General features: G+C 69.5%; 55 protein-coding genes and 2 pseudogenes (2 of these 57 cut by a window edge). 28 read left to right on the forward strand and 29 right to left on the reverse strand.

Translation table 11 applies throughout. The annotated features are described in order from the left end of the window. From AB4Y80_RS08380 to AB4Y80_RS08390, 3 genes are all read right to left on the reverse strand, one after another. On the reverse strand, positions 1-1,087 hold the 5' portion of the coding sequence (locus tag AB4Y80_RS08380; protein ID WP_442213590.1) for an amidase. It extends 353 nt beyond the left edge of the window; only the first 1,087 of its 1,440 coding nucleotides appear in the window; the start codon lies at positions 1,085-1,087; its stop codon lies beyond the left edge, outside the window. Positions 1,088-1,169: 82 nt separating this feature from the next. Beyond that, positions 1,170-2,255, reverse strand: a complete 1,086-nt coding sequence (locus tag AB4Y80_RS08385; protein ID WP_442213591.1) for a 4-hydroxy-3-methylbut-2-enyl diphosphate reductase — start codon at positions 2,253-2,255, stop codon at positions 1,170-1,172. Positions 2,256-2,264: 9 nt separating this feature from the next. Then, on the reverse strand, positions 2,265-3,092 hold the full coding sequence (locus tag AB4Y80_RS08390) for a hypothetical protein (protein WP_442213592.1): 828 nt from the start codon (positions 3,090-3,092) through the stop codon (positions 2,265-2,267). A gap of 150 nt (positions 3,093-3,242) precedes the next feature. Between AB4Y80_RS08390 and xseA the strand changes: the two genes are divergently transcribed. Next, positions 3,243-4,517, forward strand: a complete 1,275-nt coding sequence (gene xseA / locus AB4Y80_RS08395) for an exodeoxyribonuclease VII large subunit (RefSeq protein ID WP_442213593.1) — start codon at positions 3,243-3,245, stop codon at positions 4,515-4,517. A 2-nt stretch (positions 4,518-4,519) separates the two neighbouring features. Further along, the gene (locus tag AB4Y80_RS08400; RefSeq protein ID WP_442213594.1) at positions 4,520-4,750 is read left to right on the forward strand and encodes an exodeoxyribonuclease VII small subunit; all 231 of its coding nucleotides are present in this window, start codon (positions 4,520-4,522) and stop codon (positions 4,748-4,750) included. A 172-nt stretch (positions 4,751-4,922) separates the two neighbouring features. Here AB4Y80_RS08400 and AB4Y80_RS08405 read toward each other — a convergent pair whose 3' ends face one another. From AB4Y80_RS08405 to AB4Y80_RS08415, 3 genes are all read right to left on the reverse strand, one after another. Then, positions 4,923-5,777, reverse strand: coding sequence for a PPK2 family polyphosphate kinase (locus tag AB4Y80_RS08405; RefSeq protein ID WP_442213595.1), 855 nt, complete (start codon positions 5,775-5,777; stop codon positions 4,923-4,925). Positions 5,778-5,791: 14 nt separating this feature from the next. Next, a complete protein-coding gene (locus tag AB4Y80_RS08410) occupies positions 5,792-7,009 on the reverse strand; it encodes a pyridoxal phosphate-dependent aminotransferase (RefSeq protein ID WP_442213596.1) in 1,218 nt (405 codons plus the stop codon). Between the two features lie 78 nt (positions 7,010-7,087). Continuing rightward, on the reverse strand, positions 7,088-8,038 hold the full coding sequence (locus tag AB4Y80_RS08415) for a glycine betaine ABC transporter substrate-binding protein (protein ID WP_442213597.1): 951 nt from the start codon (positions 8,036-8,038) through the stop codon (positions 7,088-7,090). 157 nt (positions 8,039-8,195) lie between these two features. Here AB4Y80_RS08415 and AB4Y80_RS08420 point away from each other — a divergent pair, with 157 nt between their 5' ends. After that, positions 8,196-9,224: a LacI family DNA-binding transcriptional regulator gene (locus AB4Y80_RS08420; protein ID WP_442213599.1), complete on the forward strand. Its 1,029-nt coding sequence runs from the start codon at positions 8,196-8,198 to the stop codon at positions 9,222-9,224. 1 nt (position 9,225) lies between these two features. On the opposite strand, the gene AB4Y80_RS08425 is transcribed toward AB4Y80_RS08420, so the two are convergent. Then, on the reverse strand, positions 9,226-10,143 hold the full coding sequence (locus AB4Y80_RS08425) for an N-acetylglucosamine kinase (RefSeq protein ID WP_442213600.1): 918 nt from the start codon (positions 10,141-10,143) through the stop codon (positions 9,226-9,228). 20 nt (positions 10,144-10,163) lie between these two features. Between AB4Y80_RS08425 and AB4Y80_RS08430 the strand changes: the two genes are divergently transcribed. Further along, complete coding sequence (locus tag AB4Y80_RS08430) at positions 10,164-11,195, forward strand: nitronate monooxygenase (protein WP_442213601.1); 1,032 nt, start codon at positions 10,164-10,166, stop codon at positions 11,193-11,195. Between the two features lie 61 nt (positions 11,196-11,256). Then, the gene (locus AB4Y80_RS08435; RefSeq protein WP_442213602.1) at positions 11,257-12,498 is read left to right on the forward strand and encodes an MFS transporter; all 1,242 of its coding nucleotides are present in this window, start codon (positions 11,257-11,259) and stop codon (positions 12,496-12,498) included. Between the two features lie 182 nt (positions 12,499-12,680). On the opposite strand, the gene AB4Y80_RS08440 is transcribed toward AB4Y80_RS08435, so the two are convergent. Next, on the reverse strand, positions 12,681-13,850 hold the full coding sequence (locus AB4Y80_RS08440; protein ID WP_442213603.1) for a trans-sulfuration enzyme family protein: 1,170 nt from the start codon (positions 13,848-13,850) through the stop codon (positions 12,681-12,683). Between the two features lie 151 nt (positions 13,851-14,001). Here AB4Y80_RS08440 and AB4Y80_RS08445 point away from each other — a divergent pair, with 151 nt between their 5' ends. The 3 genes from AB4Y80_RS08445 (at position 14,002) to corA (ending at position 16,394) form a co-directional block, all read left to right on the forward strand. Then, on the forward strand, positions 14,002-14,517 hold the full coding sequence (locus AB4Y80_RS08445) for an Lrp/AsnC family transcriptional regulator (protein ID WP_442213604.1): 516 nt from the start codon (positions 14,002-14,004) through the stop codon (positions 14,515-14,517). A 354-nt stretch (positions 14,518-14,871) separates the two neighbouring features. Next, positions 14,872-15,336 carry an Lrp/AsnC family transcriptional regulator gene (locus tag AB4Y80_RS08450; protein WP_442213689.1) on the forward strand — a complete coding sequence of 155 codons (465 nt, stop codon included), beginning with the start codon at positions 14,872-14,874 and terminating at the stop codon, positions 15,334-15,336. 62 nt (positions 15,337-15,398) lie between these two features. Then, positions 15,399-16,394 carry a magnesium/cobalt transporter CorA gene (gene corA, locus AB4Y80_RS08455; protein WP_442213605.1) on the forward strand — a complete coding sequence of 332 codons (996 nt, stop codon included), beginning with the start codon at positions 15,399-15,401 and terminating at the stop codon, positions 16,392-16,394. A 21-nt stretch (positions 16,395-16,415) separates the two neighbouring features. Here corA and AB4Y80_RS08460 read toward each other — a convergent pair. Further along, a pseudogene (locus tag AB4Y80_RS08460) lies at positions 16,416-17,614 on the reverse strand (ATP-binding protein). Between the two features lie 147 nt (positions 17,615-17,761). Here AB4Y80_RS08460 and AB4Y80_RS08465 point away from each other — a divergent pair. Together AB4Y80_RS08465 and AB4Y80_RS08470 are read left to right on the forward strand one after the other, a co-directional pair. Next, positions 17,762-17,887, forward strand: a pseudogene (locus AB4Y80_RS08465) (GNAT family N-acetyltransferase); the annotation flags it as partial. Positions 17,888-17,896: 9 nt separating this feature from the next. Beyond that, positions 17,897-18,523 carry a malonic semialdehyde reductase gene (locus AB4Y80_RS08470; protein ID WP_442213606.1) on the forward strand — a complete coding sequence of 209 codons (627 nt, stop codon included), beginning with the start codon at positions 17,897-17,899 and terminating at the stop codon, positions 18,521-18,523. Between the two features lie 82 nt (positions 18,524-18,605). Here AB4Y80_RS08470 and AB4Y80_RS08475 read toward each other — a convergent pair whose 3' ends face one another. Beyond that, a complete protein-coding gene (locus AB4Y80_RS08475) occupies positions 18,606-19,193 on the reverse strand; it encodes a TetR family transcriptional regulator (RefSeq protein ID WP_442213607.1) in 588 nt (195 codons plus the stop codon). A gap of 85 nt (positions 19,194-19,278) precedes the next feature. On the opposite strand from AB4Y80_RS08475, the gene bioB reads away from it, so the two are divergent. From bioB to bioD, 5 genes are read left to right on the forward strand one after another with little or no spacing between them, the layout of a single operon-like run. After that, a complete protein-coding gene (bioB, locus tag AB4Y80_RS08480) occupies positions 19,279-20,373 on the forward strand; it encodes a biotin synthase BioB (RefSeq protein ID WP_442213608.1) in 1,095 nt (364 codons plus the stop codon). After that, a complete protein-coding gene (locus AB4Y80_RS08485; protein WP_442213609.1) occupies positions 20,366-21,715 on the forward strand; it encodes an adenosylmethionine--8-amino-7-oxononanoate transaminase in 1,350 nt (449 codons plus the stop codon). The genes bioB and AB4Y80_RS08485 overlap by 8 nt, the downstream gene beginning before the upstream one ends. Before the next feature lie 20 nt (positions 21,716-21,735). Beyond that, positions 21,736-22,845, forward strand: coding sequence for an aminotransferase class I/II-fold pyridoxal phosphate-dependent enzyme (locus AB4Y80_RS08490; RefSeq protein WP_442213610.1), 1,110 nt, complete (start codon positions 21,736-21,738; stop codon positions 22,843-22,845). Continuing rightward, complete coding sequence (locus tag AB4Y80_RS08495; RefSeq protein ID WP_442213611.1) at positions 22,842-23,915, forward strand: cytochrome P450; 1,074 nt, start codon at positions 22,842-22,844, stop codon at positions 23,913-23,915. Before AB4Y80_RS08490 ends, AB4Y80_RS08495 begins: the two co-directional genes overlap by 4 nt. Beyond that, a complete protein-coding gene (gene bioD / locus AB4Y80_RS08500; protein WP_442213612.1) occupies positions 23,912-24,601 on the forward strand; it encodes a dethiobiotin synthase in 690 nt (229 codons plus the stop codon). Before AB4Y80_RS08495 ends, bioD begins: the two co-directional genes overlap by 4 nt. 16 nt (positions 24,602-24,617) lie before the next feature. Here the strand turns inward: bioD and AB4Y80_RS08505 are convergent, their stop codons facing one another. Further along, complete coding sequence (locus AB4Y80_RS08505) at positions 24,618-24,788, reverse strand: hypothetical protein (protein ID WP_442213613.1); 171 nt, start codon at positions 24,786-24,788, stop codon at positions 24,618-24,620. A 158-nt stretch (positions 24,789-24,946) separates the two neighbouring features. Here AB4Y80_RS08505 and AB4Y80_RS08510 point away from each other — a divergent pair, with 158 nt between their 5' ends. Further along, complete coding sequence (locus AB4Y80_RS08510) at positions 24,947-25,930, forward strand: malate dehydrogenase (RefSeq protein WP_442213614.1); 984 nt, start codon at positions 24,947-24,949, stop codon at positions 25,928-25,930. Between the two features lie 22 nt (positions 25,931-25,952). On the opposite strand, the gene AB4Y80_RS08515 is transcribed toward AB4Y80_RS08510, so the two are convergent. Genes AB4Y80_RS08515 through AB4Y80_RS08525 form a run of 3 tightly spaced genes read right to left on the reverse strand, consistent with a single transcriptional unit; the run spans position 25,953 to position 27,452 of the window. After that, positions 25,953-26,420: an SRPBCC family protein gene (locus tag AB4Y80_RS08515; protein ID WP_442213615.1), complete on the reverse strand. Its 468-nt coding sequence runs from the start codon at positions 26,418-26,420 to the stop codon at positions 25,953-25,955. Beyond that, a complete protein-coding gene (locus AB4Y80_RS08520; protein WP_442213616.1) occupies positions 26,401-26,643 on the reverse strand; it encodes a PLDc N-terminal domain-containing protein in 243 nt (80 codons plus the stop codon). The genes AB4Y80_RS08515 and AB4Y80_RS08520 overlap by 20 nt, the downstream gene beginning before the upstream one ends. A 35-nt stretch (positions 26,644-26,678) precedes the next feature. Continuing rightward, positions 26,679-27,452 (reverse strand): NUDIX hydrolase, encoded by a 774-nt coding sequence (locus tag AB4Y80_RS08525; protein WP_442213617.1) that lies wholly within the window; start codon positions 27,450-27,452, stop codon positions 26,679-26,681. Positions 27,453-27,677: 225 nt separating this feature from the next. Here AB4Y80_RS08525 and AB4Y80_RS08530 point away from each other — a divergent pair, with 225 nt between their 5' ends. Together AB4Y80_RS08530 and AB4Y80_RS08535 are read left to right on the forward strand one after the other, a co-directional pair. Then, complete coding sequence (locus AB4Y80_RS08530; RefSeq protein ID WP_442213618.1) at positions 27,678-28,148, forward strand: hemerythrin domain-containing protein; 471 nt, start codon at positions 27,678-27,680, stop codon at positions 28,146-28,148. Positions 28,149-28,217: 69 nt separating this feature from the next. Next, positions 28,218-28,958, forward strand: a complete 741-nt coding sequence (locus tag AB4Y80_RS08535) for a dienelactone hydrolase family protein (protein ID WP_442213620.1) — start codon at positions 28,218-28,220, stop codon at positions 28,956-28,958. A gap of 9 nt (positions 28,959-28,967) precedes the next feature. Here AB4Y80_RS08535 and AB4Y80_RS08540 read toward each other — a convergent pair whose 3' ends face one another. Continuing rightward, complete coding sequence (locus AB4Y80_RS08540) at positions 28,968-30,896, reverse strand: penicillin-binding transpeptidase domain-containing protein (RefSeq protein WP_442213622.1); 1,929 nt, start codon at positions 30,894-30,896, stop codon at positions 28,968-28,970. Between the two features lie 78 nt (positions 30,897-30,974). Between AB4Y80_RS08540 and AB4Y80_RS08545 the strand changes: the two genes are divergently transcribed. Next, the gene (locus AB4Y80_RS08545) at positions 30,975-31,835 is read left to right on the forward strand and encodes a DNA-formamidopyrimidine glycosylase family protein (protein WP_442213690.1); all 861 of its coding nucleotides are present in this window, start codon (positions 30,975-30,977) and stop codon (positions 31,833-31,835) included. Positions 31,836-31,851: 16 nt separating this feature from the next. Here AB4Y80_RS08545 and AB4Y80_RS08550 read toward each other — a convergent pair whose 3' ends face one another. Together AB4Y80_RS08550 and AB4Y80_RS08555 are read right to left on the reverse strand one after the other, a co-directional pair. Then, entirely contained in the window at positions 31,852-32,748 is an 897-nt protein-coding gene (locus tag AB4Y80_RS08550; protein ID WP_442213623.1) for an ATP-binding cassette domain-containing protein, read from the reverse strand. Further along, positions 32,691-33,437 carry an ATP-binding cassette domain-containing protein gene (locus AB4Y80_RS08555; RefSeq protein ID WP_442213624.1) on the reverse strand — a complete coding sequence of 249 codons (747 nt, stop codon included), beginning with the start codon at positions 33,435-33,437 and terminating at the stop codon, positions 32,691-32,693. The genes AB4Y80_RS08550 and AB4Y80_RS08555 overlap by 58 nt, the downstream gene beginning before the upstream one ends. Before the next feature lie 136 nt (positions 33,438-33,573). On the opposite strand from AB4Y80_RS08555, the gene AB4Y80_RS08560 reads away from it, so the two are divergent. Then, positions 33,574-34,560 (forward strand): diaminopimelate dehydrogenase, encoded by a 987-nt coding sequence (locus tag AB4Y80_RS08560; RefSeq protein ID WP_442213625.1) that lies wholly within the window; start codon positions 33,574-33,576, stop codon positions 34,558-34,560. A 27-nt stretch (positions 34,561-34,587) separates the two neighbouring features. Here the strand turns inward: AB4Y80_RS08560 and AB4Y80_RS08565 are convergent, their stop codons facing one another. The 6 genes from AB4Y80_RS08565 to AB4Y80_RS08590 form a co-directional block, all read right to left on the reverse strand. Further along, positions 34,588-35,832: an APC family permease gene (locus AB4Y80_RS08565; RefSeq protein ID WP_442213626.1), complete on the reverse strand. Its 1,245-nt coding sequence runs from the start codon at positions 35,830-35,832 to the stop codon at positions 34,588-34,590. A gap of 10 nt (positions 35,833-35,842) precedes the next feature. Beyond that, positions 35,843-36,826: a sensor histidine kinase gene (locus tag AB4Y80_RS08570; RefSeq protein WP_442213628.1), complete on the reverse strand. Its 984-nt coding sequence runs from the start codon at positions 36,824-36,826 to the stop codon at positions 35,843-35,845. Further along, positions 36,823-37,494, reverse strand: coding sequence for a response regulator transcription factor (locus tag AB4Y80_RS08575; RefSeq protein ID WP_442213630.1), 672 nt, complete (start codon positions 37,492-37,494; stop codon positions 36,823-36,825). Before AB4Y80_RS08575 ends, AB4Y80_RS08570 begins: the two co-directional genes overlap by 4 nt. Then, positions 37,481-38,146 (reverse strand): DedA family protein, encoded by a 666-nt coding sequence (locus AB4Y80_RS08580; protein WP_442213631.1) that lies wholly within the window; start codon positions 38,144-38,146, stop codon positions 37,481-37,483. Before AB4Y80_RS08580 ends, AB4Y80_RS08575 begins: the two co-directional genes overlap by 14 nt. A 7-nt stretch (positions 38,147-38,153) precedes the next feature. Further along, complete coding sequence (locus AB4Y80_RS08585; RefSeq protein ID WP_442213632.1) at positions 38,154-38,921, reverse strand: phosphatase PAP2 family protein; 768 nt, start codon at positions 38,919-38,921, stop codon at positions 38,154-38,156. A 126-nt stretch (positions 38,922-39,047) separates the two neighbouring features. Beyond that, positions 39,048-39,425: a VOC family protein gene (locus AB4Y80_RS08590; protein WP_442213633.1), complete on the reverse strand. Its 378-nt coding sequence runs from the start codon at positions 39,423-39,425 to the stop codon at positions 39,048-39,050. Between the two features lie 119 nt (positions 39,426-39,544). On the opposite strand from AB4Y80_RS08590, the gene AB4Y80_RS08595 reads away from it, so the two are divergent. The 4 genes from AB4Y80_RS08595 to AB4Y80_RS08610 all read left to right on the forward strand — a co-directional run bounded on the left by AB4Y80_RS08595 (position 39,545) and on the right by AB4Y80_RS08610 (position 44,081). Continuing rightward, positions 39,545-39,832: a DUF6504 family protein gene (locus tag AB4Y80_RS08595; RefSeq protein WP_442213634.1), complete on the forward strand. Its 288-nt coding sequence runs from the start codon at positions 39,545-39,547 to the stop codon at positions 39,830-39,832. Positions 39,833-39,837: 5 nt separating this feature from the next. Next, entirely contained in the window at positions 39,838-43,053 is a 3,216-nt protein-coding gene (locus AB4Y80_RS08600; protein ID WP_442213636.1) for a DNA polymerase III subunit alpha, read from the forward strand. A 105-nt stretch (positions 43,054-43,158) separates the two neighbouring features. Continuing rightward, positions 43,159-43,713 carry a PadR family transcriptional regulator gene (locus tag AB4Y80_RS08605; protein WP_442213637.1) on the forward strand — a complete coding sequence of 185 codons (555 nt, stop codon included), beginning with the start codon at positions 43,159-43,161 and terminating at the stop codon, positions 43,711-43,713. Then, positions 43,710-44,081, forward strand: a complete 372-nt coding sequence (locus tag AB4Y80_RS08610) for a hypothetical protein (protein WP_442213638.1) — start codon at positions 43,710-43,712, stop codon at positions 44,079-44,081. Before AB4Y80_RS08605 ends, AB4Y80_RS08610 begins: the two co-directional genes overlap by 4 nt. A 188-nt stretch (positions 44,082-44,269) precedes the next feature. Here the strand turns inward: AB4Y80_RS08610 and AB4Y80_RS08615 are convergent, their stop codons facing one another. Further along, the gene (locus tag AB4Y80_RS08615; protein WP_442213639.1) at positions 44,270-44,494 is read right to left on the reverse strand and encodes a hypothetical protein; all 225 of its coding nucleotides are present in this window, start codon (positions 44,492-44,494) and stop codon (positions 44,270-44,272) included. Between the two features lie 382 nt (positions 44,495-44,876). On the opposite strand from AB4Y80_RS08615, the gene AB4Y80_RS08620 reads away from it, so the two are divergent. From AB4Y80_RS08620 to AB4Y80_RS08635, 4 genes are all read left to right on the forward strand, one after another. Further along, a complete protein-coding gene (locus tag AB4Y80_RS08620; RefSeq protein ID WP_442213640.1) occupies positions 44,877-45,566 on the forward strand; it encodes a hypothetical protein in 690 nt (229 codons plus the stop codon). Positions 45,567-45,640: 74 nt separating this feature from the next. Beyond that, a complete protein-coding gene (locus tag AB4Y80_RS08625; protein WP_442213691.1) occupies positions 45,641-46,081 on the forward strand; it encodes a phage holin family protein in 441 nt (146 codons plus the stop codon). Then, the gene (locus AB4Y80_RS08630; protein ID WP_442213641.1) at positions 46,078-46,677 is read left to right on the forward strand and encodes a DUF3618 domain-containing protein; all 600 of its coding nucleotides are present in this window, start codon (positions 46,078-46,080) and stop codon (positions 46,675-46,677) included. The genes AB4Y80_RS08625 and AB4Y80_RS08630 overlap by 4 nt, the downstream gene beginning before the upstream one ends. A gap of 34 nt (positions 46,678-46,711) precedes the next feature. Further along, the gene (locus tag AB4Y80_RS08635; RefSeq protein ID WP_442213642.1) at positions 46,712-46,927 is read left to right on the forward strand and encodes a hypothetical protein; all 216 of its coding nucleotides are present in this window, start codon (positions 46,712-46,714) and stop codon (positions 46,925-46,927) included. 123 nt (positions 46,928-47,050) lie between these two features. Here the strand turns inward: AB4Y80_RS08635 and AB4Y80_RS08640 are convergent, their stop codons facing one another. From AB4Y80_RS08640 to AB4Y80_RS08660, 5 genes are all read right to left on the reverse strand, one after another. Further along, positions 47,051-47,677 carry a dihydrofolate reductase family protein gene (locus AB4Y80_RS08640; protein ID WP_442213643.1) on the reverse strand — a complete coding sequence of 209 codons (627 nt, stop codon included), beginning with the start codon at positions 47,675-47,677 and terminating at the stop codon, positions 47,051-47,053. A 217-nt stretch (positions 47,678-47,894) separates the two neighbouring features. After that, complete coding sequence (locus AB4Y80_RS08645; RefSeq protein WP_442213644.1) at positions 47,895-50,012, reverse strand: 3-hydroxyacyl-CoA dehydrogenase NAD-binding domain-containing protein; 2,118 nt, start codon at positions 50,010-50,012, stop codon at positions 47,895-47,897. Next, on the reverse strand, positions 50,009-51,211 hold the full coding sequence (locus AB4Y80_RS08650) for an acetyl-CoA C-acetyltransferase (RefSeq protein ID WP_442213645.1): 1,203 nt from the start codon (positions 51,209-51,211) through the stop codon (positions 50,009-50,011). Before AB4Y80_RS08650 ends, AB4Y80_RS08645 begins: the two co-directional genes overlap by 4 nt. A gap of 504 nt (positions 51,212-51,715) precedes the next feature. Further along, positions 51,716-53,194, reverse strand: coding sequence for a Re/Si-specific NAD(P)(+) transhydrogenase subunit beta (gene pntB / locus AB4Y80_RS08655; RefSeq protein ID WP_442213646.1), 1,479 nt, complete (start codon positions 53,192-53,194; stop codon positions 51,716-51,718). After that, positions 53,191-54,451, reverse strand: the 3' portion of a protein-coding gene (locus AB4Y80_RS08660; protein ID WP_442213647.1) for a Re/Si-specific NAD(P)(+) transhydrogenase subunit alpha. 299 nt of this gene lie beyond the right edge of the window; only the last 1,261 of its 1,560 coding nucleotides appear in the window; its start codon lies off the right edge, out of view; its stop codon occupies positions 53,191-53,193. Before AB4Y80_RS08660 ends, pntB begins: the two co-directional genes overlap by 4 nt.

Below are 54,451 nucleotides of genomic sequence, written 5' to 3' on the forward strand. Positions count from 1 at the left end.
GGCTGAATCGTTGCAGCTCCTCGGCGCCGGCCAGGTACGCCCCGGCGGTGATGGGCCGCGCGCGGGCAAACGTGGCGGCCGTGTAGGGCTCAATTTCCCCCGGCTCCGGGGGGCGGCCCATCCTGCGGGTCCAATACGCCTCGATCCATGCGGCGGCGCCCCCATAGACGGCCTTGATGGCACGGTGCCCGGACCGGTCCAGCGGTTCGGGATGGGCCGCCCTGACCTCATGGCCCAGGTCCGCGAGCAGCTCCACGGTGTCCTCAAACACCTGCAGGTAGTCCGGGTGCACCGCCTGCCCCGAATTCGGTGTCGCCGTGGCCGCGATGCGCAGCCGACCCGGCGGCGTATTTACCTCCAGGCGGTAGGGCCGTTGCTGCGGGGGCGCCCAATAGGGATCCCCCAGCGACGGACCGGCCGTGACGTCCAGCAACGCCGCGGAGTCGCGCACCGTGCGGGTCAGTGCGTGTTCGACGGCGAACCCGCCGGCCACGTCGCCATATTCCGGTCCCAACGGCACCCGGCCGCGCGTTGGCTTCAGGCCAAACACCCCGCACCAGGCGGCGGGATAGCGCAGGGAGCCGCCGAGGTCGTTGCCGTGGGCCATCGGGACCATGCCGGAGGCGACGGCGGCGGCCGAGCCCCCGCTGGACCCGCTCGTGGAGCGGCCCAGGTCCCAGGGATTGCGCGTGGGCCCGTGCAGCACCGGTTCGCAGTGCGGGCTCAGGCCAAACTCGCTGGTGTTGGTCTTGCCCAGAATTGCCAGGCCGGCGCGGCGGTGGCGGCGCACGAGTTCCTGGTCCTGCGTCGAGATGTTCTTCAGAAGCCAGCGAGAACCCTCGGTAAACGGCGCCCTCGCGATCTCCAAGGCCAGGTCCTTGACCAGGAAGGGGACCCCGGCAAGCGGCGAACCGGCGTCGGGCACTATGGCCGGGGGGTCCAGGTGTGCGACCAGGCAGTGCAGCAGCGGGTCAATCTCCCCGATCCGGTCCCGTGCCGCGTCAAGGAGTTCCGTGGGGGAAACCAGGCCCTTCCTGACCAGCTCCGCCTGCCCGACGGCGTCCATCCAGCGCAGCTCCTCGTCCATGCCCCAGTGTAAATCTCCGGGTGACGGCGCGGCCACTATCCGTTTGCCGGCGATCGTGCCGGCGTCCGGCCCGGCAGTACCGCTAGCTGGTGGGCCGGGCGCCGTGCCCGCCGAGTCCGCGGGAGGTGTCCCCGGCCGCCTTCAGCGTGGCGCGCAGCTCCTTGGGCAGCGAGAACAGCAGGTCCTCCTCGGCCGTGACAACCTCTTCGACGTCGACGTAGCCATACTCGGCGAGCAGCCGCAGCACGTCCTGGACCAGAATTTCCGGGACGGAGGCACCGCTGGTGAGGCCCACGGTGGAGATCCCCTCAAACCAGGATTCGTCCACCTCGTTGGCGAAGTCCACCCGGTGCGAGGCCTTGGCGCCGTATTCCAGCGCGACCTCAACCAGGCGGACGGAGTTGGACGAGTTCGCCGAGCCCACCACGATGACCAGCTCGGCCTGCGGGGCGATCTTCTTGATCGCCACCTGGCGGTTGGTGGTGGCATAGCAGATGTCGTCGCTGGGCGGGTCCTGCAGGGTGGGGAAACGGGCCTTGAGGAGTCGGACGGTTTCCATGGTCTCGTCGACGCTCAGCGTGGTTTGGGAGAGCCAGATGACCTTCTCGGGGTCGCGGACCTGGACCTTGTCGACGTCGTGCGGGCCGTTCACGATCTGAATATGGTCCGGTGCCTCGCCGGCGGTGCCCTCGACTTCCTCATGGCCCTCGTGGCCGATCAGCAGGATGTCGTAGTCGTCCGTGGCGAACCGCACGGCTTCGCGGTGGACCTTGGTCACCAGCGGGCACGTCGCGTCGATGGTGCGCAGGCCCCGGGCGGCCGCGGATTCGATGACGGCCGGGGACACGCCGTGCGCGGAAAAGATGACCAGCTCGCCCTCGGGAACTTCCTCGTTTTCATCCACAAAAATGGCGCCCTTGGCCTCCAGGGAGGACACAACGTGCACGTTGTGGACAATCTGCTTGCGCACGTACACCGGCGGGCCGTAGTGCTCCAGCGCCTTTTCCACCGCGATGACCGCCCGGTCGACGCCGGCACAGTAGCCGCGCGGGGCGGCCAGCAGGACCCGCTTCGGGCCGGGGACGGCGGCCGCGGCCGCGACGTCCTCGGGCGAGCGGCGGCGGCGCGGAACGGCGGGCATGGGGACGGAAACGGCGGTGGTGCTCATGGGTCCATCCTACGTGGTGGGTCTGCGCCCTACCATGAGCCCCACCACACCGGCAACCACCAAAACCCCGGCGGCAATAAACGTTGCGGTGATCCCGGCATGCCAGCTGGCCTGCGTCATCTGGCCCAGTTGTTCGCCGAATTGGTTGGCGACATCGTTCCCCGCGCCGATCCTCGACAGCTGGGCGGACGCGAACCGGGCGGCCAGCTCCCACGCCAGCGCCACACCCGCCAGACCGAGGCCGGCCCACAGCACCGGCAGGGACCGCCGTCGGGCCGCGGCAACGGCCAAGGCGAAGAGGACGACGGCGGCCAGCCCCAGCCAGCCGGCCGCCGCGCCCAGCGTGGCGAGCATGGGCAGGGCCCGGCTCACGGCGGGCTGGTCGACGACGATGGGTTTCGTGGCCGGCGCCGGCAGCTGGACGCCAAGACGCCCGGACACCTTGGCCGCGGCCAGCGCGACCATCGGGGAGATGTCCAGGGTGAGCGAGCGGGCCGCCCCGCCGGCCGGGGCAAACGTCAAGGCATGGCTGCGGCGCAGCGTTTGCGCCCAGGCGCCCGGGTAGCCGGGCTCGGACGCCAGGGCGCCCGCGGTGGAGGAAATGACGCCGGCGGCGAGGTGCCCCAGCTGCGGGGGCAGGTCAAGGTGCGCGGACGTCTGCGCGGCGACCATGGCCAGGAGTCCGTGCTGGAAGTCGGCGTTGGAACCCAGCGGCGCGGCCAGGTCCACGAAGCCCGCTTCCTGGACCACATTCCGTTCCACCCAGATCCCCGGGCCGGCGGCCGCGGCGAGGAGCAGGGCAATGATCACAAACAGTGCGGAGGCAAAAGAGCGCAAGCGTCTCCCCTATAGTGGCGGCGTTGTCTGTCCACATTATTGCACCGCTGTGGATGGCGGTCGGTCCATGTCGGTGCCGAAAGCTAGAGTTGGTTCCAGGCCCACAAACCAGCGAGCACAAACCAGCGGCAAGGACGGTGACCCATTTCCATGCAGGAACCCCTCGAACGGCAGGAACCCCTGGAGCGCAGGGTCATGCCGGCCACGGCGGCCGAAACCACGCCCGACAATCCGTGGCCGCTGCAATTGCTGAGCCAAAAACTCAAGACGCACATCGAGAAGGCCCCGGCCGCCTGGGTCGAGGGGCAGATCATCGAGCTCAACAAACGGGCCAATGTCAGCTACCTGACCATCCGCGACATTGACGCGGAGGTCTCCCTGAGCGTCACGGTGTGGGGTTCGGTGCTCAGCCAGCTGGCCGTCCCGCTGGAGCGCGGGGCCCGCGTGGTGGCCCAGCTCAAGCCCGATTTTTGGCTGAAGACCGGGCGCCTGTCCATGCAGGGCCGGGACATCCGGCCCGTGGGCCTGGGCGACCTCCTGGCGCGGATCGAGCTGCTGCGCCAGGCGCTGGCCGCCGAGGGCCTGTTCCATGCCGACCGCAAGAAGAAGCTGCCGCTGCTGCCGCACCGGATCGGGCTGATCACCGGCCGCAATTCCGACGCCATGAAGGACGTGCTGCGCAATGCGGCCCTGCGCTGGCCGGCCGTCGAATTTGAGGTGCGCGAGGTCGCCGTCCAGGGCGTGAACGCGGTCGCGGCCGTCATGGGCGCGCTGGCCGAGCTCGACGCCGACCCCCGCGTCGATGTGATCGTGATCGCCCGCGGCGGCGGCTCGCTGGAGGACCTGCTGCCGTTCAGCCACGAATCGCTGGTCCGGGCCGTGGCCGCCGCCCACACGCCGGTGGTCAGCGCCATCGGCCACGAGGCGGACCGGCCGCTGCTGGACGACGTCGCCGACCTCCGCGCCTCCACCCCCACGGACGCGGCCAAGAGGATCGTCCCGGACGTCTCCGAGGAGCTGCGCCGCGTCGATGCCGCCCGCATCCAGCTCAACCGCCGCATCAACAACCTGCTGGAGCGGGAGGGTGACCGGCTGGCCCAGCTGCGCTCCCGCCCCGTCCTGGCCAACCCCGAGTCCATGCTGACCAGCCGGCACGACGACCTCGTCCGGCTGGGTGGGCGGGCCCTGACCGCGGTGCGCACCCAGGTGGGGCGGCACGCGGACCGGGTGGCCCACCTCCGCGCCCAGGTGCGGGCCCTGTCGCCGCAAAAAACCCTCGACCGGGGCTACGCCGTGGTGCAGCTGGCGGACCGGCGCATCGTGCGCACCCCCGCGCAGGCGCCGGCCGGCACGGCCCTGAAAATCCGGGTGGCCGGCGGCGACTTCACCGCCGCGGCAACCCCGTCACAGCCAGGAAAGGATTGACCATGACCACGGAGACACCCAACCCCGCCACCGCCGGCATCGCCGAACTCAGCTACGAAAAAGCCCGCGAGGAGCTGGTCGCGGTGGTGAACCAGCTGGAGGCCGGCAGCTCGAGCCTTGAGCAGTCGCTGGCCCTCTGGGAGCGCGGAGAGGCGCTGGCCAAGCGCTGCGAGGAGTGGCTGGAAGGCGCCAAGGCCCGCCTCGACGCCGCCCGCGCCTCAACCGAGGGCTGACCGCCGCCGCCCTCGCGGCGTACGACAAGCGGGGCGTACAACGGGCGAGGCGGCGGTCCGGTGTTTTCGTAGGCGACGTCAAGGAGGCCTATGGCCGCTCGCGGCCGACGGCCGGGAAGTCGCCGAGAAAATGCCGGACCGCCGCCGTGTTCTATGAGAGCGAGGGTCGGCGTCAGGTGCTCTTGAGGCGGGCGCGTTCGTGCCGGACGTCGAAGTCGCCCGCGGGCCATTGCAGGTTCAGGGAGGCCAGGGCCTCGATCAGGATCTCCTGGACGGCCAGCCGCGCGTACCACTTCTTGTCCGCGGGAACCACGTGCCAGGGTGCGGCCGCGGTGCCGGTGCGCTCGAACGCCTTTTGGTAGGCGTCCATGTAGTCCGGCCAAAACACCCGTTCATCGACGTCCTTGGGGCTGTATTTCCAATATTTGGTGGGATCCTCGAGCCGTGCCAGCAGCCGCCTCTTTTGTTCGTCCGCACTGATGTTCAGCATGACCTTGACCACACGGGTCCCGGCGGCGGCCAGCTGGGTCTCGAAGGCGTTGATGGCGGCGTACCGGCGCTCCAACTCGGCGGGATCCGCCCAGCCGTGCACCCGATGGATCAGCACGTCCTCATAGTGCGAACGGTCAAAGACGCCAAAGATGCCCGGGCCGGGGACGGCCGGGCCGATGCGCCACAGGAAGTCGTGAGCCTTTTCCTCCTCCGTGGGGGCCTTGAACGCGGTGAGCCTCACGCCCTGGGGGTCCACGGACCCCACCACATGCGCCACGATTCCGCCCTTGCCGGCGGTGTCCATGGCCTGGAGCACCAGCAGGAGGGACTTCTGCCCGCCATACCGGCTCTCGGCAAAGAGCTGCTCCTGGAGCTGTGCCAGAACCGGCGCCCGGGCGGCCAGGGCGGCGGCGCCGTCGGCCTTCTTGCCGGAAAACCCGGGGGCGGCGTTGGTGGGCTCGGCGGTTAGGTGAAAGCCGGTGCCCACTCGCAGCAGCTCGGCGGGAGAGTCGGTGAAACCAAGAGGCAGTGGCACGGTGGAACCTTTCGCTAGGGCTTGTAGCTGCTGAGGAATTCCCCGATCCGGCCGATGGCTTCCTCCAAATCCACCACATTCGGCAAGGTGACGAGCCGGAAGTGGTCGGGGCGGATCCAGTTGAATGCCGTGCCGTGCGAGATGAGGATCTTTTGCGCCTCCAACAGGTCCAGCGCGAACTTCTCGTCGCTGGTGATGGGGTACATTTCCGGGTCGAGCTTGGGGAACAGGTACAGGGCGCCGCGGGCCTGACTGGTGGAGACGCCGGGGATGTCATTGAGCAGCCGGTAGGCGGTGTCGCGCTGTTCGCGCAGCCGGCCGCCCGGGAGGATGAGGTCGTTGATGCTCTGGTGCCCGCCCAGTGCGGTTTGGATGGCGTGCTGGCCGGGGGCGTTGGCGCACAGGCGCATGTTGGCCAGCAGGTTGATGCCCTCAAGGTAGTCGGCGGCGTCGGCCTTGGGCCCGGAGATGGCCAGCCAGCCGGAGCGGTAGCCGCAGATCCGGTAGGCCTTGGAGAGCCCGCTGAAGGTCATGCACAGCACGTCCTCGCCGGTGATGGTGGCCGTGTTGATGTGCACGGCGTCGTCGTAAAGGATCTTTTCGTAGATCTCGTCCGAGAACACCACCAGCTCATGCTTGCGGGCCAGATCCACCATGCCCTGGAGGATATGGCGGGGGTAGACGGCGCCGGTGGGGTTGTTGGGGTTGATGATGACCAGGCCCTTGGTTCGGGGCGTGATCTTGGCCTCCAGGTCCTGCAGGTCCGGCCACCAGTCGTTGTCCTCGTCGCACAGGTAGTGGACGGGGCGCCCGCCGGCCAGGCTCACCGACGCGGTCCACAGCGGGTAGTCGGGGGTGGGGACCAGGACCTCGTCCCCGGTGTCCAGCAGCGCCATGAGCGACAGCGTGATGAGTTCGCTGACGCCATTGCCCAGGTAGACGTCGTCGACGTGGATGTTGTGGATGCCGCGGGTTTGGTAGTACTGCACGACGGCGGTCCGCGCCGAGAAGATGCCGCGCGAGTCGGTGTATCCCTGGGCGTGGGGCAGGTGGCGGATCATGTCCACCAGGATGGCGTCCGGCGCCTCGAAGCCGAAGGGGGCGGGGTTGCCGATGTTCAGCTTCAGGATACGGTGGCCCTCGGACTCCATCTGCTGCGCTTTTTGCAGCAGCGGTCCCCGGATGTCATAGAGGACGTTGTGGAGCTTGGTGGACTGCTTGAATTCTGCCATTTACCAAATATGGCACACGGCGTGGGAACGGCGCTGGTGCGTCCGTCACAACTCGCCGCCCAGGAAGGCGGCCACTCGCTAGGAGGTGGCCTTGGTGAGGCCCCTTTCCACCAGCCAGGCGGCCGCCACGTCCGCCAGGGAGCTCTGGTGCCGGTCCCGGCCCAGCCGGTTCAGGTTGACCAGTTCCTCGCTGGTCAGCTGGGCGGAGACCTTGTTCAGCACCGTGCGCACGGCGGCGGTCACGCGGGCGGTGGCGACCACCGGCACCAGGGGGTCCGGGCGGAACGCATTCTTGGTGTCGGCAAGGACCACCAGCGCATTGTCCTCGATCCCCGGGGACGAGCTGTGGATATCGGCGGCCTGGACGTCATCCCGCAGCAGGGCCAGAAGGAGCTCGTCCTTGGTGTTGGGCAGCTCCACATAGCTCTTGGGCACACAGTTGTAGTCCGAGCCCAGGGTGGACAGGCCCCTCTCCGCCACCCGGAAGGCCGCCGATCCGCCCAGGGCGATCTTCTCGCACACCTTGGCGAGGTCGGCGATGGTCTTGAGCCGGTATTTTTCGGCCGTCACGGCCGTCACGGCGATGGAATGGTTGTCCTCGGCCTTGGCGGCCTCCAGCATGGTGGCGCCGGCGGGCAGCGTGGCCTTGACGGCGTCGAGCACTTCCTGGCTGGTGGCGGCCTGGCTGGTGGGCTGCAGCTGCGCCAGCATCGCGGACGCGTAGCCGGGCAGGATGTCCAGCGTGCCGGCGGTGATGCCGCCGAGCTGGGTCGGGTCCTTGGGGTCCTCGTCGCTGACCCGGGCCTTGACGCCGGCGGCGTTGAGTGCGGCCGTGTACACGTGGGCCACCAGGGCCCCCTCCAGCGGGACGGCGCCGTCCGGGACGGCCGGGGTCCCTACAAGCAAGGGGGTACCGGAGGTTTGGGAGACGCTGGGGATGACGACGATGGGATCCGGCGCGCAGCCCGTGGTGCCGGCCAGCAGCAGTGCCGCGACGGCGGCAACTACCAAGGGGCGGTGCAGGCGCACGGCTGTCTCCTCCCACGCTCGTTGTTCCCCGGGGCCGGCGGCCCACCGGTCCAGCCTACCGGTGGGCGATCCCGGTCCGCCTGCAATTACACTGAACTCGAGCGCCACCCCGGCCACGCCGTCCGAGGAGGGACAGGCCACCAAGCGAGGAAGCACGATGAAGGAACGGAAGTTCGCCCGCGGTCCGGCCATGCGTGATGTCGCCAATGCCGCGGGAGTCTCCGCCCAGACCGTCTCCCGCGTCCTCAGTGAACATCCCAATGTGCAAGAAAGCACCCGGCGGCGGGTCCTGGCGGCCGTGGAGGAGCTGGGATACCGGCGCAACAACACGGCCCGGGCGCTGGTGACGGGAAAGTCACGGACCATTGGCGTGCTGACGCCGGCAGGCAACAACTATGCACGGTCCTCCCTGGCGCTCGGGGTGGAGTTGGGCGCCCGGGAAGTCGGATACGCCGTCAATTCCGTCACCTCCGACCTGAGCGTGGCGGGCCTCATCGAGGCGGTGATGCGGCTCGTGCACCAGGGTGTGGACGGGATCATCATGGCCGCGCCGCTGCGGGAGGCAGCCCCCCGGATCCGGAAGCTGACGGCCAGGATCCCCACCGTCCACACCGACGGATCCCCGGGCAGGGGCCACGAATTGGTGGGCGTTGACCAGGATCGTGCGGTTGTCCTGGCCACCGGGCACCTGCTGGAGCTGGGACACCGGACGGTCTGGCAGGTGGCGGGACCGTCCGACTGGTCCGAGGCCGCGTGCCGGCTGGCTGGTTGGCGCCGGGCGCTGGCCGCCGCCGGCCGAGTGATTCCGCCGGAGCTGCACGGGGACTGGAGTCCGGAGTCGGGGTACCGCAACGGCCTGATCCTGGGGCGCAACCCCGAGGTGACGGCCATCCTGGTGGCCAGCGACGAAATGGCGTTCGGCGTCATCCGGGCCCTGACCGAGCTGGGCCGGCGCATACCGGAGGACGTGTCCGTGGTGGGCATTGACGACATCGACCTGGCCGCGTACGCCAACCCGCCGCTGACCACCATCCGACAATCCTTCCAGGACACCGGGCGCCGGGCCGTGTTCCGCCTGCTCGCCCAGATCGCCAATCCCGACCTCGACGCCGGCCCGGACCTGGTGGAGCCGGTGCTCGTGGTCCGCGCCAGCACCGCACCCCCTCCGGCCCCGGCCCGCCGCTAGGCTAAACGGCCCGGCTGTCCACCAGCAGCGGCACGCCAAAGATCGGGTCCCGGTCCAGGATGCGCACCTCGGTCAGCCCGGCCGCCGCCAGGTGGGAGGTGAACGCGGCCGCCAGCGCCGCCACGTTGCTGCCGAGCCCGCCGCCGAGCACAATTGGCCCGGCGAGGCCCAGCTGGTCCGCCACCTGGGCGGCCATGGCCGCCAGGTCCCGCCCCGCCTGGTCCACCAGGCGCAGCGCCTCGGCATGGGACTTTTCCGCCGCCGCAACCACGACGGGCGCCGCCGCGGCCCAGTAGCGCCGCGTCGTGCCACGGTGGAAGTGCCCGATGAGCTCGCCCGGGTGCGCCAGGGCGCAATAGTCCAGCAACGCCTCGGTGAGCTCATCCGGTGCGGCCCCGCGGTCCATCCGGTGCAGGCTGTACCGCACGGCCTCCCGGCCCAGCCAGTAGCCGCTGCCCTCATCCCCGAGCAGGTACCCCCAGCCGCCGGCCCGCGCCTGGCGGCCCGTGGCGTCGATGCCCCACGCGGCCGACCCCGTGCCCGCGATGACGGCAACGCCGGTGGATGCGCCCCCGGCGGCGAGCAGCAGCCGCGTGTCGTGCACCACCGTGATCCGGGCACCCGGCACAAAAGGCGCGATGAGGGCGCGCAGGGCGGCGGCGTCGTCGTCCGTGTCAATGCCGCCGGCGCCGGCAAACACCAGCGGGGCGCCGGCCTCCTCCAGCCGCCCGGCCAGGTGGGCGAAGAGCTCGCCCATGTGGGTGCGGGCGGTCTCCACGCTCACGTTTTGGACGTTGGCGCTGCCCACCGTGACGTCGGCCGTGACGGTGCCGTCCACCCAGACCATGCCGCGGGTCTTGGAGCCGCCGATGTCCAGCCCCACGATCGTGCCGGGCCGGCGGTTGAAAGTGTTGGTCATCACCCACTTAGACTAATGGCATGATCCCTTCGCCCCTCATTGCCGCCCCCATGGCCGGTGGCACCACGACGCCGGCCCTCGCCCTGGCAGCGCAGGCCGCCGGCGCCTTCGCGTTCGTTGCCGGCGGGTACAAGACCGCCGGGACCCTGGCGGCCGCCATTGCCCCCATGCGGGAGACCGGGGTGGACTTTGGCGTAAACATCTTTGTGCCCCGCCCGGGCGCGTTCTCCGACGGCGAGGCCGCCGCGCTGGCCCGCTACCGGGTGGAGCTGCGCGCCACGGCCGACCGCCTGGGCGTGGCCGTGCCGGCATCCGATCCCTCCCTGTCCGACCCCAAGGTCCAAGACTTTTGGGCCGAGAAGGTTGACCTGCTGCTCGCCGAGCCCGTCCCGTTCGTCAGCTTCACCTTTGGCCTGCCCCCGGAATCTGTCGTGGCCGCGCTGCACCGCGCCGGCACGCGCGTCATCGCGTCGGTCACCTCCGTTGCCGAGGCCCTGGCTGCGCAGGCCGTGGGGGCCGACGCCCTGGTGGTCCAGCATGCCGACGCCGGCGGGCATTCCGCCGCGTTCCTGCCACGCGCCGACGCGTCCGCGGGCAACGGCGCCGCCGGGCTCGTCGCGGACGTGCGCTCCGCCGTCGAGCTTCCCCTCATCGGCGCCGGCGGGATTGGCGACGCCGCGACGGCCAAGCGGGTCCTCGCGGCCGGGGCCTGCGCCGTGCAGCTGGGAACAGCGCTGATCCGCACCGACGAGAGCGGCGCCCGCCAGCTGCACAAGGATGCGCTCGCGGATCCGGCCTACACCGAGACGGCCGTGACACGCGCGTTCACGGGGAAACCGGCACGGGCCCTCGTAAACGACTTTGTCCGCCGGCATTCGGCCTCGGCGCCGCACGCGTACCCCGAGGTGCATTTCCTCACCGCCCCGCTGCGGTCCGCCGCGGCGGCAGCCAACGACGCCGCCGCCGTCAACCTGTGGGCCGGGACGGCGTGGCGGTCCTCGCAGCCGGGCCCGGTGGCCCGCGTGATCGAGGGTTTTTTGGCCGGGCTGTAGCCGCACATTCTGGGGCGCGGGTGCAAAAGGGTGGAAATCGGGCGATGGTCCGCTGTGAATAGTGTCCGCCGATAGGGGCGTCCCGCCCGGATGGGGCGGGTACGGACGCGGCAGTTCCGGCTACCGGCGGATCCTGGCCGCCCTTGCCTGCGCCGGGGTGGCGACCTTCGCACAGCTGTATTCGGTCCAAGGCCTGCTGCCCCTGATCGCCCGTGACCTGGCGGTCACCGCCGCCAATGCGTCCCTGACCGTCTCCGTGGCCACGATGGGCCTGGCCGTGACGGTGTTGCCATGGTCCTTTGCCGCGGACCGCTTTGGCCGGGTCCGCACCATGGCGGCGGCCCTCATCCTGGCTACCCTCTTCGGCCTGCTGGTGCCCGCCTCCCCCACCTTTGGGGTGCTGATCGCGCTGCGCGCGCTTGAGGGTGCCGCGCTGGGCGGGATCCCGGCGCTCGCGATCGCGTATTTGAACGAGGAAATCAGTCCGTGGCACGCCGGCGCCGCGGCGGGCGCCTACGTTGCCGGCACCAGCCTGGGCGGGCTGTCCGGGCGATTGGTGGCCGGACCCGTGGCCGACCTCACCGACTGGCGGGTGGCAACGCTGACCGTCTCCGTCATCGCTGCCGCTGCCGCCGCGGGATTCGTGTGGCTGGCGCCGCGGCCGCGCGGCTTTGCACCGGCCCGGGACCCGGATGGCCGGCCGGCCGGATTTGGCGGCGTCCTGGCCAAGCTGGTCCCGCAGCTGCGCAACAAGCCCCTGCTGGCCCTATACGCCCAGGCGTTCTTGCTGATGGGGGCATTTGTCAGCGTCTACAACTACCTGGGGTTCCGGCTGGAGGCGCCGCCGTACCTGCTGCCGGCCACCGCCGTGGCCTTGTTGTTCCTGGCCTACCTGGCCGGCACGGTGTCGGCGCGGACTGTGGCCTCCCTGGCTTCCCGGTTTGGCCGGCGCAGCGTGTTGGTCGGTTCGGCGACGACGATGCTGGCGGGACTGGGCGTGACGCTGGCGGCCCCGCTGCCCGTCATCCTGACGGGGCTGGTGGTGTTCACGGCCGGGTTCTTTGCCGCGCACAGCGTTGCTTCCGGCTGGACCGGCGCCCTGGCCACCACGGGCCGGGCGCAGGCATCATCCCTCTACAACCTCAGCTACTACGCCGGGTCCAGCCTGGTGGGTTGGAGTGCCGGGTTCATCTTTCAGTCGCTGGGCTGGGCCGCCCTGGCCGCGGCGCTGGCCGGGCTGGCCCTGATTGCCGCCCTGACGGCCCGGTTCATGCTGCCCGCCGGCCGCCCCCCGTTGAGGTGACAGCACACGCGGGTCACGCGGCGGCGCCCCTCGTTGAGATGACAGCACCCGTGGGTCACGGGCCGGACGGTTTGCGCCTTGACCCACAGGTGCCGTCACCTCAACCGCGGAACGCGGCGAATCCGACGCCTTAGGAAAGCCCACCGCTATGCGCGAAACCCGCCCAGTGCGAGCCCCGGGTTTTAGGCCGTCCGGACGGACTCGATGGCCTGGACCAGGTCCGCCAGGATGTCCTCGGGATCCTCCAGGCCGACGGACACGCGCAGCATGGTCGCGTGCGGCTTGGCGTCGGCCGCCACGGGCCGGTGGGTGAGCCCGGCCGGGTGCTGGATCAGGGTGTCGACGCCTCCCAGGGACACCGCGTGGGTGATGAACTTGACGGCGCCGGGGATGCGTTCGGCGTAGTCGGCGGTGTCCACTTCGAAGGAGAGGAGCGTGCCGGGGCCGGACATCTGGGTGCCCACGAGCCCCAGCGGATCACATTCGGCCAACCCGGGGTACAACACGCGGGACACGGCCTCATGGCTCTGCAGGGCGGAGGCGATCTTGAACGCGTTTTCCTGTTGGGCCCGCACCCGCACGGGCAGGGTGGCCAGTCCGCGGTGCAGCAGGTAGGCCGGCCACGGGGTCAGAAGCCCGCCGGTGATGGCGCGGACCTGCCGCAGTCGGGACGCCCAGTCGGCGCTGGTGGCCACGACCCCGCCCATGGCGTCCCCGTGGCCGCCAAAGAACTTCGTGGCGCTGTGCAATACCAGGGCGGCACCCAGTTCCAGCGGCCGCTGCAGCACGGGGGTGGCAAAGGTGTTGTCGATCATGACCGGCACGCCGTCGGCCTCGGCCACGAGTGCCTTGATGTCCAGCAGGCGCAGGTCGGGGTTGGCCGGAGTCTCCGCAACCACCAGCCCGGTGTCCGGGCGCAGCGCCGCCCGGACTTCCCCGGGGTGGACAAACGTCACGCGGGTGCCCAGCAGTCCGGTGGCCAGGACGTGGTCGGAGCCGCCGTAAAGCGGGCGGACCGCCACCACGTGTGGCTTCCCCGCGGCCACGGCGGCCAGCAGCACGGCGGCGAGCGCGGCCATGCCCGTGGCAAAGGACACGGACTCGGCGGCGGTCTCCAATTGGGCCACACCGTCTTCGAAGCGGGCCACGGTGGGGTTCCACAGGCGCTGGTAGACAGTGCTTTGGCCGGGTTGCGGCACGCCGCCGGTGGCCATCTGTTCGTACGCCAGGCCGCCGGCCTCGACGCTTGTCAGCGGTGCCGTGGTGGACATGTCCAGCGGCACGGCGTGCACCCCCAGCGCCGCCAAGTCCTCGCGCCCGGCATGCACCGCCATTGAATCCCAGCCCACCATGCTGATCCCTGCCTTTTCTCCGGCTCCATTGCCGGGTCATCTTGCGAATTCCTGTAAGTATGACCCAAAAATTCAGATATTTGGTAGGATGGCGAACTAATAGCCGGTTCCGTGGGAATACTGGCATTTTCGTAGCAATCTGGAGGATTACATGGCGTCAATTGCGAAGAACGTTCGGCGCGACGCCGCCGGGGCGGGGCATGCTCCCGAGCCGCTGGACGCCGTCGACCGCCAGATCATCGACGCCCTGGTGGCCGACGCGCGGATCACCAACCGGGATCTGGCCGACGCCGTAGGAATCGCCCCGTCCACGGCCCTCATGCGGACCCGCTCGCTGATGGAGCGCGGGGCCATTGAGGGCTTCGAGGCGAAGCTGAACCTGGCGGTCATCGGCCGCGCGGTCCAGGCCCTGATCGCCGTCCGGCTGCGGGCGCATGACCGCGACCAGATCGACGCCTTCACCTCCCGCGTCCCGCAACTGCCCGAGGTGCTCTCCACCTTCCACACCTCCGGCTCGGTGGACTACCTGCTGCACATTGCCGTCCGGGACACCGATGCCCTGCGTGACTGGGTGCTGGACAACCTCACCACGGACCCGGTGGTGGGGCACACGGAAACCACGCTGGTCTTCAAGCACATGCCCGGACACACCGGACCGCTCCTCTAACGCCCGCCCGGCCGGCCGGCGTCGAGCATCCTCGGCGTGCCGGGCCGGGAGGGGCGGTGCGGCATCCCGGCACGTAACGATGTAGAGGACCAGCCCGGCCAGGACCAGGCGCACGCCCACGGAGGCGTCCGAGGCGTGCCGGGCGCGCGCGGACGGTTGCATCCGCAGCTCGCTCAGGACGGTCATGAAATACTCCTTGGGGGTTGGGTCGGGGACCGGCATGGGGTCTCGCGGCGGCACGAATGCCTCTATAGAATGGTTCACGATGCAACATTGAGCTGCTTATTTGCGCCAAGTTAAATCAAAGTGATCAATATTTTCGACTTTCCTGATCCTGGAGTGATCTTTGTGAGCATGCTGGACCCCCTTGACATTCGCCTCGTGCTGGCCCTGATCGCCGACCCGCGGGCGCAGGTCGGCGAACTCAGCGAGACCCTGGGCGTCGCCCGCAACACGGTGCAGGCGCACCTGCGCCGGCTCAACCGGACCGGGGCGCTGCGCCCCGGCGGGCGGGAGGTGGACCTGGCGGCGATCGGGTACGACGTGGTCGCGTTCATTACGATCGAGGTCTCGCACCGGGACCTCGACGGGGTCATTGCCGCCATGCGAGCCGTACCCCAGGTCCTGGAGGTGTATGAAATTTCCGGGCGCGGCGACGTCTGGTGCCGGCTGGCCGCCCGCGACGTGCACCATCTGCAAGGGGCCCTGCGCCAACTGCTGCGCATCAAGGGCGTCATCCGGACCGAAACGTCCCTTGCGCTCCACGAACACATCCCGTACCGGCTGCAGCCGCTGCTGGCGGGCATGAGCCACGGCTGACACGCCCACACCGGGGCCCCGCGGCGGCATCCCGGCAGCCCGCGACAGCCCATAATGGGTGTGTGACCATCATTGATAACGCCGTCTACGTTGACGGCGTCCGCTACGCCAACCCCAAGAGCCTGGACCAGACCTATGAGGCCATGGCGGCGTGCGGCGGCATGGCCTGGATTGGCATGTTCCGCCCCGATGCCGACGAGATGAAGTCCCTGGCCGCCGAATTTTCGCTGCACGAACTCGCCGTCGAAGACGCCATTGTGGCCCACCAGCGGCCCAAGTTGGAGCGTTACGACGACGTCCTGTTCACCGTGCTGCGCCCGGCCCGCTACCTGGATGCCGAGGAAGCCGTGGAGTTTGGTGAGCTGCACATCTTCACCGGCAGGAACTTCGTGGTAACCATCCGGCACGCCGAGACGCCCGGGCTGGCCTCCACCCGGCACCGGCTGGAGGCCGACCCGGAGCTGCTGGCCCAGGGCCCGGAAGCGGTCCTGTACGCCATCCTGGACCAGGTGGTGGACGACTACCAGCCGGTGGTCAGCGGCCTGGAAAACGACATCGACGAGATTGAGGACCAGCTGTTCGCCGGCGACCCCACCGTGTCCCGGCGCATTTACCAGCTCTCCCGCGAGGTCATCCAGTTCCAGCGCGCCATCCACCCGCTGCGGGACATGCTGGTCCGGCTCAAGGGCGGCTTTGCGAAATACAACGTCAACGTCGAGCTCCAGCGCTATCTGCGCGACGTCGAGGACCATGTGGAGTCGGTGACGGCCAAGGCCGATTCCTTCCGGCAGCTGCTGCAAAACGCGCTCACCGTGGACGGCACGCTGACCGCGAACCGGCAAAACGAGGCCAGCGCCGCCCAAAACGAGGAGTTGAAGAAGATCTCCTCCTGGGCGGCCATCTTGTTCGCGCCGTCGTTCGTGGCGGGGATCTATGGAATGAACTTCAAGATGATGCCGGAGTTGCTGTGGCCCTGGGGCTACCCGTTCGCCATCGGCCTGATGCTGCTGGTGGGGGTCGTCATGTACGTGATTTTCAAGAAAAAGACCTGGCTCTAGGCGGCGTGCTCCACTGACCTCTTAGGTCCTGGCCAGGGCGTCGATGTCCTCGAGGAAGTCCCGCGCCACGGCGTCGCTGACGGTGGCCCTCGTATCGGCAATCGTCTCGAGGTAGTCGGCGGTGACCGGCCCGCGGCGCTGGGCATCGCCGTCGTACACGGCCTTTTCCAACGCCCGCTGGGAGGCGCTGCGGGCGGCAAACTCGATGTCCGCGGGGGAGAACCCGGCACTGGCCGCGACCAGCCCGGCCACGTCCACGTGCTCCAGCGCGGCGGCCGGGATGAACCGCCGCCACATGGCGGAGCGGGCCTCGGCGTCGGGCAGGCCGATGGGAATGACGTAGTCGAAGCGGCCGTGGCGCAGGAACGCCGAGTCCAGGGAGCGGATGAAGTTCGTGGCGCACACCAGCAGCCGGCCGGGCTGGTCGCGGAATGCCGGGATGATTTTCAGCAGCTCGTTGGTCACCCCCTGCATGGGCGAGGGCGGCTCCCCCTTGCGCTGCGAGGCAATCTCCTCGACCTCGTCGATGAACACCACGGCGTGTTCGAGCTCGGCGATGTCCAAGAACGTCTGCCGCAGCGCACCGGCCAGCCCGCCGGGCTCCCCCGCCAGCCGCGACGGAAAGACCTCCACGAACGGCCACTCCAGCCGGGACGCGATGGCCTTGGCAAAGGTCGTCTTGCCGGTGCCGGGCGGGCCGAACAGCACGACGGCGCGCGGCGGCACCACCCCAAATTCCTCCGCCAGCTCCGACTCGGCCAGCGGCAGCACCAGGCGCCGCTCCAGCAGCTCCTTCTCATCGACCATGCCGGCCACCCGGTCCCAGAGGTCGCGCGGGAGCAGCCGCCCGCCCAGTTCCTCCAGGGCGCCGAGCTCGGCACGCTGGACCGGGATGCGGCGCTCAAAGTAGCGCAGGTTCTTCTTCACCACGAAGCCGCGGTTGGAAAACGCCTCCACCCGCGTTTCGGTTTCGGGCATGAGCGCGGAGAGCTTGTTCAGCCCGTGCGCGGCCATCCGGCTTTCGACGGCGGCCAGCAGCGACGTGCCGATCCCTCGCCCCCGCCCTGGACGGCCACCACGGCATGGTCCTTTTCGCAGGAGGCCAGCACCTCCGACAGATCGTAGACAGGTTCGACGCCGTTCGCCTTCAGGGACTGCCACAGCGCCAGGATCCCCTCGACGTCCTGCGAGTGAAAGTCCCGTATTTTCCAGGTGGTCATGGTCGGCGCTCCTTTGCAAAGCCCGGATCACTCACGCAATCCGGTGCCAGCATCATGGCACGGCGAGCGGCCCGCGTCGACGGGTGTCCATGGTACGGCTCCCCGCCGTTCCCCGAGGTAGCCGGTCCGCGCCGAAACTCGTCCGGACGGGGGCGAGGGATCGGCACGTCGCTGCTGGCCGCCGTCGAAAGCCGGATGGCCGCGCACGGGCTGAACAAGCTCTCCGCGCTCATGCCCGAAACCGAAACGCGGGTGGAGGCGTTTTCCAACCGGAACTGATCCTTGACCCGCACGCCCACCGAAACCCTTCTGACGGAGGAACTGATCCTTGACCCGCACGCCGCGGCAGCCATGTTCCTGACGGCCCGCACCGCCAACAGCTTTGACGCCGGGGAGATCTCCGAGGAGACCCTCCAGGCCGTGTACGCGCTGACCAAGATGGCCCCCACCGCCATGAACATCCAGCCGCTGCGCATCACCTGGGTGCGGTCCGCCGAGGCCCGCGAGCGCCTGGTGGCTCACATGGTGGACGGCAACAAGGCCAAGACCCTGAGGGCACCGATGGTGGCAGTGCTCAGCTATGACACGGACTGGCATGAGCTGCTGCCCACCACGGCGCCGCACGCTGCCGGCATGGTTCCCACGTTTGCCGGCAACGACGCCCTGCGCCAGGGCATGGGCGCGAACAACGCGCACATCCAGGCCGGCTTCTTCATCATGGCCGCCCGCGCCGCCGGGCTGGCCACCGGGCCCATGGGCGGCTTTGACGCGGCGGGAGTCGACGCCGAGTTCAACGCCGGCACACCGCGCAAGTCTTTCCTGGTGGTCAACCTCGGCAAGCCCAACGGGATTGTGGACCGCGAGCGCCTGCACCGCCTGGAGTTCGACGTCGCGACCGCCACGGTCTAGTCCTTCCGGCACCCGCGTCCCCCGGACGGGGCACGCTCCTCCCGGACGCCCCACGTTCGCCTCGGCGAGGGTGGGGCGTTTGTCATCCCGCGGCGCCGGCCGCCCCGGCCAGGCCCGCCAGGAACAGGTCCAGGCCAAAGCCGAAGGCGGCGGTTGCCTCGCTCTCCCCGGCGTCGAGCAGGCCGGCCCGGATGAGCCCGGCCCGGGTTTGTTCCTCCGTGACGGAGCCCAGGATGTAGTGGACCAGGGTGCTGGCGGCCCAGCCGGCGTGCCGGGAGGTGAGGCCCTGGTCCGCCAGCAGGGGGGCGAGGCGCCGCAGCGGCGTGGGTGTTTCGGGCGCCAGCGCGTGGGCCAGGGCCACCACTTCGGCGCCGTCGCGCACGCCCAGCAGCGCGGCGCGGATGTGCACGGCCACCTCCCGGACAGTCGTGGCCTCCGCTTCGGCGACGGGCGCCAGTATCCTGCCGGACAGCACCGTGAGCAGATCCTGCTTGTTTTTCACATGCCAGTACAAGGCGCCGGGCTGGACGCCGAGGTCCCGGGCGAGACGGCGCATGGACAGGTCGGCCAGGCCGTATTCGCGCAAGATGGTCATGGCGGCGTCCACCACGTGCTCGCGCGTCAACGTCATGGCGGCCGCCCCTTCCGTGTGCTTGATGGTGATGCGCATCCCTGCGGCACCCCTCCATCTTGCCCCATCCACGGCCCTCTCCATGGATATTGACAGCGGGCACGGCAACACCCACACTTGAACAGTGTTCAATTACTTTGATGACCTTGCCGACCGGCAGCTGGCCGGCGCCGCCCTGACCCGCGAGCAGGCCCTCACCATCCTCGAGTCCACCGACGACCAGCTGCTGGAGGTGGTCGCGGCCGCCTCCCGCCTGCGCCGGGCCCACTTCGGCAACACGGTCAAGGTGAACTACCTGGTCAACCTGAAGTCCGGCCTCTGCCCCGAGGACTGCACCTACTGCTCCCAGCGCCTGGGCTCGGCCGCCCAGATCCTGAAGTACACGTGGCTGAAGGCGGATGAGGCCGTGGCCCAGGCCGCCACCGGCATCCGCGCCGGCGCCTCCCGGGTGTGCCTGGTGGCCAGCGGCAAGGGCCCCACCGACCGGGACGTGGACCGCGTGGCGGGCATGGTGGACCAGCTCAAGGGCGAACATCCGCACGTCGAGGTCTGTGCCTGCCTGGGCATCCTCAAGGACGGCCAGGCCGAGCGCCTGAAGGACTCCGGCGTCGACGCCTACAACCACAACCTCAACACCAGCGAAACCAACTATGCGGACATCTGCTCCACCCACACCTTCGCGGACCGGGTGCGCACCGTCGAGCACGCCAAGACCGCCGGGCTGTCCCCCTGTTCCGGGCTGATCGTGGGCATGGGCGAGAGCAACGCGGATCTCGTCGACGCCGTCTTCGCCCTCCGCGAGCTGGGCAGTGAGTCCATCCCGGTGAACTTCCTCATGCCCTTTGACGGCACCCCGCTGGAGGGTACGTGGCTGCTCACGCCCGCCCACTGCCTGCGCATCCTGGCCCTGGCCCGCTTCGCCTGCCCGGCCACGGAGGTGCGGATGGCCGGCGGGCGCGAAATGCACCTGCGCACCCTCCAGCCGCTGGCCCTGCAGGTGGCCAACTCGCTGTTCCTGGGCGACTACCTCACCAGCGAGGGCCAGGCCGGCCAGGCGGACCTGGACATGATCGCCGACAACGGCTTTGTGGTCCTGGGCCAGGACTCGGGCGGCCAGGACTCGGGCGGGCAGGGGCACGACGACGGCGGCACCGCCCCGGGTGCGCCCGTCACCATCCGGCGCCGGGGAGCCGGCACCGTGCTGGCACCCAATGCATAGCTTGCCGGATTCCTCCGACGCTCGATCGGCCCGATCCCTCATTGCCCGGGACCGCGGCCTGCTGTGGCACCCCTACGCCCCGCTCGACGGCGACGCGCCCTACGCCGTGCTGCACGCGGAGGGAACGCGGCTGACGCTCGGGGCCGCCGACGGCACCACGTTTGCGGCCGTGGATGCGATGAGTTCCTGGTGGTCGGCCATCCACGGCTACCGGCACCCCCGCCTGGACCGGGCGTTGCTGGAGCAGGCGGGCCGCTTCAGCCACGTCATGTTTGGCGGGCTGACCCACGAGCCCGCCGTGCGGCTGGCCGAACAGCTCGTGGCGATGACCCCGGACGGCCTGGACCACGTGTTTTTTGCCGATTCGGGGTCGGTGTCCGTCGAGGTCGCCCTGAAGCTGGCCGTCCAGTACCAGCGCGGCTGCGGCCGGCCGGGGCGGACGCAATTCTTGGCGTTGCGCGGCGGCTACCACGGCGACACCTTTGCGGCCATGAGCGTGTGCGACCCGGTCGACGGCATGCATGCGGCCTTCCCGTCGCTCATCGCCGAACAACGCTTCCTGCCCCGCCCGCCCGCCGCCCGGCTGGTCGACGGCGAGCTGGTCGCCGACCCGGCCGAGGTGGCCGCATGGGTTGAAACTCTCACGGCTTCGGTGGCCCGGCACGCGGACGAGCTGGCCGCCATCGTCGTCGAACCCGTGCTGCAGGGCGCCGGCGGCATGCACGTCTACGCCCCCGAGGCCCTGGCCGCCGCCCGGCGGGTGGCCGACAACCACGGCCTGCTGTTGATCGTGGACGAGATAGCCACCGGGTTCGGCCGGACCGGCAGGCTGTTTGCCGCCGAATGGGCCGGGGTGGTTCCGGACATCATGTGCGTCGGCAAGGCCCTGACCGGCGGCTACCTGACGTTGGCGGCCATGCTGTGTTCGGCCCGCGTTGCCCGCGTCATCACCGACTCGCCGCTGCGGGCCCTGCTGCACGGGCCCACGTTCATGGCCAATCCGCTGGCATGTTCGGTGGCCTCCGCGTCGCTGGAGCTCCTGGCGGAATCCGGCTGGCGGGAGCGGGTCGGGCGGATCGAGCGGGGACTGGAGGCCGCCCTGGCGCCGGCGCGCGCCGTGGCCGGCGTGCGGGAGGTGCGGGTGCTGGGCGCCGTCGGCGTCGTGGAGCTGTCCGGCCCGGTCGACGTCGCGGCCGTGACCCGGGCCGCGCTCGACCACGGAGTCTGGGTGCGCCCCTTCCGCAATCTGGTGTACACCATGCCGCCGTACATCAGTTCGGCGGAAGACGTGGCCGTCATCGGCGCCGGCATCTGCGCGGCCGTGGCCCGGGTGCACGGCTGATGCCCGGGAAGTCAACGGCCATGGACACCTGGCTCGCCTCCCGGGCGGACGTTCGGGAGCGCCGCGGGCTGGTGCGCACCGCCACCGCGCGGGCGGGCCTGATTGACCTTGCCTCCAACGACTACCTGGGGCTGTCCGCGGACCCGCGGGTGGTGGCCGCCGCGGCGGCGGCGCTTCAGACCTACGGGGCCGGCGCCCGTGCGTCCCGGGTGGTGTGCGGCACCACCGGCGCGCACCAGGACCTGGAGGAGCAGCTGCGCCGGCTGACCGGCCAGGAGTCGGCCCTGGTGTTTTCCAGCGGCTATACGGCCAACCTTGGGGTGATGACGGCGCTCGGGGGCCCGGGCACCCTGATCATTCACGACGCCCACGTGCACGCCTCCCTGCTGGACGGCATCAGGCTTTCGCGCTCCCCCGCCGTTGCGGTGGCGCACCAGGATACGGCCGCCATCGGGGCGGCACTGGCCGCGCGCACCCAGCCGCGGGCCGTCGTCGTGCTCGAATCCATCTACTCCGTGCTCGGCGACGCCGCCGCGCTGGCGGAGGTGGCGGCCCTGTGCGCGGACTTCGACGCCCTGCTGCTGGTTGACGAGGCCCACGGCATCGGCGTGGCCGGGGACGGCCGGGGCGCCGTGCACGCGGCGGGGCTGGCGGGGGCCCGGCACGTGGCCGTCACCGCCACGCTCTCCAAGGCGTTGGGTTCCCAGGGCGGCGCCGTGCTGGGATCTCACTTGCTCCGAGAACATGTGCTCAACACGGCCCGGACGTTCATTTTTGACACCGCGCTGGCACCGGCCGCGGCCGCGGCGGCCACCCAGGCGTGCCGGATCGTGCGGGCGGAGCCGGAACGCTCCCGGCGAATGCTGGCCAATGCCGCCGCCCTGGCGCAGCGCTGCGGCGTGGCCGCGGCGGCCGGCGCGGTGCAATCCATCCCGGTCGGATCCGCCGATCGCGCCACCGCGCTGACGGCGGCCCTGCACGCCTCCGGGGTGGCGGTGGGGTGTTTCCGCCCGCCCAGCGTGCCCGACGGCGTGTCCCGGCTGCGCCTGACGGCCCGGGCCAACCTCACCCCGGCCGAGTTGGACCGTGCCGCCACCGCCGTGGCCGCCGCACTGGGAGTCATGCCATGACCTTTACGCGCATCCGCGAGCCCGCGCAGGTGCGGGAGGTCATGCGCCGCACGGACGACTTCGCGCCCACCAACGCGTTGACGTCGGTGGTGCCGCTGGCCCCGGCCACCCTGCGCATCCTCAGCAGGGTCCGGTTCGCCCTCCCGCCCGTGCTGGCCTCCGCCACGGGCGCGCAGCACCGGTCGGTGCGCACCATGGTGGGGAAGTTCTTCACGCCCGCCAAGGTCGCCGCCGTCGCGCCGCGCGTGCGGGAGTTGACGGCGCAACGGCTGGCCGTCACCCGTGCCGCCCTGGGCCGCGGCCCCGTGGACCTGGCGGAGTCCGTGGCCCGGCACATCCCGCCCGTCATCATGGCCGAGCTCACCGGGCAGCCCACGCCGGAGCTGGGCCTGCTGAAACGCTGGAGCCGGGACTCGCTGGAGCTGTTTTGGGGCTGGCCGGATCCGGACCGGCAGCTGGTCCTGGCCCGCAGCGCCGCCGACTTCTACGTCTGGCTTCGGGGCGAGGCCGCGGCCGCCCGCGGCACCACGTCCCTCTTCGGGGTGCTGGACGCGGCCGGGCTCACCCCGGCCGAGGTGTGCTCGCTGGGATATTTCCTGGTGATCGCCGGGCAGGAAACCACCTCCCAGCTGATCAATACCGCCCTGTACCGCGGCCTTGAGGACGCCGGCGCATGGGCGGGGCTGGCCGAGCCGGAGGCGGCCGCCGCCCATGTTCGCCGCGTGCTGTCCACGGAGTCTTCCGTCCCGACGTGGCGGCGGGCCGCCCTCCGCGACACCGAGGTGGGCGGTCGCACGCTGCCTGCCGGGGCCGAGATCTTGCTCGAGCTCAGCGGCAACCACCCCGCCGACGCCGCCCCCACGGCCTATTCACTGGCTTTTGGCCACGGCCTGCACCGGTGCCTGGGCGCCCGGCTGGCCGAGCTGGAAACGGCACTGGTGGTGGAGGAGGCCGCCCGCGCGCTGCCGAAACTGGAGCTGTCCGGCGCCCCGCCCAAGTGGCTGCGGCTGCTGTCCTTCCAAACCCCGCTCACCGTAACCGCCACTAACGCAGTCAGGGGAACTCCATGAGCCTGCCCGCCATCACGTTCATCACTGGCACCGACACCGACGTCGGCAAGACGCTGACGACGGCGGCCCTGGCGGCCACATTGTCGGCCGCCGGCGCCACCGTGGCCGTGTACAAGCCCACCCAGACCGGGGTGACCCCCGACGGGCACGGGGACATGGACGAGGTCACCCGGCTCACCGGCCTCGGGACCGTCTTTGAGGGCGTGCGCCTGCGTGACCCCATGGCCCCCGTCGTCGCGGCCGCCCGGGAAAACCGTGCCCTGCCCTCCCTGCAGCACCACGTGGACCGGCTGGCGACGTTGACCGCAACGTTTGATCATGTGCTGGTGGAGGGCGCCGGCGGCCTGCTGGTGGAACTGGACGGCGAGGCCCACACCCTGGCCGACCTGGCGGCCGCGGCCCCGGCGGCCGCCACGGCGATGGTGGTCGTGTGCCGCAGCGCGTTGGGAACCCTGAACCACACCATGCTGACGCTCGAGGCACTTGGACGCCGGGGCCTGCCCGTCACCGGGCTGGCGATCGGCTCCTGGCCGGCGGCGCCGTCGGCCATTGAGCTCACCAACCGCGAGTATTTCCGGGCGTCGGGAACGTCATTCCTTGGCAGCCTGCCCGCCGGGGCATCGCGCCTGGACCCGGCCGCCTTTCGCTGCGCCGCCCCAAGATGGCTGCACCTGCCCGTTGCCTGACGGCCGCGGTGCGGGGCTAGGGTTCCTCGTGCCGGTGTTTTTGGTGCGCGGGTTCCAGGTTGCGCCGTTGTTCGGCGAGTCGCTCGCGTTCACGGCCGCGGGAAGCACCCATCATGAACATGATGATCCCCACCATGGCCAGGAGCCAAACCACCACAATGATGGTGATAAGCAGCCAAAGTGGCATCCGAATATCTCCTCATGGAACAGTATTTGTTTTCGACCCCAATTGGACAATCATAGCGTTCCAGACCCCCGCCTCGCGCGAAGCGGAGCTTGGCGCCGTGCGCGCGCCGGGCGGGGCGCGGCGGCCGCGGCTAGACTGGCGGCATGGACGCACAAGCCATGACCGCTCCCGTCACCATCACGGTCACCGGAGCCGCCGGACAAATTGGTTATGCACTGCTTTTCCGCATCGCCTCCGGGGCCATGCTCGGCCCCCGCGTGCCGGTGCGGCTGAGGCTGCTGGAGGTTCCGCAGGCCGTCAAGGCGGCCGAGGGCACGGTGTTGGAACTGATGGACTGCGCGTTTCCGCTGGTGGCCTCCATGGACGTTTATGACGATCCGGCGCGGGCGTTCGACGGCGCCAACATCGCCCTGCTGGTCGGGGCCAGGCCGCGCGGGCCGGGGATGGAGCGCGCCGATCTGCTGCGCGCCAACGGCGGAATCTTCTCCGTCCAGGGGCAGGCGCTCAACGGCCACGCCGCGGACAATGTCAAGGTGGTCGTGGTGGGCAACCCCGCCAACAGCAACGCCTTAATCGCCGCCTCCCATGCCCCGGACATCCCGGCGTCCCGGTTCACGGCGATGACCCGGCTGGACCACGACCGCGCCGTGGCGCAGCTGGCGGCCAGGACCGGCTCCCCCGTCAGTGCCATCCGCAACGTGGCCATTTGGGGCAACCATTCGGCGTCCCAGTATCCGGACATCAGCCATGCCGCCGTGGACGGCCGGCCCGCCACGGAGCTCGTGACGCAGCAGTGGATCGAGGATGAGTTCATCCCCCGGGTGGCCGGGCGCGGGGCCGAGATCATTGCCGTGCGGGGCGGGTCGTCGGCCGCCTCCGCGGCCAACGCCGCCGTGGAACACGTGCGCCTGTGGGTGTCCGGCACGCCCAACGGCGACTGGACCAGCATGGCCGTCTCCTCCGACGGCTCTTACGGGGTGCCGGAGGGCTTAATCAGTTCGTTCCCCGTCACGGCCGCCGGCGGCGAATACCACATTGTGCCGGGGCTCTCCATCAGTGACTTTGCGCGCGCCCGCATCGACGCCTCGGTGGCCGAACTCGCCCAGGAGCGCGCCGCCGTGAAGGGGCTTGGCCTGATTTAGCGGCCCGCGGGGCCAAGTACGGCTAGCCGGTCATCAGCGCCCGGAGCTTTTCCAGCGAGCTGCCCCAGCCCACGATCGAGTCGCCGAAGTCGAAGCTTTCGGTGGCGAAGTGCTGGACGATCGTCATCCTGGTCCCGTTCTCCACCTCGTCAAGGCTGACCGTCATCGTGTTGGCGAACGGGAACATGTCGGTGGCCTCCTCCCGCATTTCAAAGCCGCTCGGCGGCTCGAACCGGGAGAACGTGCCGGCGGAGGGGAACTCGGCGCTGCCGTCGTCCATGACCATGGTGGCCGACCACTCGCCGCCGACCCGCGGATCGATGCTGACGGATTCGCGGGGGGTGTGCAGCTCCGCCGGCCCCCACCACGCCGCCAGCCGGTCGGGGTCCGTCCAGGCCGCAAAGACTAGCTCGCGGGGGGCGTTGAACACGCGCACGATGGTTAGGGTGTTGGGGCCGGCCACCATGCTTTCACCGGGGTCGCGGCTCATTGCCTGCCCTCTTGCGACCCCACACAAAGTAGGCGATGGGTCCGCCAAAATTGAGGAACGACGCCGCCACCCAGGCACGCTTGGGCCCGTTGACTTCCTGCGGTGTCCGTCGGGAGAGGTCCCGCAGCGCCGCCGCCTGCAACGCAAGCTGGACCACGCCGGCCACCACAATGCGAACCTTGGCGCGCGAGCTCATTTCACTCCACCGCTTCTTGGCTGCCATGGCGCCTCCTCATCGACCCTGTGCTGCGTACGCGGCTAGTCTATTGCGCCGCGGCACATCCGGGAATCCTTCATTGGGCCGGAGGGCGGATCGGTGCGCTCAAAAACCCAGGGCAGCCCCGCCATGTCCAGCCGATGCCGCGCCCCGGCCCGCTCGCCCGCGGCTCCGCCACCACCCGGGTATGCCTCGTCCCCGGCCCACACGACTCCGGCCGGTGCCCCGGACGCCGGTGTGCCGGCGTCGGGCATCAAAAGATAGCTGTCGTAGACGAAGGGAGGGCACGCGGCGGCCTGCCCGAGCGCCCGCGCCGCAGTGCCGAACTCGCGCAGGTGATGGAGGGTGACCCACGTGGGCGGAACCAGCGCCATGGCGCCCACCGCATGCCGCCGCAGGGCCTCCGCCGGGGCCAACCAGGCGTAGTTCTCGTGTTCTCCAGGGTTCAGTATCACCTCGGCCGTGGTGGCGGCGGCGATGAAAAACCAGGTGCGGAAGCGGCGCGGAATCCGTTGCATGGGCGTCCACTGCGAGAGCGGGACCAGCGTTTCGGGCTCCAGCTGCTGGCCGGTTTCCTCCGCCACCTCGCGCAGGCCGGCGATCCGTGCCGCCGCGACCTCGGAGAGCTGGTGGCCGTCGGGGTCGAGGCGATCAACGGGGTCGACCTTGCCGCCGGGAAACACCCAGGCCCCGCCAAAAGCGCTGCTGGCTCCGGGGCGCTCCAGCAAAAGGACCTCCAGTCCGCCCGGCCCGTCCCGCAGCAGGACCACGGTGCAGGCATCCTCCAACGGCGCCAACGGTTCATCAATACCCATGCGCCAACCCTAGTCCCCAGCCCCTCCCAACCGGCAACGCGCGGGCGCGTCGCAAGTTGGGCCCCTCGGCGCCGTGGGCCCACCCAGCCCCTCCCAACCGGCAACGCGCGGGCGGCCCCTCCCAACCGGCAACGCCCACCCAGCCCCTCCCAACCGGCAACGCGCGGGCGCGTCCCGGGAGACCGGGCATATTCTGAAAGGGTTGGAATCATTCAAGGAGGAACCATGGAGCAGGAAACCCTGGGCGGCGCGCTGGAGCGTGAGCACCGCTTGATCGACGGCGGGATCGAGGCCTACCTGGCCGGGCTCGACGCCGGCGGCAGTCCCAAGCCGCTCGCGACGGCCCTCGAGGGCCTGCGCCGCCACATCTACCTGGAGGAACAATTCCTGTTCCCGCCGCTGAAGGCCGCCGGGCTGATGGGCCCGATCTTCGTCATGCTGCGCGAACACGGCGGCCTGTGGGATGCCATGGACGCGGTCGAGTCGCTGCAGGCGGGCGGCGCCGACGCATCCGCGCTCCGCGCATCCGCCACGGAACTTTTGGCCCAGCTGGACCGGCACAACTCCAAGGAGGAGCCCATCTTGTACACGCAGGCCGACCAGATCCTCTCCGCCGCGGCCGAAACGGAACTCTCCGATTTCCTGACGACCGGCACGACGCCGGACGGCTGGGTGTGCAGCGCAGCGTCGCGGTAGGCGGTCCTCCGGGGCGCCGGCGCCGGCCCGGGTCTCGACAGCACCATCGACGGGTGTGAGAGTTGACCCATGGGAACCATGATTGACTTCACGGCCGCGGGGGAAAACTTTCAGGCATATCGCGCGGACCCGCAGGGTCCCATCAAGGGTGCCGTGGTGGTCATCCATGAAATATGGGGGCTCGTGGACCACATCAAGGACGTCGCCGACCGCTTCGCGGAGGCCGGCTACGTGGCGGCGGCGCCCGATCTCATGGGCCTGGCCGGGCTCGACGCCGTGTTGCTGGCGGATCTGGGTGCCGGCCTGGCCGACCCCGCCGCGCGCAACGAAATCCAGCCCCGGATCCGTGCGGCCACCGTGCCGCTGCGATCCCCGGAGACGGCGGCCCGTGTCCAGGCCGGCGTCTCCGAAGTCTTCAACTACCTCCAGGAGACGCCGGAAGGCTCGGGCCGGACCGCCGTCGTGGGTTTTTGTTTTGGCGGCACCTACTCGTTTGCCCTGGCGGTCGGCGAATCCCGGCTGGCGGCGGCCGTCCCGTTTTACGGCCACGCCACCTACGACGCGGCCGAACTCGCCGGCATTGCCTGCCCCGTCCTGGCCTTCTACGGCGAAGAGGACAAGGCCCTCGTGGAGGCCCTGCCGACGTTGATCACCACCATGGGCGAGGCCGGCGTCGACTTCACGTACACCGTCTTCGCCGACGCCGGGCACGCGTTTTTCAACGACACCAGCCCCTTGGCCTACCGCCCGGAGCCGGCGGCCATTGCGTGGGCGCAGACGCTGGAGTTCCTGGGCCAACACCTCGACTGAGCGGCGGGCTCAGCTGCCGGCCGCGGCGGCCAGGATGGCCCGGGCGAGCGGGCCGCCGGTGATGGCGCCGAGGTCGCCGTCCTCCACAAACACCGCGACGGCGATGTCGCCCTGGGCGGCAATCACCCACGAGTGCGTGCGCGGGGGGTTGTCCGTGCCGTACTCGGCGGTCCCCGTCTTGCCGATCGCCGCGGCCCCGGGCAGGTCCCCCAAGACGGACAGATATCCGTCGGTGACCACGGCGCGCATCATGGTGCGCAGGTCCCCGGCCTCCTTGGCCGTCAGGGCCGCCCCGGCGGCGGGCGCGGCCTTGCCGGCGTGGCCGTCGACGAGAACCGGGACCACGGCCGAGCCCTTGACCGCGGCGGACATCAGGGTGGCCATCGCCAGCGGCGACACCGCCACCTTGCCCTGCCCGATCATTGAGGCAGCATGTTCGGTGCCGGCGGAATCGCGCGGCACGTCGCCCATGAACGCGGCCAGGCCGAGGTCGTTGCTCATGCCGATGCCCAGTGCGCCGGCGGCATCGGCCAGCTTGTCCTGGGCCAGGTTCTTGAATTGGGACACGAACGCCGTGTTGCACGAGTGCGCAATGGCGGTGGTGAGCGGGATCGGCCCGAGTGCGTCCGCCGCATAGCCGGGGGCGTTGAGGAACTTCTTGCCGTCGGCCACGTAGTCCGGCGTGCAGTCCACGGTGGAGGACGGGTTGAGCCCGTTCCGGAACAGGCCCAGCGAGGTGGCGATCTTAAACGTGGACCCCGGCGCGTAGCGGCCCAGGAACGCGGTGTTGTAGCCGTTGCTGTCCGGGCCGTTGGCGGCGGCCAGGATGGCGCCGGTGGACGGGCGCATCACCACGATCGAGCTGGGCGTCTTCACGGCCGCCAGCGCGTCCTCGGCCGCGGTCTGCAGCTTCGGCACCAGCGTGGTCACAAGGTCCAGGCCGTCCTTTGCGTCCACGCTGAACAGTACCCGCGGGGGCACGGCGTCCGGTGCGGCGTCGGCGGCGGGTGAGGCTCCGGCGTCGGGCGCGGTCGCGGCGACGGCCAGGACGCTCACGCCGGGGGTCCCGGACAGCTGGTCGTTGAAGGAGGCCTGCAGCCCGCCGACGCCGACCGCCTGCCCGGCGGTCACGGCCCCTTTGGACTTTTCAATGTCCTCGGCCGTGGCCTCGCGCACGGAACCCAGGAGTGCGGAGGCGAAGGTGCGCGAGGGGGCCAGCGGCAGGGTCCCGGCCGTGGCCAGGAATCCCACAATGCCCTTGAGCGTGGCCGCATCCAGGGCCTCGTACGCGTCCTGGCGCAGGGTGATGGCGTCCACAAACGCCACCGGTCCGTACGCCTTGACCTTGGCCAGGTAGCCTGCCGGGTCAATGCCGACGACGGCGGCGAGCGCCTTGGCGGACGCCGCGGCCTGGGCGGCGCTGAGGCCGTCCTTGTTGATGCCGACCACCCGGACGGGGCGGTCCTTCACGATTGCCTCGCCGTCGGCGGCCAGGATGCCGGCGCGCTGGCCGTACGTGGTGGTGATTTTCAGCCGCTCACCGGCCGCCAGGCTGGGCTCCAGAATCTCCGGGGTCCAGGCGACCCTCCAACCGCTGCCGGCGCGCACCATGCTCGCGGCACTCTGGTAGGTCCACGGCTTGGCGAGCTTGGGGATGGCCCAGCTGAAGTTCAGGGAGACGCGGGCGGCGTCGCCGTCCACCGTGACGCCGGCCACGGTCACCGTGGGCCAGACCGGGTCGATGCCCTTGGCCTGCTCGCTGAGTTCCTTTTGGACGTCCGCGCCCGGCGTATCAAAGGCCACGTCCCCGACGGTGTGCGTGGTGAGCGCCTTGGCGAGCGCGGCGGCGGCGCCGGTGCCGTCGTCCCGGGGCGAACAGGCCGCGCCCGTCACTGCGAGGGCAAGGGCGAGGAACAAAGCAGCAGCATGGCGAAGCATAAAACCCCCAAAATTGATTGTGGCTTCAGCCTACCGAACCCGCTGGACGGGCGCGGCGGGCAGGGGGAAACTGGGAAGGTGCCCGAGCTGCCGGAGATTCACGCCCTTGCCGCGGATCTCGATGCCCGCCTGCGGGGCAGGACCGTCGAACGCCTCGACATCTTCGCCGTCGCCGCCCTGAAGACCTTTGACCCGCCGGCCTCCACGTTGGCCGGGGGAGCCGTCCAGTCCGTGACCCGGCACGGGAAGTTCCTCGACCTGGCCATCGGCGACCTGCACCTGGTCCTGCACCTGGCCCGGGCAGGCTGGGTGCACTGGCGCGAGGAGGTGCCCGCCCGTTCCGGCCGCCTCGGCAAGGGGCCCCTGGCGGCGAGACTGGTGCTGGCGGGTGGATCGGCCCTGGACATCACGGAGGCGGGGACCAGGAAAAGCCTGGCCATCCATGTGGTCGCGGACGTTGCCAACGTGCCGGGCATCGCCGGCCTGGGGCCCGATCCCCTCGGCACGGACTTCACCAGGGACGTGTTCCTGGGCATCCTTGCGGCGGCCGGCCGGGCCCACATCAAGGGCGTACTGCGGCAACAGTCGATTATTGCCGGCATCGGCAACGCCTATTCCGATGAGATCCTGCACGCGGCCAAGATGTCGCCCTTCCATCCCGCGGCCATGGGCGCCGAGGAGGGCGGGCGGCTGTTCGCCGCACTCCAGGGGACGCTCCGGGACGCCGTCGAACGAACGCGGGGCCTGGCCGCCGCGGACCTCAAGGGGGAAAAGAAAGCCGGCCTGCGGGTGCACGGTCGAAGCGGGGAACCGTGTCCGGTCTGCGGCGACACGGTGCGCCAGGTTGCCTTCGCGGACTCAAGCCTGCAGTACTGCCCCACCTGCCAAACCCAGGGCAAGCCGCTGGCGGATCGGCGGCTGTCGCGACTGCTGAAGTAGGGCGCCGGGCTTTTCCCTAGCCGTGCCGGACGTCAATCCTTCCGGGGGCTTCGGCGTCGAATACGAGCCAGCGGTTGGCCACCTTGTCCGTAAAGAAGCGGTCGTGGCTGACCACCAGCACCGCGCCCGGGAAATGCAGCAGCGCCCGTTCCATGACCTGGGTGCTGGACATGTCCAGGTGGTTGGTGGGCTCGTCGAGCACCAGCACGGAGGCGCCGGAGAGCAGGCACTGGGCCATGGCCACGCGCGCCCGCTGGCCGCCGGAGAGGTTGCCGATGCGTTGCTTGAGGTCAGCCTCGGAGAACTGGAACATGGCCAGGAAGCGGTTGACGGACTTCTTCGTCGCCGTCAACGCCAGGCTGTCCGGCAGGGCGTTCACGGCATGGGTCACGGTGTCCTCCGGGTCCAGGTCCGCCAGGACCCGGTTGTAGGAGACCCGCCCGCCGCCCTTCGCCCACGTGACCTGGCCGGAATCCGCCGGCTCCTCCCCCGTCAGCGCCCGCAGCAGCGTGGACTTGCCGCTGCCGTTGGCCCCGAGCACCACAATGCGGTTGCCGCGGCGGATCTCAAAGCTCAGGTCCCGGAACAGGGTCCGCTCGCCGTAGGACTTGCTCAGCGACTCCACCCGGCACAGCACGTCCTTCACGTGCAGTCCGCCGTAAATTTCGGTGATGATCTGATCCACCGGCCGCGGGGCCCGGGCCTTCTTGATCCTGGACAGCTTCGAATCCAGGCCGCGGCTGGCGGCCTTTGCCGCCGCGCGGCGGTCGGCAATGCCCTCGGCCTCAAAGGCCAGCAGCTCGGATTCGTGCACGAACTGGCTCTGCAGCGTCTTGAGCCGGAACGCCTTGGCCGTCACGTAGTCGGCGAAGTTGCCCGGGTATTCGTGCAGGTGGAAGTTCTCCACCTCCACGATGCGGTGACCACGGCGTCAAGGAACGTGCGGTCGTGCGAGACGATGACCGCCGCGCCCCGGAAGTTCTTGAACCAGCCCTCCAGCCACTCGACGCCGGCCACGTCCAGGTAGTTGGTGGGCTCATCCAGGAGCAGCACGTCCGGGGCTTCCAGCAGGATCTTGGCCAGCGCGGCCCGGTTGCGCCAGCCGCCGGAGAGCTCGTCGATGGCGCAGATGCGGTGGGCGTCGTTGAAGCCGAGCGTGGTGAGCACCGTGTCGATGCTGCGCTGGTAGTCCCAGCCGTCCAGCCGGTCCATGTCGGCAAACAGCTCGGACTGGCGGTGGATCAGCCGGTCCAGCTCATCCACCGGCGGGCCCGCGGCGATGGCGCCGTCAATGTCCGCCAGCTCCGCCTCGATGGCCTGGACGTGGACGAACAGTTCCGCCAGCACCTCCTGGATGGTGGCGGCGCCGTTGAGCTCGGAAAATTGCGAAAAGTAGCCGATCCTGGTGCCCAGCTCCACGCTGACCGTCCCGGTGTCCGGCGCCACCTGATCGAGCACCAGCTTCAAGAGCGTGGACTTGCCCGAGCCGTTCTTGCCAATGAGCCCCACCCGGTCCCCGGCCTCCAGCTTGAAGAAGGCCTCCCGCAGCACCGCCACCTTCTCAAAGCGGACGCTGACGTCGTTTAGCCGGATCAAGCTCATGGGTGTGGTCCTCACGGAAGTTGGCGGGCCCAAGATAAACACCCGCCCCCAGTTTACCGGCGCGCAGACGGTACGGTGGTCTCTAAACCCTGCGGCCCGGTACTTCGGGCCGCCCGACGAATGGATGGACAAGTAGATGAGGGCACCGATTCGCATTGGGATCGCCGGTTACGGAAACCTGGGCCGCGGCGTGGAGGCCGCCGTCGCGAAGAACCCGGACATGACGCTGGCGGGCATCTTCACCCGGCGTGAGCCGGCCGATGTGGCGCCGCTGCACGGCGATGCTCCCGTGTTCGGGATGGATGCGCTCGCCGGCCATGCCGATGACATTGACGTGCTGATCCTGTGCGGCGGCTCGAAGTCGGACCTGCCCGGGCAGGGGCCGGCGCTCGCGGCCCTGTTCAACACCGTGGACAGCTTTGATACACATGCGCGGATTCCGGAGTATTTTGCCTCCGTGGACGCGCCGGCGCGGGCCCATTCCAAGACCGCGTTGATCTCCGCCGGCTGGGACCCGGGCATGTTTTCCATCAACCGCGTGTACGGCGAGGCGCTGCTGCCCGACGGCGACACCTACACGTTTTGGGGTCGCGGGCTGAGCCAGGGGCATTCGGAGGCGATCCGCCGCGTGCCCGGAGTGGCCGGCGGCGTGCAGTACACGCTGCCGTCGGAAACCGCGATCGCCGCGGTCCGCGCCGGGGCCCGTCCCACGCTGACCACCCGCCAAAAGCACACACGTGAATGCTTCGTGGTGCTGGCGGAGGGTGCCTCCGCGGAGGCCGTGCGCCGGGAAATTGTGGGCATGCCGCACTACTTTGACCAGTACGAGACCACGGTGACCTTCATCACCGCCGAGGAGCTGGCGCGCGACCACGCCGCCATGCCGCACGGCGGCTTCGTCATCCGCAGCGGCAACACCACCGGCGACCACGCCCAGGTCATCGAGTACTCCCTGGCGCTGGGCAGCAACCCGGAATTCACCTCCAGCGTGCTGGTGGCCTATGCGCGCGCCGTGCACCGGATGAGCCGGGCGGGCCAGTTCGGCGCCAAAACGGTCCTTGACGTGCCGCCGGGGCTGTTGTCGCCACAATCGGCCGCGGAACTGCGCGCGGAACTGCTCTAGGCGCCCCCACCTGCTGCGCCGCGCCGGCTACCGCGCCCGGCGCAGCCGCAGCCACCGGTAGCCGATCCCGACGGCGAACATCCCCAACCCCGCAAGCACGGATGCGACGGGCAAGGTGGCGACCAGGCCGGCGCAGGCCACGGCCCCCACGACCTGCAGGGCCCTGGGATACCGGCGCTGCGCCCCCGGCTGGGTGAACGCGGACACATTGGCCACCAGGTAGTAGATCAGCACGCCAAAGGAGGAGAAGCCGATGGCCCCGCGCAAATCCGCCACCGCAATGATGACGCACACGGCCGCGCCCAGCGCCAGCTCGGCCCGGTGCGGGACCCGGTATTTCGGGTGGACGGCGGCAAACCAGGCGGGCAGGTCCGCCTCCCGGGCCATGGCCAGGGACGTCCGCCCCAGGCCGGCCACCAGCGCGAGCAACGCGCCCAGGGATGCCAGCGCGGCGCCGATCCGCACCACGGGACCGGCCCACCCCCAGCCCCCGGCGGCGGCCGTCAGCGGCGCGGCGGTGGCGGCCACGCCGTCGGCCCCCAGGGCGGCCAGGACCGTGGCGCCGACGGCCAGGTACACGGCCACGGCGATGCCCAGGGCGATGAGGATGGCCTTGGGGATGGTTGTCCCGGGCCGGATGACCTCCTCGCCCATGGTCGCGATCCGGGCGTAGCCGGCAAAGGCAAAGAACAGCAGCCCGGCCGACTGCAGGATCCCGTACCAGCCGTGCGCCAGGAGCCCGCCGTCGAGGATCCGTGGCGCCGCCGCGGCCCCCGTTGCCCACGACGCCGCGAGCGCCACGGCGAGCGCCGCGAGGACGGCGGCCACAATGACCTTGGTCAGGGCCGCCGTCCGGCTCACGCCCCGATAGTTCACGGCCACCAGCAGCGCCACCGCACCGACGGCGACCGGCCGATCTGCGCCCGGCGGCGCCGCGTAGGCGGCAAAGGTCATGGCCATGGCGGCGCTGCTGGCCGTCTTGCCCACCACGAAGCCCCAGCCGGCGATGAACCCCGGCCACGGGCCCAGCCGCGCGCGGCCGTACACGTACGCGCCCCCCGACGTCGGATAGGCGGCGGCCAGCTGGGCGGAGGACGTCGCGTTGCAGTACGCGACGCCGGCGGCAATCACCAGCCCCAGCAGCAGGCCGGCCCCGGCAGCCTGCGCGGCGGGGGTGAACGCGGCAAACACGCCGGCGCCGATCATGGAGCCCAGGCCGATGACGACGGCGTCGACGGTCCCCAGCCGCCGCTCGAGACCCGGATTGCTCATGAATTCCAGCCTACCTGCGACCTTTGCCGGGCACGGGCAGCGTCAGCTCCATGACGGTGCCGCCCGGGCCGGTGGCGGACACGGCGATCCGACCGCCGGCCGCGACGGCTATTTCCCGCACGAGCGCCAGTCCCAGCCCGTAGCTGCGCGGCCGGCCGGGGGCCGGCTCGGCGCTCCGGGCAAAACGGTCGAAGATGCGCTCCGCCTCGATGCCGGAGATGCCGGTCCCGGTGTCCGCCACGGTGATGACGGCCTCCCGGCCGCGGACCGCCGTGGTGAGGGTGATGGCGCCCCCGGCCGGCGTGTGGTTGACGGCGTTATCCACGAGCCCAAGCACGGCCCGGCGCAGGCTGTTGGGCGCCATCGCCACCCGTGGCGCCCCGGCATGGGCCACGGAGAGGGTGACGCCGTGGGAGCCGGCCAGGTCCGCCATGTCCGCGGCCACGGCGTCGACCACGGCGTTCACCTCCACCGGTTCGAGGCCGGCGGCATCCCGCGAACCGGTCGCGGCGAGCAGCAGTTCCTGCACCGTGGCGGTCAGGGCCGCCGTGTCCCGGCGGACCTGGGCCAGCACCCGCGCCGCGTCCGTGCCGGGCGCAACCTTTTGTTCGGCCACCTGGACCCGGGCGTCCAGGATGGTCAGCGGCGTGCGCAGCTCGTGGCTGGCGTCCTGGATGAAGCTGCGCTGCAGCGCCAGGGCACGTCCCAGGGGCCGGATCGCGTTGCGCGCGCTGAGCCAGCCGATGGCCCCGGCCGCCACGATGCCGGCCAGGCCGGCCACCGCCATGGCCTTGAGCATGTCGTTGGACTCGACATAGACGCGGGCGGAGGCGGCGTCGTCGGCCCGCACCTGCGGATGCCCGGAACGGTAGAGCATGTAGACGGCGGCGGCAATGATGACGGCAACCACCATCAGGGCGCAGGCCGCGGCGATGCGGACACCGACCTTCACCGCCGCCCGGCGCAGCTCGTCGCCGTCGGCCCCGGCGCTCACGAGGCGTCCCCGATCTGGTAGCCGACGCCGTGGACGGTCCGGATCACCGTCTTGGCGATCTTTCGCCGCAGGTAGTGGACGTAGGTGTCGATCACCCCGGGCCCGTCGGTGGGGTGGAAGAGCGCGGCAAGCAGTTCGGTGCGGCTAAAGACCCGCTCCGGCGCCCCGGCCAGCAGGGCCAGCAGCTCGGTCTCCTTGGCGGTGAGCCGCACCTGGTCGCCGTAGGCGGAGCGGAGGGAACGGCTGGCCGGGTGCAGCACCCAGTCGCCGATGTAAACGCTCGCCGGTGCCGGCTCGAAGCGGCGGGTGATGGCGCGCAGGCGGGCGCGCAGCTCGCCGGCGTCGAACGGCTTGCTCATGTAGTCGTTGGCGCCGGCGTCGAGCCCGGTGATCAACTCCGACGTCGCGCCCAGGGCGGTGAGGATCAGCGCCGGCGTCGAAATTCCCTGGCGGCGCAGCGCCCTGATGAGGTCGACGCCGTCCATCACCGGCAGCCCGCGGTCCACCACCAGCACATCCCAGTCGCCGGTCAGGCCCCGATGCAGGCCGCGCTGCCCGTCCGTGGCGATCTCGACGTCGTAGTCCCCGGCCAGCAGCTCGGCGATCAACGGCCCCAGGGCGGGATCGTCCTCCACCAGCAGCAGGGCCGGCAGCTTATCTGTGTCCATGCACCCCATTGTCCCGCGTGTCCGCCGCTGCCGAATGACGCGAGCGCAAAAACTCCACGCCCCAGGGAATCACGGAGACCAGGACCATGATGACGGCGATCGCGTCCACGTTGTTGGCGACGAAGCTGAAGTGTCCGAGCCAGGTGCCGAGCAGGATCACGGCGCCGGACCAGCCGACGGCGCCGGTGACGTTCCACAGGGTGAAGGTCCGCCGGTCGTAGCCGGCGATCCCGGCGGCCAGCGGCGCGAAGGTCCGCACGACGGGGACGAAGCGGGCCAGGATGATGGCCGCCCCGCCGCGCCGGGCGAAAAAGTCCTCGGTCCGGACCAGGTGGGCGGTCTTGAGGATCCGGGCGTCGTCCGTGAACCAGCGGCGGCCAAACCGCCGGCCCAGCAGGTACCCGACCTGGTCGCCGGCGACGGCGGCCAGGGCGACGACGCCGATCAGCACCGGCAGCGAGAGGTGCAGCTGCTGGTGCAGCAGCCCGGCGGTGAACAGCAGGGAGTCCCCGGGCAGGAAGGGGAACAGGACCCCGGACTCGATGAAGACCATGAGGGCGACGACGGCCAAGGTGGCGGGCCCGAGCCCCTGCAGGAGCGTGGACGGGTCAAAGAGCGGCGGCAGGACGGCGGCAAGAGTGTGCGCGTGCATGGCAACCTTAGTGTGTGGCGGACGTTGTGGCGGTCAGCGGACCGAAGCGGCCCAGCAAGGGGATGCGCGGCAGGAGCCGCCCCTGGTAGGTGTTCCACAGGCCGGCGAAGAGGATGACAAACGCCGTTGCCGCCAGGAACGACGCCGCCACGTCGCTGGGGTAGTGCACGCCGATGTAGAGGCGGGACCAGGCCACAACAATCGCCGCGGCGGGGCCGGCGACGGCCGCGGCCTTGGCCCAGCGGGTGTTGCGGGCCAGGAAATACACCGCCCAGGCCAGGGCGACGGTCAGGGCGACGTGCCCGCTCGGGAAGCTGTTGGAGCCGGTTTCCGGGGCCAGCGGGTCGAACAGGAGCGCGGGGTTGGGGCGCTGGCGCCCGACGATGAGCTTAAAGACCTGGCTGGAACCCCAGCCGGCAATGGCCACCCCGCAGAACGCGAGGGCGTTGACCGGTTCGCGCCGCACGAACAGCAAGACGGCGCCGATCAGCACCACGGCGGCCAGCCCGGCGGCGGGGGCGAAGAGTACGTTGATCGCCAGGGCGATCGCGGTGGGCACGGCGCTGTGGCTGTGGCTCAAGGCCGTATCGAGGCCGAACTCGTTGGTGCTGAAGCCGGGCGTGTCCATGGCGAAGAAGCCCAGGGCCACCACGGCGGCCGACAGGGCCAGGACCCACAGGATCCACCGGCGCGGCTGCGGCAGGCGGGCCAGCCGGGTACGTTCGCCGGGGCGGGCGCCGGGGCTGTGGCGAGTCTCGCCGTCGGGCCTGTGCATGGCATGGGTCAAGGGAATCTCCGGTCGGTGGGGGTGCTGCGCGGGCCGGGCGGCCCGCTCCCCACTATGCCGGAGGGGTTCTGAGAACTTCCTAAGATTCGCCCCGCATGGATGTGCCCGGCAGGGCTAACCGTTGGGGCGGCTGGGGATGTACTGCACCGCCCACTTGTTGCCGTCGGGGTCGGCAAAGTACACGAATTGGCCCCAGTCCTGGACGTCGATGTCGCTGACGTCCACGCCGTTGCCCTTGAGCTGGTCATGGGCGGCCTGGATGTCGCTGACCACCATCTGCAGGCTGGGGGCCGTGCCGGCCGGGGCGTCGTTGAGGCCCTCGCCGATGCAGATGGAACAGGCGGAGCCGGGCGGGGTCAGCTGGACAAAGCGGACGGAGTCGCTGGGCCGCTCGTCGTAGTCGGCGTTGAAGCCGACCTTGTTGACGTAGAAGTCCTTGGCCCGGTCGACGTCGGACACCGGGACAAATATGAGTTCAAGTTTCCAGTCCATGCGCCACACGCTAGCCCAGCGACCGGGAATGCGGTAGGGGCCGGCGCCAAATTGTCAGTGGCGCTCCCTAGTGTCGAACACGTATTCTATTAACAAGTCGATTTCTAGAGGTGTGTTCGATGCATGATGTTGACGAGCGTGTCCAGGTGACCACAACGGTGACGGGCCTGCCCCTGCACTTTCAATGGCGGGAGCGGAACTACAGAGCCACCCAACACCCGGTGCGTTTCTTTACCCGCCGCCCCTGGTGGACGGAACAGGACCGCGTGCACAAGGGAATCGGGGCCCAGGTCCTGGAGACCGAGGTGTGGCGGCTGACCGCGGTGGGCCGGGGCCGCTCCGCCGAGCGGGTGTACGAGCTCACCCGCGAGGCGGCCGATTGGCGGCTGGCCAGGATCCTGGGCTAGGACCCATGTTCACCCACCTGCATGTCGCCTCCGCCTTCTCCGCCCACTACGGGGTGGATTGGCCCGACACCCTGGCCGCCGCCGCCCGGGACGGGGGCTCCGACGCGCTGGCCATCACCGACCGCGACGGCCTGTACGGGGTCCCCAAACATATTGCCGCCTGCAAGAAGGCGGGAATCGACCCGATCCTGGGCGTGGACCTGGCCACCTTGAACCACGACGGCGAGGTGAGTGGCCGCGTCGTCGTCCTGGCCCACGGGCACAACGGCGGGGCGGGCTATGCCGCCCTGTGCCGGCTGGTCTCCGCCGCCCACACCCACAAGACCGTGGGGGTGACGCCGGAGGAGATCGCCGCACACCTGGTGGCCGAATCCGGGCCGCTCGGGACCGTGCTGCTGGGGCCGTTCTCGGACGTGGGCCTGCGGGTGGGGCTGCGCCGTGACGGCCTGCCGCTGCTGCGCGCGTGGCTGGCGGTGGTCCCGCGCGAGGTCCTGCGCGTGGAGGTGGTCTCCCACCTGTCGGAGCCCGGGCGGCCGCTGAGCCATACGCACGCCATTCGCATGCTGCGCCTGTCCACCCAGGCGGGGGTTTCCCCGGTGCTCAGCAACGCCGTTCGCTATGTGGCGCCCGACGGGGCCGTGACCGCCGATGTGCTGGACGCGGCCCGCGCCCTCTCCCGCCTGGACGAGACCGGGGTGCAGCCCACCGCCCAGGGCTGGCTCAAGCCGGTACCGGTGATGAAGGCCCTGGCCGCGGAGATCACCGCGCTGGGCCAAACCGGGGCCGCGGCGGGAAGAACCTTGCTGGAAGAGACCCGGCAGGTGGCGGACCGGTGCCGGATTGACCCGGTCGCCGACACCGGCTGGGGCGTGCCGGTCATGCCGGAAGCAAGCATTCTTGGCATCACCGGGGACCCGCTGGAGGCGCTCCGGGCCAGGGTCCTGGACGGCGTGGCCGCCCGCTATCCGGGAACGGCGGACCGGGACCCGGAGGTGGGAGATCGGCTGCGGCGGGAGATGGCCGTCATCGAGGAGCTGGGTTTTGCCCCGTACTTCCTCACCGTCGCCGAGGTGGCCCGACTCATCCGGGACCTGGGCATCCGCTCGGCCGCCCGCGGCTCCGGCGCCGGCTCGCTGGTCAACTATGCCCTGGGCATCTCCCAGGTGGACCCCATCCAGCACGATCTATTGTTCGAGCGGTTCCTAAGCACCGAGCGCCAGAGCCTGCCGGACATCGACATCGACGTGGAGTCGGCCAGGCGGCACGATGTCTACCACCGCATCTTCGAGCGCTTCGGGGCCGACCGCGTCACGCTCATGTCCATGCAGTCCGGCTACCGGGCCCGCGGCGCCGCCCGGGACGCCGGGCTGGCCCTGGGCATGGCGCCGGAGGACATCGACGGCATCGCCAAGGGCCTGTGGCGGTTTTCCGCCGGCGCGTTTCGTGAGGCCCTGGCGGACAAGCCCGAGCTGCGCGACCTCGCGGAGCGGGTCGAAGGCAACCGCCAGCTGGACCTGTTGGTCGATATCACCGAGCGCCTGGACCGGCTCCCCCGGCACATCTCCATGCACCCCTGCGGCGTCATTCTCAGCTCCGCGTCCCTGCTGGAGCGCACCCCGGTGCAGCCCTCGGGCATGGGATTGCCCATGAGCCAGTTCGACAAACACGACATGGATCCGATGGGCCTGATCAAGCTCGACGTCCTGGGCGTGCGCATGCAGTCCGCGATGGCCTACGCCGTCGCCGAGGTCCGGCGCACCACCGGGGAGGACATTGACCTGGACGCCGTGCCGCTGGATGACGAACCCACCTTTGAGCTCATCCGCTCCACCCACACGCTGGGATGTTTCCAGATCGAGTCGCCGGGGCAGCGGGAATTGGTCGGTAAGCTCCAGCCGGCCGTCTTTGACGACCTGATCACCGACATCTCCTTGTTCCGGCCCGGCCCCATGCAGGCCGAAATGGTCAAGCCCTTCCTGAACCGGCGCGGCGGCTGGGAAACCGTCGAGCAGCTGCACCCCGAGCTGGAGCCCGTGCTGCGCGGCACCTACGGGATCGTGATCTTCCACGAGCAGCTGATGCGGATCCTGGATGTCTTCACCGGCTGCGGGCTGGCCTACGCGGACGTGCTGCGACGCTTCCTGAGCGACGATGGCCAGCTGCCGGTGGTGGAGCAGTACTTTCGGGAGAAATCCACCGCCCGCAACTACTCTGCGGAGGCGATCGAGAAGGTGTGGGCCGTCATCAAGGGCTTCGGGAGCTTTGGCTTCTGCCGGGCCCACGGGGCCGCATTTGCCGTGCCCACCTACCAGTCCGCCTGGCTGAAAGCCCACCACCCGGTGCAGTTTTTGGCCGGGCTGTGGACCCACGACCCCGGCATGTATCCCAAACGGCTGCTGGTGGCCGAGGCCCGCCGGTTGGGCATCCCGATCCTCCCCCTGGACGTCAATGCCTCCGGGGATGAATACGTCGTGGAACCGGCCGGGGACGGCCGGCTGGGCATCCGCATGTCCCTGGCCGATGTGAAGGGCATCCAGTCCCGGGAGGTGGAGCGCATCCTCAGCCAGCGCCCCTTCGATTCCCTGATCGACCTCAAGCAGCGTGCCCGGCTGCGGATCTCCACCCTTGAAAGCCTGGCGCTGGTGGGGGCGCTGGACTCGCTATACACCGGGGGCAGCCGGCGCAGCCGGCGCGACCTCGCCGCCTGGAACCAGGCCACCCACCGGGCCAGGCGCCACCACGTCCTTCCCGGCCAGCTGGCGCTGCCCTTGCCGGCCATCGACGCCGCCGCCATTCCCGCCGTCGAACCGGAGATGAGCGCCATTGACGTCACCCGGGCCGAGCTGGACATCTTGTCCCTGGACGTCACCCACCACCTGATGGACTCGCACCGGCCCGTTCTTGACCGGCTGGGTGTCACCTTGGCCAAGGACCTGCTCGGCCTGCGCAACGGCACCTTTGTGCGCGTGGCCGGGGTCCGGGTTGCCACCCAGACCCCGCCGATGCGCGGCGGGAAAAGGGTCGTGTTCATCAGCATCGACGACGGCACCGGCTGCGTGGACGCCACGTTCTTCGCCGACGCCCAGGAAACCGTGGCCCCGCCCATCCTTTTTAATACACGACTGCTCTTGATTGAAGGGACCACCCGCCGCACCGGGCCGCGCGGCATGTCCCTGCAGGCCTCCCACGCCACCGACCTGGGCACCCTCACGGCCGATTGACCCCTGCGGGCCCGCTACGCGGACGGCACCGGGATTGCTTCCTCGGGCTGTATCTGGTAGATATATCTACCAGATACAACTACCAGCTGGCACGGGGGGAATTGAATGGCGCGCGCGGACCAAACACAGACGGCGGTGCTGGGCGCCCTGAGCGTCATGCCGATGACCGGGTATGCCCTGCGGGAGGAAATCCGCACCACGCTGGGGCATTTCTGGAGCGAGAGCTTCGGGCAGATCTACCCGGCGCTCGCCGCGCTTGAGCGGCAGGGGCTGGTGGAGCGCGGCGGCGCCGCCGACACCCGCTCCTCGACGTTCGTGATCACCCCCGCCGGCACGGCCCGGCTCCGCAAACGGCTCGCCGAGCCGGCCCAGCCCGCCCGACCACGCAACGGGATGATGCTTCGCCTCTTCTTCGGCCGCCAACTCGGACCGGAGGCCTGCCGGGAGCTCGTGGAACAGGCCCGCATCCAGGCGCAGGACCAGCTGGCTCACTTGGCGGCCGTGCGCCGCGAGCTCCACGATGACCACGATCATCAAAAGGACAGCCCCTACTGGCTGCTCACGATCTCCGCCGGCGAACATGGCGCCCGCGCCACCATCGCCTGGGCCGAGGAGGCCCTGGGCGCCCTGTCCGCCGCTTCCGAAGCGTCTCACCCATGAACGCGGCCGCCGCCGCATGCGTCATACTCGCGGCCCTGGCGATCTTCCAGGCGCTGCTGATCGCCAAGGCTCCCCTCGGGCGGTTTGCCTGGGGCGGAGCGCACCGGATCCTGCCGCCGCGGCTGCGCATTGGCAGTGCCGTCTCGATCGTGCTGTACGGCGTCTTCGCCACGATCCTGCTGGCGCGGGCCGGGGCCAGCTCCCCGATCCCGGAGTCTTGGGCATATGCCGGCACCTGGGTGTTGGCCGCCTATTTCCTGGTGGGCATCCTGATGAATGCGATCTCCCGCAGCCGGCCCGAGCGGTATGCCATGACGCCCGTGGCACTTGTCCTCGCCGGGCTGAGCTTGATCGTCGCACTGTCCTGAGGAAGCGCTCCGCCCCGGGTGCCGGTGAGCCCGTCGCGGGCCGCATGCCACTGCCGCATCGAGTAGCTCCGGGTCGAAACACTGATGGACAATCCGCCATTGTCCAGTGCCGGCTGTGGATCGCCCGCCAGCTCGCGTAACCGGCGTCCGCGCCACGCCAAAGGGCGAGTTGGCTGCGGCGGCCAGCATCACCGGGAGCCAGCGGCGAACGTGGTTGAGGGCCACACACCGGCTGCCCGGTTGGGGATGCCGACGTGGACGTGCAGTCCATTAATGTGATGTTCGGCGGTGAGCCCGCGAACATTCGCCGCCACTTCGCCGTAACGGGCGCCTTTGCTCAGGGTCGCGGAGCGCGGTACCTGCGGGACCTGCAGGGACAGACCGGGCACGTTCGAAGTGTTCTTGGAAACCATCGACAACTCCTCCTCAAATCCCGGCCGCCGGATTTCGACCGCCGCACGACGCAAGCTGGGGCAATCTAAAAATCTTTGGCCAGGGCCCTTGCGTGGATGGACAGTGCAGCGATTATGATGCTGGATGAACAGTAGTCGCCGGTCAGGCGGCCCGCACGATCCGGGAGTCTAATCGGGGAATCTACTGTTCTTCGGAGGCCCCAAGCAGCGGGGCCAAGCACCGCGGTCACGGATCGCGGCACACTTGAAGGCCTGGTGGGCACTGGCTGGTTCACGACCGGCAGCCATGGCCCCGACGGCACAGTCGAACTGCAGCGGAGGTATCACGATGGACACTCCAAATCTCCCGGAAGTACCCTCTTCACCAGCGAAAACTGCCCACTTGGAAGCACAGGAAGTCGGAAACACAAGCCTCGAGGCGGGGCAGCATGTGGCGTCCGTGGCGAAGGACGAGGTCCGCAACGTCGCCCAGGAAGCCGGCGCGCAGGCCCAGGACCTCATCGCGGAATTCACCGACAGCGTCAGGGTCCAGGCAGGCGCCCAGCAGCAACGGGTGGCTGATGGCCTGCGGTCCATTGGCGGCGAGCTCAAGACCATGGCGGAGTCGAATTCGGAGACGTCCGGCACGGCCACTCGCTGGGTGCGCGAGGCCGCACGGAAGGCGGAGGACGCCGCCGGCTGGCTCGACCAGCGGGAACCCGGTTCCCTCCTCGAGGAGGTGAAGCGCTTTGGCCGGCGTCGACCCGGCGCTTTCCTCGGAATTGCCGTGGGGGCGGGCCTGCTGGCCGGCCGGCTGACCAGGGGGCTTGGCGAAGCAGCGGCGGAGGGCGCACCAACCAAGGCACGCCCAGATTCGACGGTGCCTCGCAAGGTCCCCCCGACGCCTGACTACCTGCTGACGTCCGACGTCGGCGCGGACATCCCCATGACGGAGGATGCATCGCCGCTCGCCGGGGACGGGACAGGTGATATCTACCCGATGTCGGACGTCCCCGTTGGCCTTGAGCCGCCGCCCGGGTTCCCGCCCGAGACAGGCAGCGGCACATCGGGAGCCGGGGGGCGGCTGCCATGACGGTATCAGGACAGCGTCCGGACGAGGCCCTGCCCCCACGGACGCGGGCGACCACCCGTGCCGAGGCTGGCGGGATGGTCGGGGAAGGCCCCCTGGCCGATGCCTGGGTCAGGGAGACGCCGGAAGAAAAGGCGGCCGACACCTCACTGGGTGACTTGCTCGCAGAGGTCAGCCAGGACATTTCCACGCTGATGCGCCAGGAGATGGAGCTGGCCAAGGCCGAGTTGCGGCAGTCCGCGACCCGTGCGGGCAAGGCGGCGGGCATGTTCGCCGGTGCCGGTGAGGCCGCACGCTTCACCTTGCTCTTCCTCTCGATTGCCCTCTGGGCAGGGTTGGCGTACTTGGTGGGCCAGGGATGGTCGGCAGTCATTGTCGCCGTCGTCTGGGCCGCCGTTGGCGCCATTCTCTACTTCCTCGGCAAGAACGAATTGTCGTCGCTTCGCGGCCTGACAAAAACGGCCGAAACAGTTCAAGAGATCCCCGGGGCTCTCAAGCCCGGAAAGGACACGCCATGAGCCAGTCACCAGAAGAGATTCAGTACCAGATCGACGCCACGCGCGGACGGTTGAGCAGCGACGTCGACGCCCTCGCCGACAAGGTGAGTCCCACGAGCATCGCTCACCGCCAAACGGAGAAGATCCGCGGCTCCGTGGGGCGGGTCCGCGAGCGGGTGATGGGGGTCGCGGATGACGCTGGGGACACTATCCAAGACACCACCCGCGAAGCCGGGGAGGCTGTCCGGGACCTGCCCCACACCGTGGCACGACGGACCCAGGGAAATCCGTTGGCAGCGGGCCTGATCGCCTTCGGGACCGGTTGGCTGTTGTCCACCTTGATTCCCGCCAGCGAAACGGRGAAGCGGGCAGCGGAGCGGGTCAAGGAAGAAGCGCAGCCGTTGATGCAGGACGCGGGCGAGATGGTCAAGACTATTGCCGAGGACATGAAGCAGCCCGCTCAGGACGCCGTCGAACAAATGAAAGACACGGCGCAGGGTTCGGTGGAAAACGTCAAGGCAGAGGGCGTCGCCGCCGCAGAAGATGTCAAGGATAGGGCGCAATCCGGGCAGGAGCGCGTCCAGCGCAGCGCCGGGGAATACGACGTAGACATCTGAATGGGACAGCTTCGGACCGGGAAAGGATGCAATCATGCAGTTCGACAAAGCGCAAATCATTAACTACCTGAATAACCGAGGTGACCCCGAGAAGGCCATCCAGGCGGAGTCGGAGCTTCCGGTGATCGTCGATACGGACGTCGACGCCGAGCTGCTCGCCCGACTGGACGTGCAACCGGAGGACTTGACCGGCGGCCATCCGCCCGGACCGGCCGGCATGGGCACACCGGAGGAGGGCCTGGGAATCTAGCCCTGCCGGATGCGGCGGAAGACGTTCCGCCGCATCCGGGACCTCGCTGCCACCCCGCTACATGCCCCCTCAGTCCGGCTAGAAACGGAGGCTCCAAGTCACGCACCCTGGGGCCTGGCCGTTTCAGGCCAGGTCGGAAACTCCCGTATATGTGGCGTAGGTGGCGGGTCCAGCAGATTCGTAGACCAAGATGGCCAGTCCGGCCGGGGTGGTTGCGCTGCTGACGAGGCGAAGTCCCGCCTGGGCGCCCCCATCGGGTAAGAGCCGACGTCCGCGCCCGACGATGACGGGGGCCACCACGAGTCGAATTTCGTCGACGAGACCGGATTCAAGCAATGACTCCGCGAGCCGCGCGCTTCCATGGATCTGAAGCTCACGGCCGGGCCGCTGCTTCAGTTCCACGATCTGCGACGCGATGTCGCCGGAGAGGATCGTGGTCGGATTCCAGCTGCCGGTGGTGAGCGTATTCGAAGCCACGTATTTCGGCAGGCCGTTCATGAGCGCCGTGAAGGGATCGTCGGGGTCGGTGATCTGGGGCCAGTCCCTGGCAAAGGCCTCGTAGGTGCGCCGACCCAGGAGCAGGGCATCGGCCTGGTGCAGCCATTCCACTGCCTGGCGGATGAACACTTCGTCGAGGTGGGGAACGAACCAGCCGCCCCGGGTAAATCCGCCGCTGGTGTCCTCCTCGGGCGAACCCGGTCCTTGGGAAACGCCGTCCAGGCTCACAAACTCAGTGACTGTCAGTTTCACGTGGTCCTCCTCGCGGCCAGCGGGCGAAGTGCGCGCTCCAACAGCTCCGGCGGGCCGCTACCGTTGAGTGCTGCGCCATCCAGCCAAGCTATCCGATGTCGTCCCCGGGCTCAAGGACGGAAACACGAAGACCTCCAGGCTGCGGGAGACCGCAGCCTGGAGGGCTTCCATAGGGGGCGACGCGGACATCGGGTCAAAAGTGGCTAGGGCCGGCCACTTACAGATTCTGGTGGAATGTCCTGCCATTGACTCTTGCGGAGGCGCCCGTCCGGTCGAGGTAGGGCGTGATGCCGCCCAGGTGCAGGGGCCAGCCGGCCCCGGTGATCATGCACAGGTCCACGTCTTCGGCAGCGGCCACGAGACCTTCATCGAGCAAGAGCCCGATCTCCTCGGCCAACGCGAGGTGAACGCGTTCCAGAAGCTCCTCGGACGTGGCAGGTGAGGTGCCAAACTCCAGTGCGTCCAGAGTGGACTGCGGCACGGAGCGGACGCCGTCGTCGTCCGTGGCCCAGATCCCCTTGATTCCCCGCTCGATCAGTGTTTGCTGGTTCGCGGAGACCGGGAACCGCTCACCGAAGGCGGCATGCAGGGACTCGGCGACATGCTGGGCCACCGGGAGGCCGACCATCGCCAGGAGCTCGAACACGGTCATGGGCAGGCCCATGGGTTTGACCGCGTTGTCCGCAACGTCCGCGGGAGTGCCTTCGTCGAAGGCCCGGATGACCTCACCCATCAGCCGCAGCAGGATGCGGTTGACCACAAAGGCAGTGGCGTCCCGTGTCAGTACCGTGGTCTTCTTCAGGGCCTTGCCCACGACAAACGCCGTGGCCAGGGCTGCATCGCTGGTCATGGGGGTCGGGACGATTTCCAGCAGCGGCATCACGGCCACGGGGTTGAAGAAGTGGAACCCGATCACCCGTTCGGGATGCTGCAGGTCCGCAGCCATGTCCGTGACGGACAGCGAAGAAGTGTTGGTCGCGAGGATGCACCGACTCGGGACCACCGCTTCGAGCTCGGCGAGGACCTGTTTCTTGACGGCAAGTTCCTCGAAAACGGCCTCGATGACAAAGTCCGCGTCGGCGAAGACATCCTTCGTGACCGACCCGGTGACCAGCGCCTTGATGCGCCCGGTCTCTTCCGCGGAAATCTGTTTCCGCCCGAGGAGCTTGTCCGCTTCGGCATGGACGTAGCCCACGCCTTTGTCCACCCGGGCCTGGTCGATGTCGGTCATGGCCACCGGTATGTGGAGTTGCCGGGCGAAGAGCAGCGCCAGCTGGCCGGCCATCAGGCCCGCTCCGACGACGCCGATCTTCCGGACTGGCTGTGCGAGGGCCGGATCCGGCGCGCCGGAGGGATTCTTGGCGCGGCGCTGGAGCAGGTCCAGGAGTGCGTACACCGAGGCCTTGAACTCCGGCGTCAGGACCAGTTCGGTGATCGCTTCGACCTCCAGTTCCGCGGATTCGGCTTGGCTGAGGGTCCGGCCGCGTTCCAGCAGCTCCAGCACGCGGGACGGTGCGGGGGTGCCGGTAGCGTTCCTCGCCGCAAGAAAGGCGTGCCCAGCGGCGAGGGCAGCGTCCCATTCGGTGTCGGCGCCGCGGGCTTTTTCCCTCCGCCGGTCCGTCATCGCCTCGACAATCTGGCGGTCGTTGGCGAGGATCGAGCCCGCCCAGGCGAGGGAATCCGCCAGGAAGTTGGCGGATTCATAAATGGCGTCGGCAATCCCCACCTCATGTGCCGCCGTTCCGGTGAGGGTCCTGTTGCCGCTCAGGGCGTTTTCCACCATCACCTTGACGGCGTTGCGCGGGCCGATCAGTCGCGGCAGCCGGTAAACGCCGCCCCATCCGGGCACCAGGCCCAGATAGGCCTCGGGCAGGGCGATCCCCTTGGCTCCGCTGGAGATGGTGCGGTAGTCGGCGGCGAGGGCTATTTCCAGACCCCCGCCGATGGCTGCGCCGTTGATGAAGGCGAAGGTGGGTACGGTCATGGCCGCGAGTAAGCCGAAGACCTCGTGGCCGAGGACGGCCAGCTCCCGTGCCGCGCCCGCATCCGTGAGGTCCCGCATGGCCGTCAGGTCCGCGCCGACCACAAAGCTTCTGCCCTGCCCCGTGATACCGACACCGACAAATTCACCGGCCGCAGTACGGTCCCTAACGTCGCGAAGGAGTGTGCCGAGTTCGTTCAGTGATTCGGGGCTGAAGATGGCCGGCTTGCGGTCACGGCCGCCCGTGAGCGTGATCAGGGCGAACGTGCCCAATCCCGGCAATTCTATTTCTTCAAGGGATGAATATGTGGTGCTGACGGGGTAGGCCGAAGCACTGGAAGCTGCCGTAGTCACTGGGCCGCCTTGAGGATCAGGGCATCGCCCTGTCCGCCGCCGCCGCAGAGGGCCACGACGCCCGTCCCGCCGCCCGCACGCTGGAGCGCCAGTGCCTGGTGCAGGACGAGCCGGGCGCCGGACGCGCCAACCGGATGTCCCAGGGCGATGGCACCGCCGTCGGCGTTGACCCGGTCCGCGTCGATGCCCAGGTCCTGGGCGGACTGGATCACCACGGAGGCGAAGGCCTCATTGATTTCGATCAGGTCCAGATCATCCATGCCCAAACCCTCGCGTTTAAGGGCCGCCTCGATGGCCCGGGACGGCTGGGAATGCAGGGAGCCGTCGGGCCCGGCGGTCTGGCCGTGCGCCCCGATCTCAGCGATCCAGCTCAGCCCGGCAGCTTCGGCCGCGGCCTTGCTGGCGATCACGAGAGCTGCCGCACCGTCCGAGAGCGGCGAGGCCGAACCGGCGGTGATGGTGGCGTCCTCCGCCGTCGAGAACGCGGGCCTGAGTCCTGACAGTGACTCCGCCGTCGTATCGGCACGGATGCCCTCGTCAACGCTGACCGTCAATGCCGCGCCCCTGCGCTGGGGGATGATCAGGGGCACGATTTCCGCCTCAAAGATGCCGGCGGCACGCGCTGCCTCGGCACGCTGGTGGGATCGGGCGGCGACGTGGTCCTGCTCCTGCCGGCTGATACCGCGGATGGCGTTCCCGGCGTCAGTGGCGGCGCCCATGAGGTCTCCGCTGAACGGATCCTGCAGACCGTCGTGGTTCAGGGAGTCGACCAGGGGGGTGTCCCCCATGACGACGCCGGCACGCAAGCCCTCGACCAGGTGCGGGGCATTGGTCATGGATTCCTGGCCGGCCGCAATCACAAAGTCAGCCTCACCCGCGCGGATCATCCGGGCGGCATCGATGACGGCAGTCAGGCCGGAGAGGCACAACTTATTCACCGTGACGGTCGGCACGTCCCAGCCGATGCCCGCGCCCAGGCTGGACTGCCGGGCCGGGCCCTGTCCCGCGCCGGCCTGATAGACCTGCCCCACAATCACGGCCTCGATCTGTTCGGCGGCCACCCCTGCCCGTTCGAGCGCCGCGCGGATGGCATGGGAACCGAGGTCGCTGGCGGACAACGGGGTGAGGCCACCACGGAAGCGTCCAAACGGGGTGCGTGCCCCACCAAGAATGACGGGTGTTCTGCTATCTGTATTCATGGGTTGCCTTTCGGGAAATCTATGGAATATAAGGAGATAAAACAGGCCCGGGGACCATCGGGTGCCCCACGGCGGCTATGTCGATGCCGCGGATTGCCCCGCAGCGAACCATGCGACGCTGACGGCTAATCGTCGCGCCGGTCCGTCGTTTGTTGACATCTAGTTCCGTGGGATCTTCGGCAGCTGTCTGGGGTGTTGCTCCAACAGCTCGTGCCTGTGGTGGAGCAGGAACTCGTGCCTGTGGTGAAGGCCCACCCAGGGTGAGGCGGCTAGTTCGTCGATATTGAGCATTTGTCGGGGAGGCGGCACCTTTTCCGGGCAGGGATTCCCGACTGCCGCACCAGATTGCGACGGTTCTTCAGCGGCACTATTTGGAGGGACTCGGGGCAGGGGCATGGTGCACACTCGTCTTTCTTCAGATGTCAGGCTGCTGGCACTAGGCCGCCGGTGAAAGCCGGGTTGAGTGCCGCGCATGAACGGCGGGCGTTATGAGCGGTTTGCGTGTTAGAAGGCACGGAGGATGTCTTCGACGCGTTGCTTGGCGTCGCCGAAGAGCATTTGTGAGTTGTCGCGGTAGAACAGTGGGTTCTGGACGCCCGCGTAGCCGGCGGCCATGGAGCGTTTGAACACGACGACGTTTTCGGCTTCCCAGACCCGCAGGACGGGCATGCCGGCGATGGGGCTGCCCGGGTCTTCGGCCGCGGAGGGGTTGACGGTGTCGTTGGCGCCGATGACGAGCACCACGGAGGTGTCGCCGAGGTCGTCGTTGATTTCGTCCATTTCCAGGACGATGTCGTAGGGGACCTTGGCTTCGGCGAGGAGCACGTTCATGTGTCCGGGCAGGCGCCCGGCGACGGGGTGGATGCCGAACCGCACGTTCACGCCGCGTTCGCGGAGCTGGTGGGCGAGTTCCGCGACGGGGTATTGGGCCTGGGCCACTGCCATGCCGTAGCCGGGGGTGATGACCACGGACGAGGCGTTGGTCAGCATTTCCGCGGTGGCCTCGGCGGTGATCTCCCGGTACTCGCCTTGGTCTCCGGCGGCTGCCGTGGTGGGCGCGGCGATGCCGAACCCGCCGGCGATCACGGAGAGGAAGGACCGGTTCATGGCCTTGCACATGATGTAGGACAGGTAGGCACCCGAGGAGCCCACTAGGGCGCCGGTGATGATCAGGAGGTCGTTGTTCAGCAGGAACCCGGCCGCGGCGGCGGCCCAACCGGAGTAGCTGTTGAGCATGGAGACGACCACGGGCATGTCGCCGCCGCCGATGGAGGCCACCAGGTGCCAACCCAGCCCGAGGGCGAGGAGGGTGACAACAACCAGGAGCCACAGCTGGGAGTCATTGACGTACCAGACGGTCAGGGCGAGGAACCCGGCGAGGGCGCCGAGATTGATGGCGTTCTTCCCCGGCAGCATCAGAGGTGAGGATTTCATGCGGGCCGAGAGTTTCAGGAACGCCACGATGGAGCCGGTGAAGGTCACCGCGCCGATGAACACGCCGATGAACACCTCGGCATGGTGGATCGCCATCAGGTCCGAGGGCAGCTCCGGTGCCTGCAGGTGGCCGTTCCAGCCGACGAGGACGGCGGCGAGGCCAACGAAGCTGTGCAGCAGCGCGATCAGTTCCGGCATGCCGGTCATTTCCACGACCCGGGCGCGCCAGAGCCCGATGGCCCCGCCAACCAGCACCGCGGCCACGAGCAGCACCAGGCCGGTCAGGCCGGCACCGGTTCCCCAGGCGTCCTGGAGGGTCAGCCAGATGGTCGCCGCGAGGGCCAGGACCATCCCGGTGATGCCGTAGATCACCCCGGCCCTGGCTTTCTCGTGCTTGCTCAGCCCGGCAAGGCTGAGGATGAACAACAGGGCCGCGACGACGTAGGCCGCTCCCGCGATGGACTCGGCGGTCAACGGACCGGTGACGGCATCAGACACGGTAAAACTCCTCGAGACGATTCCTGCTGCTGCTTCGGTGACGGCGCTCATGAACGTGCCTTCTCACCACGGGAGAACATCGCGAGCATGCGCCGGGTGACGGCGAAGCCGCCAAAAATGTTGATGCTGGCCAGCAGGACCGCGACCGCGGCGAGAATCTGCATGACGGGGTTCTCGGAGGTGACCTGCAAAAGCGCGCCGACGACGATGATCCCGGAGATCGCGTTCGTGACCGACATCAGCGGGGTGTGCAGGGCGTGGTGGACCTTCCCGATGACGTAGAAGCCGACCACCACGGAGAGCATCAGCACCGTGAAGTGCTGCGGCAGCGGCGCCGGAGCAACGGCGTTGATCGCAAACAACACCGCGATGCCGGCGGCGAAGAGCCCAGCCTTGCCGGCCGTGCTGAGGCCCTGCTTCTTCTTCGCAACCGTGCTTTCGGCGGCCGTGGCGGCGTCGGTCGTCACAACCGGGGCGGCGGAAACCTGCACCGGTGGCGGCGGCCACGTCTTCTCACCCTCACGCACCACCGTCACCGAGCGCTGCACCACATCATCAAAATCGATCCGCAGCACCCCGTCCTTGTCCTTGGTGAGGAGTTTGAGCAGGTTGAGCATGTTCGTCCCGTACAGCTGGGAGGCCTGGGCCGGCAACCGGGCCGGGAGATCCGTGTAACCCAGGATCACCACCCCGTTGCTTGTGACCACCCGTTCCCCGGCGACCGAGCCCTCCACGTTTCCGCCCTGGCCGGCGGCCATGTCCACGATCACGCTGCCGGCCTTCATGCCCGCGACGTCCTTGGCGGTGAGCAGCTTCGGCGCCGGGCGCCCCGGGATCAGGGCCGTGGTGATGATGATGTCCACATCCCGGGCCTGCTCCGAATAAATCTCCGCCGCCCGGGCGTCATAGGCCTCGGAGGTGGCCTTGGCATACCCGTCCGTGGACGTCATCTCTTCGGCCACCTCAACCTTGAGGTAGGTCCCGCCGATGGACTTCACCTGATCAGCCACCTCCGGCCGCGGATCCGTCGCCCGCACGATCGCGCCCAGGCTGGAGGCCGCACCAATGGCCGCCAACCCGGCAACGCCCGCACCCGCAACCAAGACCTTCGCCGGCGGGACCTTGCCCGCCGCGGTCACCTGACCGGTGAAAAACCGGCCGAATTCATGCGCGGCCTCAATGACCGCCCGATACCCGGCGATGTTCGCCATCGAACTGAGCACGTCCATGGACTGTGCACGGGAAATCCTGGGCACGGCGTCCAAGGCGAGAGCGGTGATCGGACGGGCGGCCAACGCCTCCACCAAA

This window comes from Specibacter sp. RAF43 (assembly GCF_052114065.1).
In the GTDB taxonomy this organism is placed as follows: domain Bacteria; phylum Actinomycetota; class Actinomycetes; order Actinomycetales; family Micrococcaceae; genus Specibacter.

What these genes read in the sequence shown, in the direction of transcription:
- AB4Y80_RS08535 (WP_442213620.1), top strand. Translation starts at nt 28,218, where the DNA reads ATGGGAACCATGATTGACTTCACGGCCGCGGGGGAAAACTTTCAGGCA.
- AB4Y80_RS08510 (WP_442213614.1), top strand. Translation starts at nt 24,947, where the DNA reads ATGACCGCTCCCGTCACCATCACGGTCACCGGAGCCGCCGGACAAATT.
- AB4Y80_RS08565 (WP_442213626.1), bottom strand. Translation starts at nt 35,832, where the DNA reads ATGAGCAATCCGGGTCTCGAGCGGCGGCTGGGGACCGTCGACGCCGTC.
- AB4Y80_RS08555 (WP_442213624.1), bottom strand. Translation starts at nt 33,437, where the DNA reads ATGAGCTTGATCCGGCTAAACGACGTCAGCGTCCGCTTTGAGAAGGTG.
- bioD (WP_442213612.1), top strand. Translation starts at nt 23,912, where the DNA reads ATGAGCCTGCCCGCCATCACGTTCATCACTGGCACCGACACCGACGTC.
- AB4Y80_RS08590 (WP_442213633.1), bottom strand. Translation starts at nt 39,425, where the DNA reads ATGGACTGGAAACTTGAACTCATATTTGTCCCGGTGTCCGACGTCGAC.
- AB4Y80_RS08650 (WP_442213645.1), bottom strand. Translation starts at nt 51,211, where the DNA reads ATGAATACAGATAGCAGAACACCCGTCATTCTTGGTGGGGCACGCACC.
- AB4Y80_RS08485 (WP_442213609.1), top strand. Translation starts at nt 20,366, where the DNA reads ATGCATAGCTTGCCGGATTCCTCCGACGCTCGATCGGCCCGATCCCTC.
- AB4Y80_RS08520 (WP_442213616.1), bottom strand. Translation starts at nt 26,643, where the DNA reads ATGGCAGCCAAGAAGCGGTGGAGTGAAATGAGCTCGCGCGCCAAGGTT.
- AB4Y80_RS08475 (WP_442213607.1), bottom strand. Translation starts at nt 19,193, where the DNA reads ATGCGCATCACCATCAAGCACACGGAAGGGGCGGCCGCCATGACGTTG.
- AB4Y80_RS08505 (WP_442213613.1), bottom strand. Translation starts at nt 24,788, where the DNA reads ATGCCACTTTGGCTGCTTATCACCATCATTGTGGTGGTTTGGCTCCTG.
- AB4Y80_RS08595 (WP_442213634.1), top strand. Translation starts at nt 39,545, where the DNA reads ATGCATGATGTTGACGAGCGTGTCCAGGTGACCACAACGGTGACGGGC.
- AB4Y80_RS08450 (WP_442213689.1), top strand. Translation starts at nt 14,872, where the DNA reads ATGCTGGACCCCCTTGACATTCGCCTCGTGCTGGCCCTGATCGCCGAC.
- AB4Y80_RS08540 (WP_442213622.1), bottom strand. Translation starts at nt 30,896, where the DNA reads ATGCTTCGCCATGCTGCTGCTTTGTTCCTCGCCCTTGCCCTCGCAGTG.
- AB4Y80_RS08425 (WP_442213600.1), bottom strand. Translation starts at nt 10,143, where the DNA reads ATGACCAACACTTTCAACCGCCGGCCCGGCACGATCGTGGGGCTGGAC.
- xseA (WP_442213593.1), top strand. Translation starts at nt 3,243, where the DNA reads ATGCAGGAACCCCTCGAACGGCAGGAACCCCTGGAGCGCAGGGTCATG.
- AB4Y80_RS08525 (WP_442213617.1), bottom strand. Translation starts at nt 27,452, where the DNA reads ATGGGTATTGATGAACCGTTGGCGCCGTTGGAGGATGCCTGCACCGTG.
- AB4Y80_RS08575 (WP_442213630.1), bottom strand. Translation starts at nt 37,494, where the DNA reads ATGGACACAGATAAGCTGCCGGCCCTGCTGCTGGTGGAGGACGATCCC.
- AB4Y80_RS08385 (WP_442213591.1), bottom strand. Translation starts at nt 2,255, where the DNA reads ATGAGCACCACCGCCGTTTCCGTCCCCATGCCCGCCGTTCCGCGCCGC.
- AB4Y80_RS08605 (WP_442213637.1), top strand. Translation starts at nt 43,159, where the DNA reads ATGGCGCGCGCGGACCAAACACAGACGGCGGTGCTGGGCGCCCTGAGC.
- AB4Y80_RS08610 (WP_442213638.1), top strand. Translation starts at nt 43,710, where the DNA reads ATGAACGCGGCCGCCGCCGCATGCGTCATACTCGCGGCCCTGGCGATC.
- AB4Y80_RS08615 (WP_442213639.1), bottom strand. Translation starts at nt 44,494, where the DNA reads ATGGTTTCCAAGAACACTTCGAACGTGCCCGGTCTGTCCCTGCAGGTC.
- AB4Y80_RS08580 (WP_442213631.1), bottom strand. Translation starts at nt 38,146, where the DNA reads ATGCACGCGCACACTCTTGCCGCCGTCCTGCCGCCGCTCTTTGACCCG.
- AB4Y80_RS08430 (WP_442213601.1), top strand. Translation starts at nt 10,164, where the DNA reads ATGATCCCTTCGCCCCTCATTGCCGCCCCCATGGCCGGTGGCACCACG.
- AB4Y80_RS08445 (WP_442213604.1), top strand. Translation starts at nt 14,002, where the DNA reads ATGGCGTCAATTGCGAAGAACGTTCGGCGCGACGCCGCCGGGGCGGGG.
- AB4Y80_RS08495 (WP_442213611.1), top strand. Translation starts at nt 22,842, where the DNA reads ATGACCTTTACGCGCATCCGCGAGCCCGCGCAGGTGCGGGAGGTCATG.
- AB4Y80_RS08560 (WP_442213625.1), top strand. Translation starts at nt 33,574, where the DNA reads ATGAGGGCACCGATTCGCATTGGGATCGCCGGTTACGGAAACCTGGGC.
- AB4Y80_RS08490 (WP_442213610.1), top strand. Translation starts at nt 21,736, where the DNA reads ATGGACACCTGGCTCGCCTCCCGGGCGGACGTTCGGGAGCGCCGCGGG.
- AB4Y80_RS08440 (WP_442213603.1), bottom strand. Translation starts at nt 13,850, where the DNA reads ATGGTGGGCTGGGATTCAATGGCGGTGCATGCCGGGCGCGAGGACTTG.
- pntB (WP_442213646.1), bottom strand. Translation starts at nt 53,194, where the DNA reads ATGAGCGCCGTCACCGAAGCAGCAGCAGGAATCGTCTCGAGGAGTTTT.
- AB4Y80_RS08635 (WP_442213642.1), top strand. Translation starts at nt 46,712, where the DNA reads ATGCAGTTCGACAAAGCGCAAATCATTAACTACCTGAATAACCGAGGT.
- AB4Y80_RS08600 (WP_442213636.1), top strand. Translation starts at nt 39,838, where the DNA reads ATGTTCACCCACCTGCATGTCGCCTCCGCCTTCTCCGCCCACTACGGG.
- AB4Y80_RS08515 (WP_442213615.1), bottom strand. Translation starts at nt 26,420, where the DNA reads ATGAGCCGCGACCCCGGTGAAAGCATGGTGGCCGGCCCCAACACCCTA.
- AB4Y80_RS08410 (WP_442213596.1), bottom strand. Translation starts at nt 7,009, where the DNA reads ATGGCAGAATTCAAGCAGTCCACCAAGCTCCACAACGTCCTCTATGAC.
- AB4Y80_RS08625 (WP_442213691.1), top strand. Translation starts at nt 45,641, where the DNA reads ATGGTCGGGGAAGGCCCCCTGGCCGATGCCTGGGTCAGGGAGACGCCG.
- AB4Y80_RS08585 (WP_442213632.1), bottom strand. Translation starts at nt 38,921, where the DNA reads ATGCACAGGCCCGACGGCGAGACTCGCCACAGCCCCGGCGCCCGCCCC.
- AB4Y80_RS08420 (WP_442213599.1), top strand. Translation starts at nt 8,196, where the DNA reads ATGAAGGAACGGAAGTTCGCCCGCGGTCCGGCCATGCGTGATGTCGCC.
- AB4Y80_RS08530 (WP_442213618.1), top strand. Translation starts at nt 27,678, where the DNA reads ATGGAGCAGGAAACCCTGGGCGGCGCGCTGGAGCGTGAGCACCGCTTG.
- AB4Y80_RS08400 (WP_442213594.1), top strand. Translation starts at nt 4,520, where the DNA reads ATGACCACGGAGACACCCAACCCCGCCACCGCCGGCATCGCCGAACTC.